The sequence below is a fragment of the Rhizobium sp. CG4 genome, assembly GCF_023701965.1.
Lineage (GTDB): Bacteria > Pseudomonadota > Alphaproteobacteria > Rhizobiales > Rhizobiaceae > Agrobacterium.
This window is the reverse complement of the sequence record NZ_JABAEG010000007.1, coordinates 141,966-199,636: the sequence shown is the minus strand read 5'-3', so window position 1 is coordinate 199,636 and position 57,671 is coordinate 141,966. Positions and strand designations below refer to the sequence as shown.

Below are 57,671 nucleotides of genomic sequence, written 5' to 3'. Positions count from 1 at the left end.
CGCTCGTTTGGTTCCTCACGCTACCATGCCACCTACTGCGGCCATACTGGGCACGACCTCGCTGACGTCAATATCAGCATACCCACTATGCCCCGCCCTCTGGCCGATACGGCAGGAAGTTATGGTCTAAACTCCATAGTACATATGGGTATACCTCAACGTTACATATAGATGTGACACTGTAAGAACGTCACATAAGCGTGGTATTTTCTCAAAAGTGACGTTACATAATGCAAACCACCCTAATGTTACGGAATCGCCATGGCTCGCATTGGTTACGCACGCGTCAGCACACACGATCAGGATTTAGCCATTCAAAACGAACGGCTGAAGCAGGCAGGCTGCGAAATCATTCGATCCGAAACCGGATCGGGGTCGACCCGCAAAGGGCGCTCTGAGCTGGAAACGATTATGGATTTTCTGCACGCCGGCGACGAACTGATTGTTGTCCGCCTGGATCGGCTTGGCAGATCTACTCGCGACGTTCTCAACCTCGCTCACGAGTTGGAAGAGAAAGGTGCATCGCTACGCGTGCTCGAACCTGAAATTTCAACGAACGGTTCAATGGGCAAAATGGTGATTACGATCCTGGGCATGGTAGCCGACATGGAGCTCCAGTTTATCAAAGATCGGCAGAGAGCGGGTATAGAGGCCGCTAAAACGCTTGGTACCTACAAGGGCCGAAAGAAGCAGATCGATGATAATGATATTCGGCGCCGCTTCGCGGAAGGAATGACCAAATCCGCTATCGCGCGTGAGTTGAATGTGTCAAGAATGACAATCTATCGTGCAATCAATTCCACCGGAATGAAAAAATACAATGTCTGAATGGATTCAACCCGACACCTTCCAAGTCGGCAAATTATTACAAACCTATAGCTTAGCCACTCCAGTTTTTGTTCGTTATGAGCGGCTCGATTTCAAGCCGGGGCACCCTTATGAAGCCGTCCAATGCCACATCAATGCAAAGCACGTTGCAAAAGCTCATGGCGGCGACCGGATCCACGGTTGGGCCTTGTGGATCCACACGAAGACCGGTGCGGTTATGGGTGATTTTCACAGTGTCTGGAAGAAGGAAGATGGGACACTGGTCGATGTCACACCACCTAGAGATGGCGGCCAGCGTATTTTGTTTGTTGAGGATAAGACTGCAACCATTGCTCGGAAAGCAAATCAGCTAGAAGTTCGTTCCAATCTCATCGATTTTGAATCTTACCAACATGATGGCCAAGGGACTAATAATGGAAAGACTTTCCTGAAAGGTGGTCAACCATCCAGAAAACGGACATTCAACTTACCTCAGCGGGAAAAAAAGGAAGCCTACTCCTACGCCCAAAAAATAGGCTTCGACATAGACGAGTACCCAACAGATTAATCAGATTTTGGTCGCCCTAATTTCCGCAAGCCGTTTAATCGCACTTGGCGGCAAGGGCAGGTCTGGATTGTTGGTCGCGGTTTCTATCAGCAATTCGTCGCTTGCCCGCTCAGTGACCTCGATCAACTTCTTGAAAAATAGATCCGGATCAAGGCCCGGTTCAATCGGCGGCAGAATACGAACCTTGAAATGACCTGGATAACGCATCGTGGAACGACGGGGCCAGAATAGGCCCGGGTGCATAGCAACGGGAACGACCGGAACATTTAGGTCGCGGTAGAGGCGGGCAATTCCGTTGCGATACTGAGGCTCTGCACCAGGTGGTAGGCGAGTGCCTTCCGGATAGATGATCAGCTCACGGCCGTTTGCCATTTCCTCTTTCGCGCGCTCCATTACCTTCAGCATAACTTTGCCACGCGCGGCACGGTTTACCGGGATCATGCGCTGCTTCGCGGCATACCAGCCGAATAGCGGAATCCACATTAATTCACGCTTCAGAATGTAGACTGGATCATTGAGGCTTGGCAGCAGCGCGTAGGTGTCCCAGAAGGACTGATGCTTCGGCGCAAATATGCAGCCGGTCGTTGGAATGTTTTCCAGACCCTCGATTTCAAAGGTGGTGCCAACGATGGTTTTCATCAGCCAGTGATTAGACCGGGCCCAGTTCTTCGGAATTTCATAGGCAATTTTGCGCGGCAGAATGAAGTAGATTGGCGTAAGCACAATCATTCTGGCAATCAAATTGGCATAAAAAAGAACGTTAAACAAAGCGGAACGCAAGCCAAGCATGAACGATTAATCTCCGACCGCATTGCGCCGGCGCGGTGAAACATCCAGCCTTGAAATTTCGGTGCGGTTAGCGAACGCCTACACGAAAATACGCTAATTCGGCAAGAAACCTTTTGGTGCGGCACTCTACAGTTCTGTAGCAGCTTCAACCGTAAGCCTTCGACCGGTGAGCACCGGAACGACAGTGCATTTAATTATCGAGTGATAATGTGGACCGCGCTCAATAATGTCGGGTAGTTCGACTATATCGTCAAAGAAGTATTCAACATCGACTGGACCACTCTCGGCCAGATATTCAATCGTCGCACGCCAGTTCACCAAAGACCTCACTGCGAATTTACAATCGGTTTCTTCGTTACGGTGAGTTCATCGGAGAAACGATCCGAAGTTGGTCTCACACTTAAATTGTGGCCGATGCTGTTGCATAGCTACTTAATCTCATAAGACCGGCATTAAACTGATCAATATTATCACAAATCTCAAGGGCCATGCGTTTTTGATCGTCTACCGTATAACTTTCAGATCGCATTATAAAATGCTCGATCCGAAGGCGTATACCGTCTTTACCGAGAGTTCCGAACACTTCCTCGTACAAGATTTTGATGAAGTCATTGTTCTTTGGATCATCACTCATGTTCCGCAACGCTACCATCAACCCGTCAAGAAGCTCCTCAACACCGCTAGCAGTGGACTCCAGCTTCTCCTCGAGTTCGGTCTTGTTCGCCTGAGTAAGGCCCTCACGACTAATTTTTTCCAATGTGGAAACCATTCCGCCACGTAGAAACGAGAGTCGTTGAGCATTACCGACTTGCTGATGATTGGCAGTCATTCGCAGGAAGGCAGCTATTACGCTCTTGAGTTGCTCATCCTGTGCATTGCTCCGTTTCGTGATGTCCACTTCCCATCTTTGACGTTCCTTCTGCTCAATGGGCGGGTGAGTAACGGCATAGATGTTCGTGAGAAGATTGGCCCCTGGAATTAATTCAACCACTGCTTCACCTGTCGTTCGCGCCAACGTACGAACCGGATGAGCTTTGGGCAGGGTTATCGGTTTGTCGTCATCGTTCATGAATGAGATATGTCCTATGTTTGAGCACGCAAACAACCAAATGCGCCGGTCTGGTAACGGTATCACTTATTGTGAATTTACAATCGGTTTCTTGGTATCGGTTCCATCGTAGCGTGATGAATTTACACCGCGGCCGACGCGATAGAATTCCAGATTGTCATTGAGGTGGTGGCTCCGCAATAGGGCCTTTGCGTCATCGCCCTTGATATCCGTATCAAGCCAATCGTCGTAAGCAGCAGGATCAAGTATCACCGGCATACGATCATGGATTTCTTCTATCTTCGGCGTAGCCGGCGCAGTGATGATCGTGCAGCTCGTCACGTTCAATTTGTCATTGTGCGCCCACAAGCCCGCAAACGAAAAACCTTTTGCCTCTGGCATCTGAAACAGCCAAGGGTCTTTCTTGCCGTCCTCGGTGCTGGTCGTCCACTCGAAATATCCGTCTGCAGGAATAAGGCAGCGTTTCGATTTGAACGGCTCCCGAAACGCACCTGATGTATCGACGGTTTCAATCCTGGCATTGAACATTGCCGCTTTCGGTAGTTCCTTTGCGAAGAAAGGCACCAGCCACCAGCGGCCATAATCGACCATCAAATGACCGTCGCTATCGTTGTGCGCGAAATGAACGTTTTGAGTGGGCGCTATATTATAGCGTGGCGGCATGTTCGAGGGCGGCGGGCCTTTATCCAGAATGCTGTAGAGCGCGTGGATCTCGCTCCAGGTCATTTCGTTGGTAAAGCGACCGCACATAATGCCTCCCTATCTCGCTCTATGCCCGCTCAATATCGGTTTTCGTAAAGTCATCACCTTTGAACAGCAGCGGCAAACGATATTCCTTTGCCAGCGCATAAACAAAGCAGTCGCCCATGTTCAATCGGGCAGGGCTGGCAACGACCTTCCCGTATTCACGGTTTGCCGCCAGCGCCTTGCGGTGGGTGGTTCCACTGATGGAAATGTCACGCGCATTGATGAGGGAAAGAAACTGTTCAACAGCTTCCTGCGCATCGTCCAAAAACTCTTTCGGGATGGGCTTATTACTCCCGATCCTGTCTTCCGTGTATATGCGCGCAAGACTGACAACTGCTTCATACGCAGTAAGCGACGAGTACATAATCGGCTTATTGGTCATCTCGATTTTTGCCAAGAGGTAGCCGCTGTCGTCCTCGTTTGCCAGGATCGAGATTATAGCTGAAGCATCCAGATACATTACATGTCCCACAAGTCGTCAGAGATTTTCTTCAAATCAATAGGTTTCGGGTTTGGCCCACGTTTCGCGGCGACGGCATCCTGAAGCTCACGCACGCGGTCCCGTAAAGGCACGGTTTGTTGCGCCCGCTGCAATTCATGCTGCAGCGCCTGGCGAACAGCATCCGTCTTGCTCTTGGCGTTGGTAGCCTTCATCACAGCTACAGCCAGATCATATACTGCTTCGTCTTTGATATAGAGTTGGCCCATCTCAAAACCCTCTTATTGGATATCCTTCTTTATATCACAAGGATATCCAATCTACAACAAAAAACACTAGAACAACCGGATTTGTCCCGTTTTTTCAACTGCATAAGTCTGCGTTGGCAATTCAGAAGTCTCGCTTGAAGGAACAGGGGTAAGCATACGAACCGACGAACAAAGCTCTTTCATCTTGTCGATTTGATCCCACAGCCTGAATTTTGCATCCCATTGGTCAAGGATATGTGCCGGGGTTTTCCATTCATCGCGAAACTCAAGCGAAAGCGTGTTGCCCTCAAGGATCACAGCCGGAATATGGAGAAATGAAAACTGAATATAGGCCATGTGGACAGCACGACGATCAATATCAATCGCGGTCACGTGCAAACATTCCTGATAGTTATGGCCGACATCTTTCATAGCCTCGGCAAGTGCAATGACCATCGCACCTGAACCGCAGGCCGGTTCTTGCGCACGGATATAGCCTCGGCGCTTCAGCTTGGCCGCAACATCATCGCCCGAACCGATATTGATTTTCGCCATCATTTCACAAAGGGCGTAGGGCGTAAAAAACTGACCTCGGGCGGTGTTGTGCAACTCCAGCGCATGAAACACTTGCCCCAGGATATCCGTTGGCTTTTCATCCAGCGCCTTCATAACCGCGCCCAGGATGTCGGGGAAAACCTGCAGCGTTGCAGGGTCATACCGACGCACCACTTCCAGATATTGTTTCTCGCGCTCATCGCGCTTGCGCAGATCGACGGCATTGCTCAACGAGATCGCCGCGCACTGGCACCAGTCAGAAAACACCGTGTAAAGATCGTGCTTATACCGGCATTTTTCGAACAGCTTGACGATGGTGGACACATGAGAACTGGACATAGAAATACCCATAGGAAAAGGCGCGACTGAACCTTTGAGAGTTCAGGCGGGATGGATTGTCATTGATGGCGGGACGTAGGACGCGGGTTAGTAGTCACCCTCGTAATATTGTGGGCGCTTCTCCAGCTCCTGCGCGATGAACACGACCGCGAACAGTGGAAACTTGGCCGTCATGCGCCGTTCGAGGTTCTGACGACGCACCCTTGCTCTCGCTTCCTTGCTCCAGCGCCGCATAGGCCGCTGCGTCACCAGTTCCCACGTGACGGCATAACCACAACCCGGCGACCACAGATCGAGGATTTCTTGAGGGCACTTTTCACCACACGTAACGAGTACGGCATGCAAAACGCGCGGTCCCGGTGGCTGCGTGTGTGGATTTCTCCAAGCCAGCGAATAGCGCACCATTTCTGGTGTTGGGCTAGATTTCATAGGTACGGTCGCCATTGGGCAGATCGCAGGCGATGTCGATGTGCATGTTCTTGACCTCAAAATCGGTATACCAATCCGTCAGCCACTTCGCAGCCACGTTAAAGTCAGTATGGCTGAACACATCCTGCTCACCCTGATAACCCGCATGTTCGACCACGACATATTTCAAAGAAGGCTCAGGGCTCACGGCACACTCCTATTTTCCCCGTTGGCGCTCCCTCTCAAATTTGATTGGGAATACGTATGTATTCCCGGGCAAAGGGGGGAGGGCGAAGCCAGCCCACTGGCGGATTGGTCCGGCGTCACAGGGGTCACGGAGGCAACAAAAAACGGAAGGTTCGGCCGAAGGGTGAAAGCCGTTTTTTTTGCCGGAGTGACAGCGCACAGCGCGCTTGCCCCTTGATCGCCGGAGCGATCCGATTGCAGGGGGGGAAACCATACAAACAGGAGAATGTGCGCCGCACCGCGATCTCTCGCGTGCGACGCTCTTCATCGATCTTCAGCCGTGCCGACTGACCACTCTAAGTCATGCAATGACACACCTTGGATCAACCGCCTTGGCGTGATCCAAGAAAGACAATGTAGAGTATCGGAGAAATCAGCAAAGCGGCCGCCCTTCAGGCGGGACCGACTACGCCCGGATCATGGCGTGCAACTTGAACAAGGGTTCCGCACTCACGAAAGCTTCCAGCCAAGCAGTCAATCTGTTGATATCGTCAGATTGCGCCACTCGCTCATGCGAAGTCTCCTGAGCGCAGACCTTAAAGCGCTATTTGGTGGTCCGTTTTTTTACGCGCGCTCGGTGCAACGGACTCAAGAGGGAGACAATGCTATGGTTGATCAGCAGGTAATCAACCGGTGGCGCCTCGCGCCAAGGCTCAATGCCTTCACGGAGTTTTTTGAACGGACTGCGAGCGGTCTGGAAGGTGCGCCCGATTTCGGGCCCCCGCTACACGACCCGGCTCTTCTGTCTCATGATGTCGACTGCCTGAGCTTTGCCGATACACATCGGCGATTGTGGGGAAAATTCGAGAACCACTATTTTGCCAGTATTCCCTATCGCCTTGAAGAGGAATGCCGACTTGGAGCTGCGATATTCCGTTTCTGCCTGAAGGCCTGGGCCAAGAGCAACCGACCGGCAACTTTCTATACACTTGGAGCCGGTGCCGGCAGTCTGACACGCTCGCTGGCCAAACTTGGTGATGGACGGATCAAGACGCTCAATTGCAGCCCGACAGATGGTAATCGTGTGTGTTTTTTTGAAAAACGTGGCAGTCATCACGCGCATTTCTTCCACGGGCCGTTCTTCGAACTGACCAGCGAGCGCTATGCGGAAGATAAACGTCTCACACACTTCCGTGAGGGATACGACGTATTGCTCGAAGATACCACTTTCCAGATGTATGGCTCCGACCGGATCAATCAAAATCATTTTGTCGCGCAAACAATTAAACCGGATGGTCTTCTGATCCAGGTCCAGAAACTGTTGCACCGGGACGCAGCGACCTATGTCGAGCGTGAACGTCAGAAAGACGATCACTTCAAGTCACGGTTCTTTTCCAATAAGCAAATCGCCGAAAAAAAACGGGATGTTTTGAACAGGATGATTGATTTTCAGGTTGATCAGGCGACTTCAATCTCGGCCCTGAAACCCTACTTCCGCTACAGCGTCATCACCTGGAACAGCGGAAATTTCTACACGATTGTTTCATCCAATGCCCGGACCTCGATCACGGATTTCATATCTTCTCTGGTGAAGCCAGCCATTCCGGCCGCGTATAATTACGAGCAGCTTCCCATGGTCATCGTCGAAGACGTCGATGACCCGCTTCCCGTGGAGTTGTTGTGGCGTAGTGCAGTGTCAGCTGCGGCTTCGATGATAAACTAACCGGTCGATGGGAGGCGTCGCACATGGCAGTCAAGGGTGGACGAAGTGACGATGCTCTCGTGTCCGCGTCTCAGGTCAGGCGCGCCTTAACATTACTGATGCCTGAACTTTCTGATTTCTGGACGCGACCGCTGATCGACTACGCGCATGCGGTTTACGGTGAGATTGAACGTGGAGGCTGCGCTGTTCGCAACGATGCGATGGGACGTTTACAGCAACTTGTTGCTTGTGTCGCGCTTCAGTCGGGAGCCGACCAAGAGCAGGCAAATGATGCCGCAAAACAAATAGCGGAACTGCCAGTCATTCAAAGCGGACCACACTGCTTCCTGATGATTGATCCAGACGCATTTTACACGCACCTGTTCAGCGCGCTTGGCTTAAGCTCCCACAGGCGGCGATGGCACATATATTTTGGCTGCTCGACCGTTAAATTTATCGAAAGAGGACGTAAAGGGCCGGGCTTTCTTGCTACAGGTGCCGGAGCAGCCAATATTTTCGGCCTTTCACGCAAACGAATGGGATCGACCAACCTGTGCGCAACGGGAAACTCTTTCAGCTTCAGGTTCGAATGCAACGATCCCGTTGCCGAAACTGGCGCCGCAGCCTTGCTGAAAGACGCCCTGCCGAGTGCGGCATTTCCAACGGCGGCAGATGCAATAATCGCTGGCAACAAGGCTCTTTGGCAGCAGACGTTCCCGCCTTTGCTGCAGCTTGTTCAGTTTGATGACAGGGATGTCGGAGATCTCGTGGCGGAACATTTTGAAGATCACGATTCCTGGTTGTCCAGACGTTTCATCGGGCAGGGCAACGTTGCAGAGAAACTGTTGCACGCAATCGAACATCTGAACAATGGCCCATGGGCAGGATGGGTCAGGCGCACGACTGACTTTTTCTGGGGACTTGGCCAAGGACGGATTTTTCCGCTGCGGCTGGATGGCAATGTACTTGTGAGTGTTAATGGATCGGGCTTCAGCGTTCCCTTCGATCCACAACACGTCGCTCAAGCTCTGCGGGAGCGGCGACTGGTGCCCAACCTGCTGATGATGGCAATCGTGACATCGATACTTCCGGGTGTCCGCCTGCTCGGCGGCAGCAGACAGGTCATTTACCTTCCGCTGATGCGCCAACTCTTCACAGAGGCGCTAGATCCGGATCATGATCATGCTCTTTTGACGGCGATCAGAGGCGATCGACAGGCGAGCATGTGGGGGCACCGGGTGCTTAAACCTCTTCACGCCGACCCGCTGTGCGAAACGGAAAAGTCCAGACATGGTCTGGCCATTGCCGCGGCCTATGGACAACAACCACTTGAGTTGACTGCGGGCGATCTATCGTTCTTCACAGGGGATCCATTCTGGGCTCACTTGTGCGACGAGCTATCGCGGGGAACGATAGCGGCTACGCCAGATCCTTGGAGCGGTACCTAGACCAGAAGCCGAGAGGTGACCTATGCCAAAGGATAGTTGGATGATCCGAAAGGTATCGTTGCAAGACCTTGATGCATTTAGGCAGATCCGGCTTGAGGCGCTCCAGCGTGCCGCTCATTCGTTCGCGAGTACCTATGATGAATGGAGCGCTTTTGAGGATGTTGAATGGCGGAAAAGGATGGATATCGCGATATTCGTAGCCTTCGCCCAGGGCGTGCCTGTTGGCCTTATGGGCTTGAAACGATCACAACCAGCCAAGATGCGTCATCGCGCTACGCTTGTCATGGTTTATGTGCGGCAATCCTTGCGGGGATCAGGTCTTGCGTCCGCCCTGTTGCAAGCGGTCGAGGCTTACGCTCGGACAGAGGATATCTCGCAGATCGAGCTGGTGCTCCGCGAGGATAACGAACCGGCACGGCGCTTTTATCGTAAAAGAGGTTTTGCGGAGGTCGGTTTTATCCCGGATGGTTTTCGAGACCATGACAAAAGGTTTCATGAGGTCCTGATGACCAGATCGCTTGAGCAACCGCAATAATGGATGTCGATGGCCATAAAACGCCGTAGGTGGCAGATGTCGCTCCCAAGAGCTTCACTTTGTGTCAAACTGCGCGCAGTTGTGGTTTGGAAAAACACCGCTAGCCACGATCCGGGCTCGAAGCGGCCCGGTAGTTTGTAGGCGTATCACCGAAGGCGCGACGAAACTCACGAGAAAAATGTGCGGTGTCGGCAAAGCCGGTAATGTTCGCTATCTCCATGACAGAGAGCGAGCCGCCTGAAAGAAGGTATCGCCCGTAGTTCAACCGCATGTTCCGAAACGTTTGTCCGATCGTCTGCCCCAAATTGGCGCGGAATAATCTTTCCAGCTGGCGGCTTGAGATCGCGCAATAGCGTGCTATTGCGGGGCCGTTGGGCGGTTGATCGAGCTGTTGCTCCATGAAGTAGAGAGCTTTGCGCACACGGCTATCCGTTCCATCGGGTGGCATCTGGAAAAAGTGCGCTTGCGGGACACTGGCCGGGCGCATCGATGTGAGCATCATGTGTCGCATCACCTGCTGGGCGCGTTCACGACCACAATGTCGAACGATAAGATAAAGGGCGAGGTCGATTGCAGCAGTAGAGCCTGCGCAAGTTATTACGTCGCCTTCGTCTGCGAAAATTCGGTCGAGCGATATCTGTGCACGCGGAAAGCGGCTCTTAAACGCTTCAAGAACATTCCAGTGAATACAGTAGCGACGTGACGCGACCAATCCCGCCCGTGCCAGAGCGAAACTCCCCGTACAGATACCGAGCAGTCCGACACCTTGTGCATGGGCAGAACGGATAAAACTCATCAAGGCAGGGGCAGGTCTGTCATCATCAAAACTGTTACCGCCACAGACAGCAACATAATCGAACCCTGCTGCATCACGTGGGATCGGCAAGGTGGCAATTGCCACGCCACAACTGGCATGGACTGCACCACCGGCCAGTGAATAGACCTCCCAGCCGACGCGGATCTGTCGGCTTTTGGCGGCATCATCGGCTGCGAGCCTCAGTGCGTCAATGAACCCGGAAAACGCTGCCAGCGTGAATTTGTTCTGCAATATGAACGCTATGCGCAGTTCGAAACTGTTTTCCTGAACTTTCATCATGGCTGATCCAACTCATCAATTCGTCGGTTATGTTCAATCATGTGTCCGGATTATTCAACAGGTATGTTGACGTCTTTGCTATGGTCGTGGCTGGACAACGATCCCAAGCGCACAACGCGTTACCCCAGAGACGGAGCTATCAGATGAAGAAGAGCATTTTTCTCGGCACGATCGCCAGCATCGCATTCACTTCGCAGGTTGCAGTTGCGCAGACGGCGCCGCAGGCGATTACGGTTGCCTATTACGGTGGCAACTGGGGAGAGGCTTTCGATGCCTGTGTTGCGAAACCTTTCACCAAGGCAACCGGGATCCAGGTCATCGCGGAGATTGGAAACTCGACCACGACACTGTCAAAGCTCCAACAGCAGACGGGCGACACGGTCATTGATGTTGCTTACATGGATGGTGGCGTCAGCGAGATCGCAGAGGCAGCAGGGGTCCTTGCGCCAATCGATCTGGCCAAGCTTGCCAATGCCGGTGCACTTCAACCCGAGGCAGCGTACAAGAACGGAGATCATGTCTTTGCCGTCAGCGCCGGCTATTACTCACTAGGCCTAATCTACAATACTTCCGAGGTGACTGAGGCACCCCAAAGCTGGGAAGAGTTGTGGAACCAGGCTTATGCGGGCGCGGTGGCCATTCCCTCGCCTAACAATTCTGCCGGCGTTCCGTTCGTAATATTCCTTGCTGGTGCCTTCGGTGACTCGACCGAAACACTCGATGCGACCTTCTCGAAGCTTAAATCGTTGGACTCGGGACTTCTCTACGATACGTCAGGCGCAGCATCGAACGCTTTTCAGAGCAATGAGGTCGTCATCGGCGCTCATTTCAATGTCGGTGCCTGGGATCTGATCGACGCCGGCTTGCCGATCGGCTTCACCGTTCCCAGGGAAGGGGTATGGGCGACTGATGCACGAATGCATATCGTCAAGGGCACAAAGAATGAAGAGGCTGCGCAGAAGTTCATCGACACGGCTCTGACAAGCGAAGCCGCAACCTGCCTGGCGGAAAAACTCTATCTTGGTCCGGCCATTACAGGTGTGACGCTGTCTGATGATGTCGAGCGCAAGCTGCCATGGGGCGCCGGCGGATCGATCAAGAACCTGCGGCTTTTCGATTGGACTGAAGTCAATGCCAAGCGACCTGCCATCACTGATCGCTGGAACCGCGAAATAGCGAACTGATCCAATGACGCTGCTCGCAATTACAGACATCACCAAGTCCTTTGGTCATCATCGTGCGCTCGATCACGTGTCGCTGGAGGTGACCCAGGGCGAGTTCATCTCTCTGCTTGGGCCATCGGGTTGTGGAAAGACGACGCTTCTGCGGATCATCGGAGGTTTCATGTCCGCAAACGGCGGGCGTGTCATGATTGACGGAGAAGACGTGACGGGGCTTGCGCCTGAACGGCGACCACTAAACACGGTTTTCCAGAACTACGCCCTGTTTCCTCACATGACGGTTTTACAAAACGTTGCCTACGGTCCACTACGCGGCGGCTCATCCCGCAAGGAGGCGGAAGTCCGCGCGCTGGAAGCTCTTGATATGGTCGGGCTCGCCGCAATGGCGCCCCGCAGCCCGCGCGCGATGTCTGGAGGACAACAACAGCGTGTGGCGCTCGCACGTGCCATCGTCAACAAACCAAAACTGTTGCTTCTGGACGAGCCATTGTCAGCGCTGGATCTGCAGCTTCGCAAACGCATGCAGATCGAGTTGAAACAGTTGCAGGTCCAGTTGGGTATCACGTTTATCTTCGTGACCCATGATCAGGACGAAGCCATGGCGATGTCAGATCGTATCGCTGTGATGTCGTCAGGCAGTATCGAGCAGATCGACACACCTGAGACAATATATCGCCAGCCAAAGACACGCTTCGTGGCTGATTTTATCGGTGAAGCCACCGTTCTGCCCATGAGTTCCAACGGTCGCTCATTTGCCGAGGGACAGTCAGAGGGCATTCTTCGCCCGGAAAATCTACGTGTATTCCGGCACCTGGACGATGTGCCGGTCGGCTGGCTGTCACTGCCCGGGCGTGTCACAGCGACCACCTATGTTGGCGGCACGTCCAACATTTACATGCAGTCGGGTGCACGCACACTGCACGCCCGCCAATACCGTGCGTTACCGGACGGCGTTACCGAAGGCGCCGAGGTTATCGCGTCTTTCGATCCCTCAGACCTTCATATTCTGGAGGGCTAGGGCGATGTTTACCTCTCGCCTGACCCTTTGTTGGCTGCTGGCACTACCGGTCTGTGTGTTCACGGCATTTTTCCTGATGCCACTCGGCGTGGTACTCGTTGCCTCACTGACCGCTCCGGATGGCCAGTTCGGTTTTGCCCAATATGGCCGGATCCTTATGGATGGCTACCATTGGCAGGTGATTGGCGTCACCTTCCGGCTCGCTATACTGTCGACATTGATCTGCGCAATCCTCGGCTACCCGCTTGCGTGGTACCTCGTGCGTATCGTCAAGTGGCGCAGTTGGCGCAGGGCCTGTGTGATCCTGCTGATCCTTCCACTTTTTACCTCAAACATTGTCCGGTCGTTCGGCTGGATGGTTCTTCTGGGGCGTACAGGTCTCGTGAACGACGCGTTAATGGGCGCCGGTCTGATTGATCGTCCGATCCGTTTCCTAGGAACGGAAACGGGGATCCTGATCGGACTGGTCTATATTTTGCTGCCGTTCATGGTTCTGACGATCGGAAACGCACTGGCGAGGGTCGAGCCTGCCTTGGAACACGCATCGCGCGATCTGGGTGCAGGTCCCGTGCGAACGTTCTTCAGTGTGACATTCCCGCTCACGATGCACGGCGTCATGGCTGGAGGGATCATCGTCTTTTCAATGGCAATAAGTGCCTATGTCACACCGGCGCTTCTGTCTGGAGGGAAGGTGACTGTCCTGGCGATGCTGGCTTTCCAGCAGTATTCGACGGTTTTTGACTTCAATTATGGTGGCGCGCTGTCGATCACGCTCCTGACTTTCACCATGGCCCTTATCGGCTTCTCGTCATGGTTGGCGCGTTACGGCGCGCGTGACGTGAAAGGAAACTGACATGATCATTCGACTTATCGCGCTGACCACGCTTGCCTATCTGGTGTTGCCGCTGGTCGTGGTGATCGGCGTCTCGCTGACCGAAACAAAGTTTCTGGCCTTTCCACCCCAGGGATTGACGCTGTCATGGTATGCGGTCGTGCTCGAAAACCCTACCTATGTGCGTTCATTCCTGACAAGTGCCGGTCTTGCCGGCGTGGCAACTCTGGCTGCGATAGTGGTCGCACTGCCTGCCTCGATTGCAATGGCACGCTATTCCTTTCCCGGGAAGTCGGTGCTGTCAGCGGTGCTGCTGTCACCGCTGGTCCTGCCACATATCGTCATCGGCGCAGCGTTATTGCAGTATGGTGCTTCAATCGGGCTGGTTCGCAATTTCCCGGCATTATTGGTCGGCCATGTTGTCATCATCACTCCCTTCGTGCTGCGCACGCTACTACCGCTGTTTTCACATGAGCAACTGTCGCTGGAGGAGGCATCGCGCGATCTTGGTGCTTCTGCATGGTCGACCTTCTTTCTCATCACGCTTCCGCAAATAAGAGCCGGGCTTGTCTCGGGTGGAATCTTTGCGTTCATCACCTCGTTCATCAATGTCGAGCTATCGATTTTTAATACAACGTCGACGCTGAATACCATCCCGGTACAGTTGTTCAATTACGTGCAGTATTCGGTCGACCCATCCATTGCGGCGGTCTCGTCGCTGACAATCTTGGCCGCAGCTATCGCGATCATTCTGATCGACTGGTTGATCGGTCTGGACTTCCTGTCTGGAAGTTAAACCCTTCCCATCCCCCAACATTCTCAGGAGACATAAAATGCGCGTTCAGGACGTGTACAACGTAATCTATACCCATACGGAAGGCGAACCGCTGTGCATCATCTATAGCGGCGTGCCCTATCCGGCTAACTCGAGCATCCTCGAAAAGCGTGCTTTTCTCGAGGAAAACTACGACTGGCTGCGCAAGGCTTTGATGCGCGAACCGCGTGGACATGCGGACATGTTCGGCGTTTTTCTCACACCGCCATCATCTTCTGAATTCGATGCCGGGCTGATTTACATCGACGGCAAGGAATATTCGCACATGTGCGGTCACGGTACGATCGCGGTCGCCATGGCTATGGTCGCCAATGGCCTGGTGAGACGCTCTGCGGACGGGTTGACAAAGATCCGCTTCGAAACGACGGCTGGTCTGGTCGTTGCCGAGGTCGCACACGAGGGTGATCGCGTATTATGGACCCGGTTCGAAAACGTTCCAGCCTACGTCGCCGAACAGAATATCGAGTTCGAATTGCCCGGCTACGGCGCCCTCAAGGCCGACCTTGTGTGGGGTGGTAACTACTTCGGCATCATCGACCTTCGCAATACCACAGTGCGCATCGCGCCGGAGAACGGTTCCGAGCTTTCACGCATGGGCCTGATAGCGCGAGAGGCGATCCGTGAAAAGGTCAAGGTGCAGCATCCCACGCAATCCCACATCAACAACCTGAACTTCGTCACCTTCTGGCACGAACCAACAATCGAGGGATGCCTTTACAAAAACGTGCACGTCTTCTCTGCTGGCCAGCTGGACCGTTCACCCGGCGGAACAGGTACATCTGCGATGATGGCCTATTTCGAGAAACGTGGCGTCATTTCCCTCAACCAGACGATCACCTCCGAAGGTCTCCTCGGATCAGGTGTGTTCGAAGGCTGCCTGATCGGCGAAACGACGCTTGGTTCTGTGCGTGCCGTGCGTCCGACGGTCAAGGGCACGGCCGGAATGCTGGGCACCGCGGCCTGGACCATCAATCGTGACGATCCAGTCGATGCCGGCTTCATGGTTCTCTGAAGAAGCTTTCTGGCGGACGCACCACATTTTGTGCGTCCGCTGTCCCGCCATGGCAAAGCGGTACCTTCGATCCCTGACCCAGCGAGATTAAGAATTCAGCTTCAGCGCTGTTGGCTGACCATTTGTTGCGACGCGATGACACAATCTTGGATCGGAACCGCTGTGGCGTGATCCAAGACTAGAATGAAGAGTATCGGAGAAATCAGCATAGCGGCCGCCTTCAGGCGGGATTTCGGGAATTCTCGACACGCCAGGACCGGAAAAGCGTCGCCGCAGGAGCCCAACATAGTGGCCGCGCAGCGGAAGGCGGGACCGACTACGCCCGGATCATGGCGTTCCGCTTTGGCAGCAATAGGAAATCCCGCTTAGCGGCCTTTTTCTATGATCGTTCTGTTGCGCGACAAAAATCGGAAACGATCTGCTCTCCAAGGGCTCGTGGAAGCTTGGTCCAGTTTTATGTCCTTGAGGCTGTCGTTTGCCGCGCGGCACTTCAAGCGGCGTGACGTGCCGAGTTGAGTGAGCCGTTGGCCGCCAGCTGCACGGCGACACGAAGGAGAAACATGTGATGTGAGACAACGGGTGCTCCCGCCTCGCAAGAGGGTAATCCGGGTGTCACCTTCGCCATAGGACTGTTGCAGAGCGTTGAGGGCCAACAGTGCCGTTGCAATATTGCTGTTTGGTTTTTCATTACAGCGAGTTTTTAACCGGTTTCTCCCTGTCGCTTTCATTGTCGCGCGATGCGTCCACGCTTCTGGAATTTCAGACTGTCACTGAGGTTTTGCCTTCGCAACAGGGTTTTAGCGTCGGCGAGCTTTGTACGATTAAATAGCCACGGATGCCACCAGTGGCAAATAGTGATGCGGCTGACGCATGAGGACGAGGTCTTTCCTGCGCACGACGTTTGTCGGATATGTCGGGCTTGTGCTTGAGGTATCAATTTCCGTGGTCTGGATATCGTCGTTGGCAATGTCAGTGCGCTGGCGATCGGCAATGACGAAGAGAGCTGGAGACAGGGTTTCAACGTCGACATGTTGGGTACGGTCAGGCTTGTCAACGCAGCGATGCCGTATCTGGAAAAAAGCCAGTCCGCGTCTATCGTTACCATTGCCTCGGTGTCCGGCCGCGAAATTGATTTTGCTGCCGGCCCCTACGGCTCCTTCAAGGCTGCACTGACGCATTACACGCAAGGCCTAGCCTTCTCTCTGGCACCTAAAGGCATCCGTGCCAACACGGTCTCTCCCGGCAATACCTACTTTGCTGGGGGCGTCTGGGAAAATATAGAAAAGAACAATCCGGAGTTGTTTGCAGCTTCGCTTGCATTAAACCCCACGGGCCGCATGGCCACCCCCCAGGAAATTGCCAATGCTGCCGTATTTCTGGCAAGCCCGGCCGCAAGTTTCGTCTACGGTACCAACCTGGTCGTTGATGGCGCGCTGACCCGCGGCGTACAGCTCTAGATTATGCGGGTCGCGACTTCTGATCAGAGACGTGATGATCTGGTGTGCCGTCGCCACCTCGACGCCCTATAGCATGCAGACGGCGCAAGCCCTGACAGGAAATCCGTCGATCAGCGCCGTCACGAATTCACTACGCAGCCAGTCTCGTGACGAGGAAGACAGCCACCAATATCAGGCAAAGCCATCCAAAGAAAAGCAAGCCTACAGCCCACTCATCCATCTTGCTTCTGTTTCTGGATCCATCCCAGTCGTAAGCCATGTCCAACCTCCATTGTTGAATGGCCTGAGCTTTGGCTAATATGGTTACCCAAACATTAACAGGTACCACCCGATTTGTTGGGGGGGAGCTTGTCGATCTAAGCTTACTGTGGCGATGGTATCATTGATACCGCACTTGCACGCGCATTTGGGCACTACCGACAGTTGGCGCCGCTAGAAGGTTGCTGGTGCAACTACCGGTTTGATAGACTTTGCAAACGACTTCTACGGAAAGGAGCCAACGAGAATGCGCATTACGACACCGCGGCTGATTTTGCGCCCTTGGGCCGATACCGATGCGTTGGATTTTGCCAGCATGAATTCTGATCCAGAGGTCATGAACGATCAGGGCGGGCCAGTTTCGCGGTCCGAGAGCGACCGCCGACTGGAGCGGTACAAACAGGCATTCGAATTGCACGGGTTCACGCGATGGGCCATCGAGTGTGGGAGTACAGCCAGTTTTCTTGGCTGCGCGGGCCTCATGTCCGCCGGCAGCGAGCATCCTTTAGGTGTCCACGTTGAAATTGGGTGGCGCCTTGTCCGCAAAGCTTGGGGACGCGGAATTGCGACCGAGGCCGCACAAGCGGCACTTGCTAATGGGTTTTCACGTCTCCGGCTTGATGAAATCCTTGCCTATACCTCAAGCGAAAACCTCCGATCTCAGGCGGTCATGGGGCGGTTGAAGCTCAGACGCCTTGAGCAGCGCGATTTCGTTCGAAAACTGGCAGGTGTTGATCGCCATATCCTGGTATGGGCGGCCCAGCGTAAATAGGTGGACGTTTTCAACCTGATAATTTGTCTTGGTGGCCTGCGCCGCGTTAAAGGTTGTTGAATTGTGCCTCTGCCGATTGAAAGATTGCTTTTGAAGTTCGTCGACCAAACGCGTGATGCGCCTTGGTCTCACACGGCAGCATCGAAGCGTGAATAGGCGCCGGGTGACATGCCGACATGGCGCCTGAAGGCCACGCTAAAGGCACTGGCTGAACCGTATCCCACGCGCTCTGAGACTTCAGCCGGTGCGATATTCTCCCGCAAGAGCTGTTTTGCCAGCGCCATGCGCCAGCCTGTTACATATTCCATCGGTGTCACGCCGACCTCACTTTGAAAACGGGCGTAGAAGGTGGAGCGCGACATAGCGGCTTCCCGGGCAAGACTTTCAGCGCTGATGCTGTGGGCCGGATCCTCGTGTATGCGCCGAAGTATCGGCGCCAGTTGCGGATCGGCCATTGCGCGCAAAAGCCCCGGCGTGGCATGGCTGCCTCCGACCGATCTCAGTGCCTCTATGAAGAGGACCTCGAGCAGATGGGAAAGAACGATCTCGCGTGCAGTCCGTCTGTCACCAGTTTCATCATTGATCATTCGCACAAGTTGCATCAGCCTTTCCTCGCCGCGGACATGAACGAGATCGGGCAACAGCGATGCAAGGAGCGCCTTGTCGTTTGATCCGAAGGTGCAGTGACCGACCATGGCCCTGATTTCGGCTGGTGCATAGGGATCACCAAGCCTGAATACTCCAGGACTTGTCTCAAGACGTTGGGGGAGCGATCCGCGCGGCGGTGGCTGCAGGCTGCTCATGGTAAAGGAGAAAGCCTCAGGGACAAGGACGAAGTCGCCAGCTTCAAGCCGTATTGGCTTTCGACGAGCGATAGTCAAAAGGCATTCACCTTCCAGCAGCGCACAATAGAACGGACTACCGAGCTCAGTTCGCTCGACGAGCCATTGCCGCGAGCCGTTCACCTGCTTGGCGATGGAGGGCCTGGGCTTTAAGAGCGAAACGACATCTGCAACAGGGTCGGTCATAAATTCGGACTTACGCTAAATGAAACTGGACAACCAGATATAGAATGTCCGGGCGGGTAAGTCCATCTTCGCGCTAGCACATCATGAGGAGATAGGATTTCGACATGAACAATCTGATTGAGCTGGCGCGACATATACCCACGACGGATGCAGCGCTGACGGTTGCCTATACACCGATCCGTTTGCCGATGAAGGGACGACAGCCGCTGGAGTTGCGTCTGACAGCGCCGTTGAAGGGCGAGAGGCTTCCCGTGGTGATTTTTTCCCACGGCTTCGGACCATCCAACTATATCCCCTCCAAAGACGGTTATGCGCCGCTTGTCCAGTTCTGGGCGGAGCGGGGATTTGCGGTGATCCAGCCGACCCATGCCAGCTCGCGTGTTGGCGGACTGCCTTCCGACGCTCCCGGCGCGCCTTTCTTCTGGCGCGAACGCGTTGAAGAGCTGCGAGCAATTCTTGATCGTCTGGACGAGGTGGAACAACAGGCAGGCGGTATCGCTGGCCGACTGGACAAGGATCGTATCGCTGCGGTGGGTCATTCCTTCGGCGGACACACCGTTGGCCTGCTGATCGGAGCGCAACTGAATGGCGAGGACTTTTCCGATCCGCGGATCGGTGCAGGCATGCTGCTCACGACGCCTGGACGGGGAGGAAGCGACATGACGGAGGAAAGCGCTGCCAGATTTCCGTTCTTCGATGTCGATTTTTCAACCATTTCAACGCAAAACCTCGTCGTTTGTGGTGACGAAGACAATCCGCATTTTACGACGCGCGGCCCTGAATGGCATGCCGACGCGTTTCACGATGCTACTGGAGTAAACCGCGACATGCTGACGCTGCATGGTGTCGGTCACGGACTTGGCGGCATTGCGGGTCTGGATGCGAAAGAGACCGAGACGGAAGCGCCCGATGTTCTGGAGGCGGCGAGACGCTTGACGCTTGCCTGGCTTTTGACAGCGCTTGACGTTGACCCGGAAGCCTGGGCAAAGAGCCGTGCTGCACTCGAACAATCTGCACCTTCGCTCGGACATGTCATCTCGCTGCAATCCGCAAGGAAATGAGGCAAGATCTCGTGAGCCGCTGACGTCCTATATCCGTTTGCCACATTGTAACGGTATCGTAAAAAACTACTCGGCCCCATTCGACGTGGGGCCGTCACGCTGAGAAAAGGGGCGGCTTGTTCTCAAACCGTTATCCCAGCCGGAAATACCGTCAGCATTTGTTTCGAAAATGAGCCTGACGCTTGCCGAAACTACGATAGCCCGAGGTGTGCACACGCGATACCCGGATCTCAAGGCCGTCGTTTTCGTCCAACCGACATTACTAACAACTACCCGATCAGGTTGATTGCAGTGCCAAGTCTTCCGCCTATTAACCTCGATCAAAGGTTGCAGGCTATTAGCGTTCGCGCATCTTGCACGCCCGCAGTCAGTCATGCTTGATATGGTTGGGTAAAGGGTAATCTGTTCATGCGTGGTTTGTTTCGCTTTCTTTTCGCCAGCGTGCTTTCATCGGCGTTGCTTTCCAGCGCGTTCGCCAGTGAAAAAACGTTTGGTCCTTTCATTGTCGATGACACAAAGCCAGAGATCATTGCTCTGAATGGTGAGATCGACATCAACTCGGGCCTGAACTTTCGCCGCGCGCTTCAGGCTGCGCCCAATGCAAAACTGGTGACACTCAACAGTCCCGGTGGCAATGTGCAGATGGGTTTGCTCATCGCTGACGATATCCACCAGCAGAAGCTCGCGACCTACATTTCGAAAGGCAGTGAATGCCTTTCAGCGTGCTCCTTTGTTTTCCTCGCCGGAGATGAACGAAAGGTCGACGGAGCGCTTGGCGTTCATCAGTTGTCATCGGATGCACCCGATCTGATTGGAGCACAACTTGCTATCTCCGACATCATCGAGGTCCTGAACAGATTTGGGACCCCAATGGATGTCATGCGCGTGATGTTCAAAACACCACCGGACGACATGCATATCTTCAGCCAGGAAGAAATCGAGCGTTACAAACTCAACCGCAAGAGTGGAGAACAGTTATCTACGCCGGCTGTTATCGATGTTCCGATTTCGACGTCGAAGGCAATCCCAGACGAACGAACCGACCAGTTCGAACTTTCTGAGGAGGACGCTGCCGCTGCGTTCGAGCCAACGCAACAGGCTAAACTATCGACCCTTGATCAGTTTACACGACGCCCAAATCGAATCGCGGTCTACACAGGCCTTGATCTCTTCGGTGACGACATCTCGTCTATAAGGGTAGAGAGAGCTGGCGAATGTGCGCAACGTTGTCTGGTGATGGATGGCCAGTGCAAGGCTTTCACATTCAACGCCAACCCGAAAATCAAGCGTGGTCCGAACTGTTTTCTGAAGTCGAGCACCGGTCGCGCTGACGGCAACAGCGTCGCATTCTCCGGGCGCTTCTTGAGTGGTGCCGACGCTGATCCGTCCTCCATCACGCTTGGGACAATCGATCCGCAATCAGCGTTGTTTGAGAATGTCGATTTGCCTGGCGGAGATTTAACAGGACGCCCGCATCATGCCGCCAAAACCCCTCTGGATTGCCGCCTTGCCTGCATAGATGAAAAACAATGTGTGGCTTTCACCTACGTCAAGCCAAAGAAGGAATGTTGGCTGAAAGATGCCGTGGGAACACCGATGCAGGGTAAGGGAATGGTGTCAGGGCTGAAAAAAATCCAACGCTTTGAGGCAGCCAGTATTATCAGCCTGGATTAACACCTGCCGTCGTGAGTGCGCATCAGCTGGTGGCGGGCGCTCAGGTATTACTCAATCAATATGTCCGGCAGCCCGTAACAGAGCGGCCTCGTCAAGCGTTCTTGGCGTGAAGGACACGAACTCTTCAGACGTTACCGGACCGAGGCCAAGCTGATCGATAAGAGCGCGGTCGCCCTGTCCCCATAAGAGCGCTATGCCTTTCGGCGCCAGAATGTCCCTTGCTCCGCCATTGCGACGAATTCGCTTCATGTAGTCATGTTGCTGTGCCAGCGCACTGACCTGCTGACGCGAGATAGGCTTGTTCTGGATTTTCTCAAACAGCGCCGCCAGCCGTTTTGCGCCACCCTTGGATGACATAATCTCTTGACGGTCCGCCAGGGAGAGAACCTCCCAGAAGTTTGGCGGATACGGGTGTTGCCGAATCATCCACCAGATGTTGACGTGCTGGGCGGCCAGCAACTGGCCCTTACCATCCTGATTTGTGCTCAGGCGCAGATATTCGGGTCTGCAAACAACCACACCGATGTCACAGAGTGCGGTCTTTTCCGACGATCTCACCAGCAGCGCCGGTCGCCCGATGACCTCTCGGGGAAGCATCCAGTCGCGTGCCGTAGTGTTCTTGATGTCAATCTCTGTTCCGTCGACCAGCATGTCGAGGGTTGTTCCCTTGGGAACACGCAGGTGGTTGCGTATCAGGATTTCAACCTTGGTGCCGACATAGGTCTTTTCGGTCTTTTCCGTCTCGCTGAGAGTGAAGCGGCCTGTTCGCGGTGCATCGATGACCTCGTCAAAAGCCTGACGCAGAAGGGCAGGAAGATCGACCGCAAGCTTTTCGAAGCCTCCGGCATGGCGAATGATCGCGCTGACGAGGCGCGACACGAGATCATAGTCGGGATGGGACGAATCGAGCGGAAGCTGTGACATGATGGCGATCATCGCCGCCGAGGGTTAGCCGCTCGTTAACGGCTCAACCCGCGATCGCGGTTACCGGATGGCTTGCTCGTGTTGCCATGGCTTCGCGCAGCTTTGAGGCCACGGCCATGGCGACAGGTGGCGGAAAGGCGTTTCCGACCTGGCGGTAGGCGGCTGTTTTCTTGCCGTGGAACTGCCACTCATCGTCGAACCCCTGAATTCTCGCAGCCATGCGGACGGTCAGGCGCGGCATTCCCACGAAATCCTTCTCAGGCGCCTCTTCGGCAATGGATTTTCCATTTACACCAAGGGTTGCCCAGGCCGCTTTTGCACGTGTGGGCCCAAGATCCGGTCCGCCGTGCTTTTTGGAACCGCCAACCAGGGTCGGGGCGACATCATTGGCTCGTTTTGCCCAGGCTTTTGCGCCTTTCCAGCCATTGGCCGACATAAGATCGAGAAGCGTGTCTCCGACGGTCGGTGCATCGAAACGTGAAGGGGTTGGCCACTCGAAGTGATCCTTGATGTCATCACGAAGCGCCACAATGATCACGCGTGGACGCAACTGCGGAACGCCGTAATCGGATGCATTGAACAGGCGCCAGTGAGCATCATAACCGAGCTTCTTCAGTTCGCCCTTGATGAAACCGCGGTAATCTTCGAACACGGCACTCAGAAAGCCGCGAACATTTTCGATCATGATCGCCTTGGGGCGCGTCTCATCAACCAGGCGGATTGCGGTGGGAAACAGATTGCGCTCGTCTTTTTCACCCAGCTGTTTTCCAGCAATGGAAAACGGGGGGCAGGGCAGTCCACCGGCAAGCAGGTCGATACCTTTATAAGGATGACCATCAAACTGCGTCAGGTCCTCTTCGTGGACCGTCCATTCCTTGCGGTTCAGCCGCAGGGTAGCGCAGCAGTCACGATCAATCTCCACGACGCCTGCGTGATCGAAACCTGCAAGTTCCAGGCCTCGCGCCTGACCACCAGCACCAGCACACATCTCAAGCGAGGTGATAGACAAAGGGAGGCCTCCTTTGGAACATAGTAAGAACATCGAAATAGCATGGCGAATTGGCCGACGCAACGGTAATCCGGTCCGTGTACGTCTACATTATTTACCCTCAGATGAGCGCATGGCCGCCGACCATCCACAGATAAACGTTCACTTACAAATGCGTATCGTTCAGCGTTTCAGCAGGTAGGCTGCTGGCTCTTGGTGCGTCGGCCGCTCATAGGAGCATCACCCAATTTGAACGGCGCGCCACCGCCAAGCGGCCACATGTTTTTCTCGTCGCATTTGGTCGTGTTGCCCCGCGCGCGTCCTCATTAAAAACTTTGAGCAAGTAGCAACTGGGAAAAGTTGTCACTCACATCACGGACACATGGTCCAATGCATCCGTCTCAATTTTCCAAATTCTCAAGTAGGTGGGTGGGTGCGCAAGCGGGCGTTATCAACTTCCTTCGCCCAGTTGGTGTCGGATCAACAGGCCGATAATCATCGCGTTCCTGAGTGGGGAAGTGAGACTGAAACTCCGGCTCAGTAGTACTCGATCCGCGTCTCATTCAGCACGACACGCAAAACCCTATAGACGTAGAGGAAGCCCGCGAGCCCGAGGGTTATGAGAATGAGTATGCCCCACACGATAACATGGCCTATCGAGTGCCCGATATTGAATGTGCAGTTCAAACGACCGACAGTCCTACCGGAAACGTCTAGTACCTCGGTTTTGTTAATGACAGCTTTGTTCAGATAATAGGGGAATACGAGGAGGGCCAAGCCGAACGTGACAACAGTGAGGACCACCCATAGGATGACGGTGCCAATTGCCTCGATCGTGCCAAACGAGCATTTCAATCTTCCCAACCGGGAGCTTACAGTCATTTCATTCACGTGTTTTTCCTTGTCGGGCTGTAAATCTGTTCGGTGCGTGTATAAGGCTTCACCACCCGCCAGGCCGCGACATCGCGCTCCGATGACCGCAACGGCTGCCATCTGCGGCTCTGTCGTAGTATGAGTAGCAATTGCCCGGGTAGCGGGCTGGTGCATAGCCACCGCCGCAATTGTTATTGGCACAGACAGCCACAGCTGTCCCCACCAGCGCGACAGCCAGTAACGCCGCTGCTGCAGCTTCTTGTTGCTGCACAAGCTCAGGACATTGATAGAAGGGTACATTCCGTCGGCTTAGTTCTTTTTCTAAGTCCTGTTGGAATGTTGGTTCTGTGCTTTTCAGGTACGTCCTGCACAGCGTGACTTTATCTATCGACTTTGGATTGCTCCGGAATGCATCTTGAGAGGTTGTGCAGGCGGCAAGCGCGCAGGACAACGCGAGCGCAGTAAGCGCACGAAATAACGACCGTTTCTCCAAGATTGCCCCCAAAGTTTCCCCAAACGCAGATAAGCATGGACTCAATCTGGAGTCGAGCAGCATTGGTCCCCACTTTTGCAACTTTCCGGGTTCAACCTTTGTCTAGAGGGAAAAATTATCAGGCCGTGTCAATTCAGGATATCGGCATGCTTAGCCCCTCGTTCACCTCATTACAGACGTCAGATTGATTAGCTGGTCGTACTCGTTGACGTCGACGATATGCGAGCTCATGACGACGGAGCACGTCGATCCGCTGGATTTCCTGGACTGCACCGCGCTTCGTGGGGGAGATCTCGCGCTGGTAGCGCCCTAGCAGCTGTCCGAGCGTCGTGTTTTCAAGGATCTTCGTGTCGGGCGCGGCGCCAAAGCGATCGACCTGAGCTTGCAGATCGCGGGCCCATTTCTCCGCTTCGAGCTTGCTGTCGAAAGACTTGCAACGAGGCTTCATGCCCCTCCGACGCACTTGTGCTTGCCAGCGTCCTCTGAGTTTTCTGATTGTCGCCATGATGATCTCCAACGGTTGTTGTCGGTCACGCTAGGACGCCTCTGGAGGGGTGCCAAGGGTTATCCCGGCACGATTAAGGCTCTGGCTTCGTCAAGACCCATCCATCTCGCTTTCAGCACCATCGCCCGATGAATAAGACGGTGACAGCAGGCGCACAGCAAAGCCAGGTCAGCCAACTTCGTCTTACGCTCACCTGCCTCAGCAATTGGCACCAGGTGATGTGCCTCAAACATCGCTTCCTGAAGCGACATTTCCAAATCCGGCCGGGCGAGATTGCAAATCTCGCAACGAAATCCGGACGCACGACGATTGTTTAGTAACATCATGCGAACCTTAGGATTTCGTTCGCGTCGAACGTGAAGCGCAGTTAGGAGTCGGCCTTCGGGAAGCTCTTGCTCTACGTCCGGTAATTGCTCTGATCCGACGACCGTGATCCCGGCTTTAATCGCATCGGCGATCCGGCGCACTTCGTCCGGCCGCTGCCCGAACTCGGCCCATACCTGGCGGTCCATATTAGAGACGTTACCGAGCCCCTTACCGGTGGCCACCTGGCGGATATTCATCAGCTTGAAACCGACGCCGTCCGGATTCCGGAACGTAGGCTGCTTCGCAGCTTCGGCGTGATAAGGGAGAGAGCGAAGGATTTCGGAAAGCCCCTTGACCTCTTTCGACTTCGGGGAAGGAACCTTGCCATCAAGCTGCTTGAACAAATCAAGAGCGAGGATCGTCTCGTCACGGGTCCAGTTCGGGTTGCCATGTCCGTGGGTTTTAGCCATCAACATTAACCGGAGCGGCAGGATCGACCTTTTCAATTAGATGCAACTCGACCCCAAAACCATATTTTGCGAGCAGCGAAGCTGGCGCTTGCAGACTAACTTTACTGAAAAATGGCAAGTCCATCATGTTCGACCTTCGATTCCTGCGCCGCAGGATGCCGTAGACGACCGTATAGGACGCTGTATTCAGACGACCTTGTCGCCCCGTCGGCAAGAGCTGCTCAAAACCTGCTTTGACAGGGATCTCTCCCTGGCGCCTGCGTGCTTGCCGCCTAACGCCGTTTCTAAATGCCGCATCTGACATCAGGGAATCACAGCTTGTAACAGCCTGCATCCAAAGATGGCTTATCGAGGACGAGGAGTGACCATCTTTCAAATGTATAAGCTGGCGCTGTCGTGAGAAGAAATCGCATACCTCGATATTGCCGTTGTTAACGCCCCGAGGATTCACTTTCGTCCTATCCATCATCAAGAGATCGGGCTGTTGATTCAGTTCAAATATAAGTTCCTGCTCATTCCTTGCCGTGCTTTGGATAACGAAGGACGGCTTGATCAGAGATCGGACAAAGTTTTCGATACGGTTTTTGTAAGCTTGGCTGATACGATACCAGGTGCCGCTAAAGATAACATATGTCTGCTGATTGAGCTGGCATTCGAAAACGAAGCAGTCATAGACTTTCCATTTCGGTTTTGCTCTTGTCTCCTCATCCTCGTGCATATGCACGAAATGGTCGGTCTTAATGGCACCAAATGGTTCAGCAAAATTTATGGCGTTCAACTCGGATACATAATCTTCAATGTCGAGCTCTGAATACCAGTTTTTTTCGCGAGAGAACCCCCTGCCGTAGTAGGCTAAATCTTGCCCCTCCATGTAGTCGACGATTTCCGGCGGGCACATATGCAAATCGCTCTGCTCCCCCGTTCTCAGCGCCTCAATCTGTTGGCTCAGTTCGTCGTCTAACTGTTCGACTTCGTCCGCGTCAGTGACGATCTGGACGTTATCTATCCATTCATAATCCCGCTGATATTGGGTGTCTTCGAATGCTTGAAGGCATTGGGTAAGCTTAGCTTTAATCGCAGTCGGCTCAACCGTGCAAGTGATAGTCAAGCTATCACGGCCAGCAACAAACTTTGCAAAGGCCTTGTCAGTGGGAGACCCCGCCGCAACTCGCAATAAATCACGCTGCACATCGATTCCGAACCCAGCCAGGTCGGAATTTCGGCTAGCCTGTGTCCGCCTCTGGAACACAGTTGCGTCGAGCGTGGCGCTGTCCAGGCTTCTGAGGTTGCGCCTGGATACTGTGTTAAGCACAACCTTCAGGCCGAAGTTTCGCTCTAACTTAGACGGATTTATAAGGAAGTGCCCACCTCCGAAACACAATATGAAAATCCTCGGCTGTCCCTCTCCGTCATCAACGGGAACCGCGAGCACTGCGGAGGATGATTGTGTCCAGAAATCAGGCTCATAGGTAGTTAATTCCGAAAGAAGCGACATCCAACTGGGACGACTCCGTGAAACTTCGACAAATAGTCGACTTCCAATTGGGGTTTCAGTCGCAACTTCGTTACGATTGGCAGTATCTCTGAATGCATCTTCAATCTGAACACCAGGCTTCAAAAGCCTGAGATTTATTGTCGCTGATCCTGCCCGCGGATGTATCACCATGAAAAATCCCCCAATTCAAAGGAGATGTTCGGGTGATTCTGAGATGCAGTCAACTCCCGGTAGAATGCATCCAATATTCCAACGTTACCGCGAGTGTGTTATCCTCGTGACACATATCGATTAGATGAGTTAAGCAGTGCGGCCCGCCACGCGCATCCAAGGGAAGAACCAAAGAGTTGATACCCACGGGGAACAGGCAATAGAATTTTCAACCGGAATTTAAACGAATTCTCCAAAGCCTTATCAATGCTGGAATGTAGACAAATGGCGACTTACAAAAGAATTCAGACTTGGGTCAAAGAACAACACGGATTTATGCCGAAGAGTTGTTGGATCGCCGACGTTAAGGCCTCCTACGGAAAAACGCGTCGGATCGCCGCCAATAGGCTTAGCGCCAGTGACAGAAAATATCCATGTCCGGAAGAAAGGCGTGAGATATTAGTGAATGCACTCAGGCATTTTTCAATTATTTAGACGTCGAAGTGGCTTGAATGTGGCCCCAGTTATGAGTTGCAAGTTCGGTATGGATATCAAGGCGGGGGAAGCACAGTATATCTTAGGGAAACACCTTATAGCTCAAAGGCTTTTATGGCGGAGAGGGTGGCATTCGAACCACGTTACCCTAGCAGGTATGCCGCATTTCGAGCGCAATATCCGGCGACTCACGGCCGACGCTGGAAGGCCATTATAGTTTCAGTGAGAGCCAGCGCTTTGAGGCCACAGTTAGGCGCAACTATTAAGTCGGATTTTTGAACCGTACTCCGACACCACCGCCGTTGGCCTCTATAAACTCAATACCCGCTGCCTCAAATGCCATCTGGATCACTTTTAGATTGGCAGCGGTTATCGGTGGAACTCCGTCTTCACTTTCTGCGCGTCTAATTGTCGATAGGCCAACTGATGCATGACCAGCCAATTCTTCCGCGGTCCATCGCCTCAATGCTCTTGCAGCACGAATTTGGGCACCAGTGATTTTCTTCATTCTTTTACAGTTTTTGGTTGAACTTTTGCAGTCGATATGAAACATTATGTTTCAATGCGGTTGTGCCTGGTGCTGGAACACCAGACGCAACCTGACCACAATCAAGCTGTTAGGGAGCTCGGATCATGGCTGATTCCGACAATAGCAGAACTTTGTCTGCAATCGCGAGACCTGATTTCATATCAAGCACCTTTGTGCAACTTTTTGCAACTGCCTGGCGGGCAGGGTGCAACGCATGGTCGCGTCTTCCGTCGTCGACTTTTCCAATAAAACGGACCTATCCGGCCAGTTAGCGCAGCTGCGTAACCTGGCAAGAGCGGCGCTCGTGATTTCCTGAGCCGGACAGGAATGTGACCCGCGTTCGGCTTTTGTGGCCCCAGAATTTCAGAACAGCAACCGCAAACCTCTCGATGTGGGCAACCACAGCGCGGAGTGCGGTCGCCTTTATTCCAATAACAAAGAGGGAACTATCTCATGAACTTCGCATATGCATTCCGACCCGTCGCCATCACGGCGGCCATCCTGTCCATGACAGCGTTCAGCGGGCCAGCAGCCGTTGCCCAGACCGGGACGCAGGCAGAACTGCGGATCGCAACATCCTACAAGCTGATGACGCTTGACCCGCATCACGCCAACCTCAACGAGAACACATCGCTGTTGTCGCATATCTATGAGCGGCTGGTGTACCAGGACGAACAGCTTGCCCTCAAACCTGGCCTTGCCGTTGCATGGTCGATGGTGTCGGACACGCAGTGGGAGTTCAAGCTGCGTGACGGTGTGAAGTTTCAGGATGGATCGGTTTTTACCGCCGATGATGTCGTTTATTCCATCGAGCGCATCCGGGATTTTCTGCAATCGCCGAGCGGGGGCTATCGTTCCTACGTGACCGGCATCAAGACAGTCACGGCAACTGACCCGCTAACGGTGATCATCGAGACAAATGGCCCGATACCCAACCTGCCGCTTTTGATGTCGTCGGTGTTTATCATGCACAAGCCGGACGAGGGTTTTCAGACCACGGAAGAACTCAATGGTGGCCAGGCATCCAATGGCACCGGGCCCTACAGGTTCGAGCGATGGAGTTCCGGCGAGACCCTGCAACTGACCCGTTATGACGGCTACTGGGGTGATCGTCCTGCATGGCCGTCGGTAAGCTTCCGGGTGATGGAAAGCCCGGCTGCCCGTGTGGCAGCCCTGTCGACCGGTGATGTCGATATCGCCGATGCCATTCCGGCCCGCGATGTCGGCTCTCTCAAACAGCGTGGCGCCGATGTCGCCAGTATCAGTGCGGCCCGGATCAACTTCCTGCAGTTTGATGTCGAGAAAGAAGCGGTTGCAGGCGTTACCGACAAGTCGGGGGCCGCTATCAAAAACCCGTTCCGGGATGTGCAGGTCAGACGCGCTCTTGCCATGGCAACCGACCGCGACGTGATCGTGGAAAAAATCCTCTCGGGGTATGGCACGGCCGCCTCGCAGGTGTTTCCGGAGGGGCTGCCCGGCACCTCGGCGAAGCTGAAGGCCGCAGCACCGGATTATGACGCTGCAAAGGAGCTTCTGACCAAGGCCGGTTATCCAGATGGCTTTAATGTCATCCTTGCCGGTCCTGCCGGGCGTTATCCCGGTGATGGTGACAGTCTGCAGGCGGTGGCGCAAAGCTGGGCACGCATTGGTGTGTCTGTGCGCCCGCAGGCCTCGCCATTCTCGGTGTTCAACACCAAACGTGCTGCCGGTGACTATGCCGTCTGGTATGGCGGCACCTCAGGTGAGGCGGTCGATATCATCCTGCATGCGCTGGTGGCAACCCAGGACAAGGAGCGCGGTACCGGTGCGCTGAACTTCGGCCACTACAGCAATCCCGAGTTTGATGCGCTGCTCACCAAGGCGCAAGGCATTGAGGCAGGGGAGGTTCGCAATCAGGCACTGGCAGACGCAACCGAGCTTGTCATGCAGGACCAGCCGATCATCCCGCTCTACCACTTCCACCACATTGTCGGCTTTGGTCCCAAGGTCGGCTCCTATGTGATGCATCCGCGCGGCTGGACCACTGCGATGCAGACCAAGGCAGCGACGGAGTAAGCGGATGGCCATTTTCTCTGCCGTATCAGGAAGACTGACCCAGGCTCTGCTGTTGCTGCTGGCCATGTCGCTGATCGGCTTCATCGGCATTCACAGCGTCGGCAATCCGGTGTTCAACGTCGTCAATATCGAAACCGCCACGCCAGAGGACATCAGGCGTGCCACGATCGCGCTTGGTCTTGATCTGCCGATCTGGCAGCAATACGGGCTGTTCCTCAAAAATGTGCTGAGCGGTCAGTTCGGCACCTCCTACATCTACCACCAGCCGACCTTTGATCTGGTGATGAGCAAACTGCCAGCGACGCTCGAGCTTGCCTCGCTTGCCATGCTGGTTGCAGCAACCGCCGGGGTGGGGCTTGGTCTTGTTGCCGGACGTCGCAAAGGCTCAACTCTCGACCGGATCGTGCTGCGGGGCAGCGTCTTTGCCCTCAGCATTCCCTCCTTCTGGCTCAGCATGATGCTGATCCTGACCGGCGCCATCCTGACGGGATGGTTTCCGTCGGGGGGTAGGGGACCGACCACCACTGTCATGGGCACCGAGTGGAGCATGTTTACCGGTGATGGCCTCAGGCACATGGTGCTACCAATGCTGGCGCTGGCCATTCCCAATATTGCATTGATTGCCCGCCTGACACGCTCAGGCACGATCGAGATCGAAAGACAGGAGTTCACGCGCTTCAGCCGGGCCCGTGGTCTGTCACCACGCCGTATCCTGTTTGCCCATACGCTGCCCAATATCAGCGTGCCACTGGTGACAATCATCGGGCTGCAGTTCGGAGGCATGCTGGCCTTTGCGGTTGTCGTCGAAACCATCTTCGCATGGCCGGGCATCGGCAAGCTGCTGATCGATTCCATCCAGCTGCTCGACCGGCCGGTGGTCATGGCAACGCTGACCTTCACCGCCGTTGCCTTCGTCCTGCTCAACGCACTGGTCGATCTCTACTACGTCGTGATCGATCCACGCGTGCGAACGTCATCATAAGGGAGGATGATATGAAACCGCTCATCTTGCGGGCACTTGGCATGCGCAGCAGCTCGGGGCACGGACCCTTGTTGCCAACCTGGCTGTCAGCCTATCTGCACCTATCCACTGTGCTGCTTGGCCTGTTTATCGTGGCGGCCATTGCCGCTCCGCTGATCTCGCCGCAAAACCCCTATGATCCGCTCCAGATCTACGCCTGGGAGGCGTCATCACCACCGGGAACGGTTGGCAGTGGCGGGTTTACCTATCTGCTGGGCACGGATGGCCTTGGCCGGGATATCTTCAGTACCATTCTCTATGGCTTGCAGATCAGCCTGGTCGTGTCGTTCTCCAGTGCGGCCCTTGCCGCCATCATCGGGCTGACGGCCGGTGTGACGGCGGCGTATTTTAAAGGATGGGTCGATGTCGTCATCATGCGCATCGTCGACCTGCAGCTTAGCCTGCCGACCATTCTGGTGGCGCTGATTGCCATCGTGGCGCTCGGACCGGGTGTTGACCGTATCATCCTTGCGCTGGTCATTGCCCAATGGGCGGCCTATGCGCGACTGGTGCGCGGTGTGGCACTCAGCGAGACACAAAAGCCCTATATGGACGCCGCACGGCTGATGCGCCTGCCAACCCGCCGGGTGATTTTCCGCCACCTTTTGCCCAACAGCATTGCACCGGCCATCAGTCTCATCCCCATTGAAGTCGGGCATGCCGTGGCCCTTGAGGCCACGCTGTCATTCCTCGGTCTGGGTGTGCCGCTGGACAAACCGTCGCTTGGTTCGGCAGTTGCCAACGGCTTCCAGTATCTTCTGACTGGCCAGTATTGGATCAGCCTGTTTCCGGGGCTTGCACTGTTTTGCCTGATCGCCACCATCAATTTTACCGGTGAACACGTCCGTCTTCGCCTTGATCCCGGGAGTAATCTGCGATGACACCAGCCCTGTCCAATCATATGTCGTCAACGCATGCACGAACAACGCAATCAGCACCGTTGCTTGAGGTCAAGAACCTTGGCCTGCGCCACCGATCGCCGGGTGGAACACACACCATCCTCAGCGATGTCAGCTTTACCCTTGGGCGAGGGGAGATCCTGGGCATCATCGGAGAATCCGGGGCTGGCAAATCCTCCATTGGCAATGCCGTTCTCGGCCTGATGGCCCCAGGCATGCAGCAGGTCTCCGGAACCATCATGCTTGACGGGTTGGCGATCGATGCCATCGAGAGTTCACATCACGCCAACAGGCGCCAGAAGATCTCGGCGGTGTTCCAGGATCATACCGCCTCACTGGATCCGCTGATGTCGGTCGGGGCGCAACTGCTCGAGACGGTGATTGCCCATAATCCGCAGATGTCTGCGCGACAGGCACATGAGCGGTCACTGGACCTGCTGGAACAGGTTGGCATCCCGCAGCCGGGCGAGCGTTATCGCAACTTCCCGCATCAGTTCTCGGGCGGACAAAGACAGCGCGCCGTGATCGCCATGGCGCTGGCTGGCTCACCCGATATCATCATCGCCGATGAACCGACCTCTGCACTCGATGCCACGGTCCAAAAGCAGATCCTGCATCTTCTGCGCAGCATCGTCGACCAGACCGGTGTATCGGTCATCCTCGTCACCCACGATATGGGTGTGGTGTCCGAGGTCACTGACCATGTGCTGGTTATGCGCAACGGCAAGGTGGTCGAGTTCGACAGAACCGACAGGGTCCTCGACAATCCAAGAGAAGACTATACGCGCGAGCTGCTGGCGGCAGTGCCACGCCTCCAGCTGACACCCAATGACCCGCCATTGCACAATCAAATCGCCAGAGAGCAAAGCGACATCGGTAAAAACGACAGTGCAATGAGAGACCCGATTGTTCTGGTCTCCGGCATCACCAAAACCTTTGGCCCAACCAACGTGGTGTCATTCGACAGACGGGGCAGGGACGGTTCCCGGCCCGCCCTTGATGACATCTCCTTCGTTCTGCCACGCGGCGAGATCACCGGCATTGTTGGCGAAAGCGGTAGTGGCAAGTCAACGATCGGACGTATTCTGGCCGGTCTTGTGACGGCGTCATCCGGGACACTCACGCTGGACGGGCAACGCTATGATGTGACCAGGCCTGGCCATCGCAGCGGCCTCATCGGTCAGGTGCAGATGATTTTTCAGGATCCGGCGGTCTCGCTCAATCCACGCATGCGCATTGGAGAGACATTGCGCGAAGCCATCCGCTTCGGGGCCGGTGCCAAAGGCCGGGAAGGTCAACACGAGGCGGAGGTGATGATGGAATGGTTGGGACTACCCGTCTCGTTGCTCACCCGTTTTCCGCATCAACTCTCAGGCGGACAGAAACAGCGCGTGTGTATTGCAAGGGCGCTTCTGGCCCAACCGCGTATCATCATCGCCGACGAGCCGACCTCGGCACTCGACGTCTCTGTTCAGGCACAGATCATCACGCTTTTGCGCGACACCGTCAAAGCCCGTGATCTTTCGATGCTGTTCATCTCCCATGATCTGGCCGTCGTGCAACAGCTTTGCCAATCGGTGATGATTTTCAAGGACGGCAGGATCGAAGACCGGGGAAGCTGTGACGCGGTGTTTTCCAGCTCACAGAACCCATACACCCGCAGCCTGATCGACGCCCGGCCAAGGCGATTTTCGCGTTGAACGAACAGACCGCACTCTGAGTGCTGTCCCCCAAAACCCTTTCCATGAATTCGATGCCGCATCTTTGGCAGTAACTGATGTGATGACCCATGACCAATCGATTTACAGTGGCCGTGACCGGCCAGTCCCTCATCAAACACGATATCCGTGATATCAAGAGCCCGGGTTTCGAGGCCGTCAAACAGGTGCTGCGACAGGCTGATCTGTCATTCACCAACTTCGAAAGCACCATCCTCGGCAGCCATGGTGGCTGGCCGCTCAAAGGATCATATTTCGGGTGCAGTGAACCGGCGGTGCTCGATGCCCTTGATGACCTCGGCATCGGTGCGCTGGCGCTCTCCAACAATCATGCCTTTGATCTTGGCCCATCCGGTGTGCTGTCCACACTGCAAGAAGCGGACCGACGCGGTTTCCTGCGTGCAGGTGCCGGTCGCAATCACGCCGAGGCGGCGCGGGCCGGGCAGGGGATCGTCGGCAACTGGCGAGTTGCCATGGTTGCCATGGATGGCGGGCCTGGACCGGATATCATGTATGCAGCCGATGGCGGACTGTTGCGGCCAGACCGTCCCGGCATCAATCGCCTTAAACTCACCCAGCTGCTTGAGGTCGATGATGCTGCCTTTGCTCAGCTGACTGCCATTCGCGACAGGGTCGGTTATACCTCGACGGATCTTGCCAATGACAGCCAGCCCAATGACCCGCCTTACGTCGACCCTCACGACGAACTGGCAATCGGCCGGACAATATTCAAACGAGCCGGTCGTTTTGGCCGCAACGTCCGCATCGATATCGCCGATTTCGAACGAAACCTGCAGGCCATCACCGTTGCTGCCGAAGACGGGGCACTTGTGGTTGCCTATCTGCATCATCATCATTGGGCGTCCGACTGGTACCAGGTGCCGGACTGGGTTGGATCAGTTGCCCGTCGTTGCATCGATGCCGGTGCTGCGATGTTTTTGAGCCATGGCGCGCCAGTGCTGCAGCCGCTGGAGATTTATCGCGGCCGTCCGATCTTCTACAGCCTTGGCAACTTCATCTTCCACGTGCCGGCAACCGCAAACTGGCAGGCGCCGGAGGTGTGGGAGAGCGTGATTGCGTCCTGCGCTTTCGATCATGACAATACACTCACGGATATCGTGTTTCGTCCGGTGGTGATTGGCGGTGAAGACGCCATGTCCAACCCCGACCTGTCGTTGCGCCGTGCGCCCCATCTGGCCACCAGGGATCGGGCGACACGTATTCTCACAAGGTTTCAGGAGCAGTCGCACCGGCTGGGAACAGAGATTGATGTGTCAGACGGTATCGGTTCTCTACGGCTGGACACCAGGGATATCGACGTGGTCGCCGCAAAAGAGCATACCAACTCCGGTTATACCAGGCAGCGCACATCATGATCGTAAAAACCAGCGGACGACTAAAGCCGAGAAAGGGACCAAAGGCCATTGTCGACCGCGCTTCGCCCTTTCTCGTCATTGGCGGATGCTCAAAAAGTGCACCTGGCCTGCAGCCTCAAGCAGATCTTGAGCGGTAGACAGTCAACAGCAATGCCTAGAATGCGGATGATAACATGACACCAGAAACACAGGCTGCAACGGATATTCGTGACGAACTCGTTGCGCGGTTCTTCCGCTACGTCGCTGTCACCAGCCAAAGCAATGCCGCGTCACAAACCCTGCCGTCCACGCCGGGACAACTTGACCTCGCCCGGCTACTGGCCGACGAACTGCGTCAACTTGGCCTTTGCGATGTTGTGGTTGATAACAGTGCAATCGTCACGGCAGTCAGGCGGGGCAACAATCCTGACGCGCCCTGCATCGGCTTTATCGCCCATCTCGATACAGTCGATGTCGGCCTGTCTCCCGACATTCACCCGCAGATCAAACGCTTCGAAGGTCTCGATCTATGCCTCAATCCGGAGCAGGACATCTGGCTGCGGGTCAGTGATCACCCGGAGATCAAACGCTGGGCGGGCGAGGACATCATTTTCAGCGACGGTACCAGTGTGCTCGGCGCCGACAACAAGGCGGCCATTGCCACCATCATGACCTTGCTGGCACGCCTGGATACTGAACAGACACTTGGTGATATCGCCATTGCCTTTGTTCCCGATGAGGAAATCGGACTGCGGGGTGCCAAGGCACTCGACCTCAACCGCTTCCCTTGCGACTTCGCCTATACCATTGATTGCTGTGAGCAGGGCGAAGTTGTCATCGAGAACTTCAATGCTGCAACGGCCGAGATCATCTTTACCGGGGTCACTGCCCATCCGATGTCCGCCAAGGGTGTTCTGGTCAATCCGCTGCTGATGGCTATGGATTTCGTGTCGCATTTCGATCCGGCCGACACGCCAGAACATACCGAGGGCAGGCAGGGCTACTTCTGGTTCAAGGACCTCGATGCCAATGACAGCAAAGCGTGCCTCAAGGTGATGATCCGTGATTTCGACCGGGAACGCTTTGAAGAGCGCAAGGCCCGTATCACGGAGGTTGTCGAACTGATCGAGGCCGATTACCCCACGGGTACTGTCCAGGCCATCATCACCGACACCTATGCCAATATTGGCGATCATCTGGCCAGCGACCCGCGCGCCGCCACCCTACTGTTTGAAGCCTTCGAACATGTCGGAATTGAACCGAATGTCATTCCCATGCGCGGTGGCACCGATGGGGCTGCATTATCGGTACGCGGCATTCCGACACCGAACTTCTTCACGGGTGCCCACAATTTTCATTCGCGCTACGAGTTTCTGCCGATCAGTGCCTTCGTGAAGTCCTTTGAGACCGCAGCGACAATCTGCAAACTGGCTGGACTGTCCTCTGTCTCAGACAATGCGCAACACCCATTCAATCCCATCGATCAGAAGGCGTGACCCGATGTTTCATTCTCCACAGGCACCGGCAGCCGTCGTGATGGTTCGACCACGTCATTTTACCGTCAACGCTCAGACGGCAAAGGACAACAGTTTTCAGGCGCAATGCACCAACACAAGGGACATCGCCGGGAAAGCCTGGCAGGAAATCACCATGGCCGCCCAGACGCTGCGCAGCCACGGCGTTACTGTCCACCTGTATGAAGACGAGGGGACAAAGACACCGGATTCGGCGTTTCCCAATAACTGGTTTTCTACCCATGCCGGTGGACACATTGCCATATATCCGATGAAAGCAAAAAACCGTCGGCTGGAGCGCCGGTTCGATATCATCGAGATGCTCAAATCCACCTACCGCGTTCAGGAAGTCATCGACTATTCCGGACTTGAACAGGACGGGCTGTTTCTCGAAGGCACCGGCGCCATGGTGCTCGACCACATCGATCGTGTCGCCTATGCGGTAAGGTCAGATCGTACAGATCCGGTTATTCTCGAGCGCTTTGCCACGAAGTTCGGCTTTGAGCCCATGGTGTTTGATGCCTTCGATAACAACGGGGTTCCTGTCTATCACACCAACGTTTTGATGTGCATCGGCACGGATATCGCCATGATTGGCACGAGCCTTATTCCTGACGTCGAGCGATCCAACGAAATTGAAATGCGGTTACAACGCTCAGGCCGACACATCGTCGAGTTACGACACGAGCAGATCGGTAAATTTGCAGGGAACGCTCTTGAGCTCCAGAGCAAATCGGGACGGATGATCGCCATGTCGACAACGGCTCTCGCGTCACTTGATCAAGCACAGCGCAAGGCAATCGAAGAACGGACACCCATCGTTGCGCTCAACATCCCGACCATAGAAATGGCCGGTGGTTCAGTGCGGTGTACTCTTGCGGGGGTTCATCTGGCGCCGCGACACCCCGAGTGAGCTTCATAAGCAGCCATCTCATGTCATGGCTCTCATTCCGGAAGTCGTTGCACCATTGGCACGGATGATCATTTATCGAAATGCCCATCGTACAATGGAGATGTCGGAAATTGTCGATGCGTTAAAATGGAAGGTCGCGTTATCACGGCACGTACTTGGGTTGTACGCTGTGGGGCATAACGAAAGAGTCGACGCAATTTCATGAAACCGGTCAACGCAGGAAAGCCTGGTTCCGGTCCTCGGAAGCTGCCGCTTTGGTGGTGGAACCGGAACTTCGTGAGTTGCTGACGTCGCTGACCGCGTTGGAAATACTCGCGTCTCAGCACAAAGGTCTCGCCGGAAAACTGGCTTTGAGTGTTCCGCCCGTTGCGACGGTACCCGCGATCATTCGAGTTCAGTCGCAAGTGATAAGGCACCAGCCTATCATTTGGTAATAAGGGGTTATGCCGAAACAGGTACATCAGCAACCTGTTACGGAATGTTCGAATCTGGTTCGCGTATGGTTCGCCATAATATTAGAAACATCTAAATTCATACCGGTGACGATAGCTGCTCGACTAAAATGAATTTCAAGTGTGGCTGACTGATGTCATGGCTGGTTTTGACGAGCTCTGTCTGTGCCCACGAAAACAGGCTCTCCCGTAGGCCGCAAAAGGGGACTCTTGTCGCGTTTTCCGAAAGTCGGCCATGGCATGACGCGGTTTCAGCAATCGTATATCATGTCATAACGGCCTGTTTTGATGGGATATTCAGTTGCTTGCCCCAGTATGCGGGACTTTACCAACCCTGAAAGATCCAAGGGCAACAGCAAGACCCCGAGGGCGGAAAAGGATCTTCTGTATGCGGGTTCATACGTCTCAGTTCACAAATCACGCAATCGCTAACGAATATCGAAAATAATGCGTCGGGAGCGGGAACATTTTCCGGGACGGGTGGTTAGGTACGCTGTTCTAAAACAGCAGTCCAAATCGCATCACCGGTTTTCTCTTTATCCGAATAGGTTGAACACAATGACTGACGCCAAAAATGACTGGATTAGCGCCCGAGCCTATGCTCTTTGGGAACTAGATGGGCAAGCACACGGCAAGGATGTCCAGCACTGGCAACAGGCCGCGGCGGAATACGAGCGCCGTGCCAGAACCCGCGCATCGGTTGATGGTGCTGACGTGAAACTGATGCGCGCGAAGTCGAAAAACGTGTCCAAAGGGGTAACGGGTGGCCGAAAGCTAAAAGCCTCGCTGGTCAGCAAGGAGGCAGTCCAGCCGGTCGTGCGGGCTGAAATTTAAAGCCGTGTTAACAGACGGGTGCCCGGTTGGTAAGCAGCCGGGCGTGCCCCATTTTCAAAACTTGTTTCATTGTGCGCATGAAAAGTCCAAGCGTTTCGTCGGCTGATGGCCAAGATGCGGATTTCAACGACCGGAATGCAGTCCATTGAGACAAGATGAACGACACTGGCCGGGATCCGTTTGGGCCGCGATCGTTGACCATGGAGATTGGTGACACGTGTTTGCACGGCTTGCGCGTCTTGTCCGTCCGGAAATTTTCGTTTCGCCTTACACAATGGCAGTTGCGTCGTGTATCCATGTCGGCGACCGATAATGGAAAGGCGATCTCTAACTGCATTTCCTCAAGACATATATGATCCCATGTCTTACAAGCTGTCGGCGCTGGTCGCGGGTCGACGTGATTAGTTCGATGATGGAGTGCTCCGCTTCCCCTGACAGTCAACAGGCCAGGCGAAATCTCAAAATAAGTTACAACCATTGCCCAGCCGCGGTTCGGCGTGAGCTATATCCGTGGCTGTCACAGCACCAGTACGTTTGCTTTGAGCGCGGCGGTTACAAATGCTTCGCGCGCATCATCGCAACGTGCCTGTCTTTTCAACATCCTCATGCAACTCAGCCACGCTGACTCAAACTCGGTTCCCTGTTTAGCAGGCCAACTGTGGGCCAGACACTGCAGCGCATCTTCCGGTCCTCTCACTTGCGCGCTGGAACCCGTTGCTGTTTTAATACGAACTGGAACCGGCCAGACCGGTTTAAAAGTGGTGTCGATAACCATCATCACGTCATTCCTCCAAAAAAGTCCTAACTGCGACAAGCTCAGAGTGTTCCGCAGAGACAATCAACTGCATCACTTTTTGTAGTGTCCAGAGGCACTGTTTAACGGTTCATCCCCTCCGTCATCCTAAACGGACCCTTGCAAAGGGGCCGTTCGATGGAACCGTTTCCAGTATTCAAGGTTGGGGATGCTTAAAAGGGAGGAGCGTGGTCATGAGCAATGTCGGCTATAGTATCAGACCGCACGAAAACGGATGGGCTGTCATGCAGGGCGGCTTGATCAAAGGTGTCTATCCAAGCGAGCTCCTGGCAGAAAAGTCCATAGAGGAAGGATCCGACCAGGACACGCCAAGAAAGACAGATGAACACCATACAAAGCAGACGTCTCGAGGTTCCGCGCATTCGCAGAAGAGCGACCAACCGGTCGTGTCTGTGCCAGACAATGTATCGTTGCCGTTAAAGGATGACGTGCAGGAGGTCAGAGTTCCGGCCGACATTTCAGGGCGCGACCTGTCCACCGGAAAGCTCTAGCAATCGCGGTCCTAGCCGATACCAAAGTGTGAACAGGATGAGAGCCCGGGCTCTGTTTCTGCAAGACGGTGCATCTCCCGGGGTAAGCGGGGTCAATACTGGCTGCGACGATGGCGAGAGATCACGACCGGGGGCTAAGCGGAACCTTCAATGAAAGCTGACCGATACCGGGTGATCCTGCTACTTCCACATCAGTCTTGCTGGTGGCTTCTGTTGAGCTCGCAAGGCTCTCTCGAGCTCAGGCGTTGTCTGCTTTTGTTTTTTTGAAAAAGTCCGCCTGATCATTCGCGGCCTCCTGCGATCCGTAAAACAGTTCAACAAAGCCGCTGAGTGCGAGGAAATTGCTGATCAGACCGCCTGAACTCGATAGGCGGTCCATAAGGCGGTATTTGGCGCGGGCGGCGTCTGGGGTGGTGGCCGTCAGTCCGAATGGACAAACGACTCAAGCAGGCTTCACCCGCGTTCGCCACTCTCTTTAGGCCTGCTGAGGCAATTCGCTTCCCGCCCAAAGAGCAATCAAAGGCATGCCATCGATACACACGATGTCGAGACGTTCATCGACTTCGACCGGGTTGCCGCTCCAGATATTTCGATAATGCCTGTTTGACAGTTCTTCCGGCAATCTGACGGTGCAGGTGCCTTTTTTACAGGATGAGTTCGCGAACGGTCCGCGGCCGACTTTTTCAAGCACCAGCCGGGGCGCTATGATAATGATCACGTTGGTGTTGTCCGCGCGAGCAAAGGCGACATAGTCGTCCCGATTCTCACCGGTTATCTGCAGCGGGATATATTGCCCAGCTTTGAAGAGTCCGGGCGCGTGCTGTCTTATTGCGAGTAAGGTGCGGGTCACAAACTGCTTGACCAGGCCGCTTTTCCAGTTCTGGTCGTCACTGACATCAATGCGCTGACCGGACAATAGCGCGTGCTGGAGCGCTTCAAAGTCGGGCTGACGGCGGTTATCCGGATCAACCAGGCTGAAGTCGAGACTTTCGCATCCCTGATAGATGTCGGGAATTCCAGGCGCGGTCAGCTTGATCGCGACCTGCGTCAATGAATTGACGAGACCCGCCCGGACAAAGGGTGTAACTGTTGCCACGAAATCCCTCAAAAACGACTGGTTGTCGACGGACAGCAGATTTTTCGCATAGGACAAGACAGCGTCCTCGTAGGGCTTGTTCACCTGGCCCCAATTCGTCCGTAACTTTGCTTCTCTCAGGGCCTTTTCCACATAACCGGAAAACCGCTCGTTAAGTCCCTGAAGCCCAACTTTGTCCTCTGGCTGCAAATCCGCTGGCCACACACCGGCGAGTGCCTGATACAACATCCATTCTACGGCCGGTTCAGGGGCAGGCCCGTCTGGCAGGAACCGGACATGCTCCTGATTGGTCACCTGCCATCTCTGAACGGCGCTTTTCCAGGTCTCGGGTGCCTCAAGAAGGGAATATAGCCTGGCTCGGGCATCCTCGCCGCGTTTCGTGTCATGGGTTGATGTACCAGAAAGTCCATCCGGTTGTCGCACAAGGCGCTTTTGCATGTCGGCATGAAAGCGGTGTAGCGAAAAGGTTCTGGCTAGAGGCTCGCCACCCACCTCATTGAGGGCAAGAATGGCGTTGCGCCGGTAAAACAATGTGTCTTCAACCGCCTTGGCCATCAGGGGGCCGGTCAGCTGCTGGAGGCGTCTGCGGAATTCAGACGCGTCCGGGTCCGGGGGCGTGCCAAGCTTTGTCAAAAGGATCTGCTCGATGAATGTCAAAGCATCCGATGTCGGCGCGTTTGGCATGGATCTGGCACGGGCCAGTACGAGGTCGAGTATTTCGAGGTCCTGAGACGCAAAGCCCTGATCAGTGCCGTATGTCCGGTACACCGGAAAGTGGAGAAGAACGGCCCTTATCGCATCCTTAATCGTTTCCGACGAAAACCCGCGAGACTGACGGATACTGATGTTTTGCGCGAGATCGCAAAGAGTGCCTGTCTCGCCCTCGAAGTTGACGTCAATCATTTGTAATCGAGCCAGTTCGAGCTCATTGGTCGCATCCGATACATGGTCTGCAACCTCATCACAGGATGAGTACATCAAGTCAGCTTTATCAGAAGGCACAAAGACATTGGAAATGGTTTCGATGAACTCGTAGCCGGTCGTGCCGGACACGGGCCACGTCTGCGGGATCTGCTCACCCGTTGCGAGAATTTTCTCAATAATGATGTAGCAGTCCGGCCCAGTTTTTTCCCCAAGTCGTCCAAGATAGCCCGACGGATCCGATAGCCCGTCGACATGGTCTACGCGCAAGCCATCTACGGCGCCATTTTCCACGAGCTCCAGGATCAACCGATGGGTTGTCTCAAAGACAGCTTCGTCCTCAACCCGCATTCCGATCAAGCCGGTTACCTCAAAAAATCGCCGATATGACAGGATGCTCGACGCATCGCGCCATGACGTCAATCGATACGGCTGTTGCTCATGCAGTTGACGCAGCCGGTTCTTGTCGGGAGAGATACAGATGTCGTCGCCTGCATAGGACGAAGGATTGAGAGGGTAAAACGTACCGAGATATTCTATCGAGGGCTGTGCCGTCTCAGGATGCAGTTTGACAGTAAGGTCACCACTTTCGAGGACTTTTTCAAACGTATCGGACAGAAACGGAAGCGTGATCGGCCGGGACCAGTCAACATCGAAAAATCGCGCATATTTGCTCTCCCGACCAAATTTGACCACGTCACGCCACCACTCGTTTTCCATGGACGCAGCCATGTGATTGGGAACGATATCGAGGATCAACCCGATATCGTGCTTTTTGAGCACGTCGACCATACCGTCAAAACCCTTGCGTCCCCCCAGAGTCGGATCAATTTCGTTCGGATCGATGATGTCGTAGCCGTGGGTGGAGCCCGGTACAGCCGTGAAGACGGGAGAAGCGTATAGATGGCTGATACCCAGCTGCTTTAAATACGGAACAAGGGCGCTTGCTCGCGCGAACGTCATGCCATTGCGAAACTGCAGGCGATAGGTTGCTGTTGGAACCATTGCTGTCATGGATGCTCTATCCTCCATAGAATACCCCATGGCGGCAGCTGCTCATTTGCAACGCCACCAAGGGAGAAAATCGTCTCTGCCTTATCGCTCCTTGGGACGAACGCGCCGGGAGCTGGTGAAAGGTTTGCCATCAAACGGAGCTTCGCTTCACGCGCCAGCTTCCATTCAACGACCACTGTTGTGCCCTCCTGGTGCGTTGTTCCAACTCCCTCGATGCCCTGATCGAGAAGAGGAATGATCCACTGTCGCCGGGTCATCAACAAGGACTGATAAAATGCCAGCCACTGGACAGCAGGGTCACCTCGAAGACCTGCCCAATCCAGTTTTCCCGAGAGAAACGTCGACAACGCTGTCGGATCTGGGATGTCCTCGCCCTCGAAGCCGGGAAGAGGTGAAAGCTCCTTGCGTCGGCCCTCGCGTACGATATCGTTCAGGTCTTCGTCGAGATCGCAAAAGAACGGAAACGGGGTGGACGCTCCCCATTCTTCCCCCATGAATAACATCGGTATCTGTGGTAGAAGAAGGTATATCGCCGTGATGGCTTTGAGGGCCTGCGGATCGGTATAGGTGATCATCCGATCGCCAAAGGCGCGGTTTCCGATCTGATCATGGTTTTGGATGAACGAGACAAATGCGCTCGGCGGCAGGTCGGCAGTTGGCTTGCCGCGCGCCTCGCCCCGATAGGGCATGATCTCTCCCTGGAACACAAACCCTTCCGCGAGCGCTCTTCCAAGACCATTTTGACCAGCAGGGTAGTCCCCGTAATATCCGAAGGTTTCATGAGTGGCCGCGACGTGAAGGACATGGTGGAGGTCGTCGTTCCACTGAGCGGTGTAGTGGAGAACATGGCCGTCATGGTCGCGCTCCAGCAACGCGCTGTCGTTGTTTTCGTTTTCAACGATGAGATGCACATGCCGGTCGGTCACTGCTTCTCGAACACGTCTTGCGATTTCCACCAGAAGGTGCTCTTGAGAGTCGTCGATTATCGCGTGCACCGCGTCCAGTCTCAGGCCGTCGACATTGTACTCTCTGATCCAGTACAACGCGTTTTCAACGATGAACTTCCTGACCATGCCACTGTCGGCGCCGTCGTAATTGAGGCCGTTTCCCCACGTCGTTTTGTGACGCTGCGAGAACAACGGTGCATAAAGTGGAATGTAATTGCCGTCAGACCCGAAGTGATTGTAAACGACATCGAGGAAAACACAGATGCCGCGCTCATGGGCGGCATCAACCAGCGCCATGAGATCCTGCGGCCGTCCGTAACTGCTGTCGGGGGCATAGGGTAAAACGCCGTCGTATCCCCAGTTGTAACCGCCAGGAAAATCAGCGATGGGCATGATCTGGAGAGCGGTCACGCCAAGATGCTTGAGGTGATCAAGCCGTTCGATCACCGCATTGAACGTTCCTTCTTTTGTATAGGTCCCAACGTGAAGCTCATAGAGAACCATCTCTTCCCACCGACGACCGGTCCACTTCTGTCGCTTCCATGCATAGGCGCTAAGATCAACGACTTCGCTTGGTCCATGAACGTCGTTCGGCTGGTGGCGTGACGCGGGGTCGGGTACAGCGATCCCGTCGGGCAAAATAAACTGGTAGAGGGTGCCGGGCCCCGCACCTTCGACGACAGCTGTAAACCAGCCGTCATCAGCGCGGCGCATATCGTACAAGTGGCGATTGTCGAGCTTTAAACCTATTCTGTCATGAAATGGAGCCCATAGCTGAAATGTAGTACTGTCTTTGCCAATGATGGGACCGAAGCAGGGGGACATGTTGCCTTACTGAGAGGGAATGAATTTACCACTCGCTTAACCCGCATCTGCTCGAACGGTTTCAAACACAATAAAAAAGTACGTCACCGTACGATAGCGGCCCGGGCCGGAACTTCGGCGTGAACGGGTTACCGCTTCAGGGAGGTGAAAGCCCGTATCAACTTTTTGCCCGCTGTCCGGAACGTGTGGGCAGTTCTCTCTATGCCTTGATAGTCGTGAACCCGATTTCTGGCTAAGGCCTGGGTGGCAGGCCTGTCGGTGCGACCAAGCCTAACTCTGACGCTTTTACCTGCGAGCGGTCTCATCTTGCCGTCAGCGTTGCAAACGGATGGTAACTGGGACGATTTATCAGTACCGGATAATCGATCTGCGAATCTGCCTCCTGTCGGTCGGTGTTTCCGTTGTGGATTTAACATTAAACGTGCGAACGGCGTTGTCCGCTCAATTAGAGCAACGCCGAGTTTTGTGCCCGCATGGCCGCGACACTCACTGGGGAATGTTGGCCCATCGTCGGCTATGTGATTGCGCACCGACCGCGCAACGGGATCGCCATAAAGGCGACGTCACGGAACCAACTAGCGCCAAGCAGGTTTAGTAATCTGAATGATTAGCGAGCATGATAATGCCCAGGTATTTCTTCCATGTCAGAGATCGCGACGGGCTATCCCTCGATGAGGAAGGTGTGGAACTTGCCAGTGATGACCGGGCCCGAGCTGAGGCCATGCAGGCCGCCAGAGAAATGCTCGCCGAGAAAATCCTGAAAGGTGAGGTCGTCGATGGCGCGAGGTTCGAGGTGATACGAATAGATGGTGTGGTAATTGCGACAATACCCGTGCGCTCAGCCCTGCGTCTGGACTGAGGGAAGGCGCCAACTGCGACATGGATGACGGACGCCAGTTACCGCTGTTGCAATTAATTGGCTTTAGACCAGTCACACGGATCCCACGGTGCATGCATTCGCTCGCGGTTTTCCACATGATGGTCCCGAGCGTTAGTCAAACTGATTTTTTATTCAGACAGGAGAAATATCGTGACAGACGAAAACACCATTACCATCCGGGCACGGTTCAGGACACGTGAGGCGGCCGATCTGGCTGTCGAGCATCTGGTACAGCAGGTGGGCATTTCGCGCCCAGATATATTTATCCAGTCGGCCTCCGATCAAAATACAAATGGAACAAGTTCCTCACGTGGCGACGTCGATCGGCTCGACGCGCCGCACAAGGGCGAGATAGAGGTTTCGGCCGACATCGCGGCGAGCCAGATTCCGGCAGTACATCAGAGCTTCGGTAATGCTGGTGCAATACACGTCACTGGCAAGTGAAGACAGCGACGGGCTCGGCCGGTGCTAACAAGTCATGTGGCGCTGATGTATTCCTGCTCAGGCGACGTAAAGATGCGAACCTGGCAGAACGTCGGCTTCTTCGGCAGCCGTCAAAAAGAGCTCGCGAGCTTCTTCCGGTGTCGCTCTTCCATCAAGGGCGGCGCGGCATTTGCTGCGCGCCATGGCGTAGGCTGGACCACTGATAGTGGGCCATTCGTCCAAAAGTAGAATTAAAGCCGCAAACGGGCCGTGGACGGTCTGCCTTCCGCTATGGGGCATGTTGACTTGGACCGGGGTATTCCAGGAAAGGGCAGGCATATTATCCTCCATTGCTGCTGCCGCTACCAACACCGCCTCGCCAGGAAAGTTCCTCGTCCTTTGTTATTCCGGCGCAAGTGTACGCTGGCTTACATAGTGACGCCTCACACCCCAGATCCATCGCTGGACAGCACTTGTGCGGGTTAGCGTTGTGAGATGGTCCAACTGGAAACTGGCACGCTATAGACGGTAGTGTTGCGATCTGGTGGAACAAGGTCGTCTTGCACGATAAAGGAGGCGTCCAGCAGTAGGGTGTCGTGCGCTTCGGCCAAAGTTTCAGGTGAATTCATATCTTCGGTAAAGACAGATTTCATGGCTTGAAATTCAGAACATAAAAAACCATCTGATCGCCGTTTTCTGCAACATGGAGATTACCAATGACCACAGGACAGGACGCTCTGCCCGAAAAACATTCATTTGAAGCCGATGTCAGTCGCCTTCTGCATATGATGGTCCATTCTGTCTACTCGGACAGGGATGTCTTCCTGCGCGAACTGATTTCGAATGCCGCAGATGCCTGCGAAAAGCTTCGCTATGAATCAATATTGCAGCCGCAGCTCAATCCTGAGGGCACGCAGCCGGAAATCCTCGTTAAACTCGATGAAAAAGCTTCCACGGTCGTTGTCGAGGACAACGGCATTGGCATGAGCCACGACGAAATGATCGATGCCCTCGGTACGATTGCCCGCTCGGGGACCAAGGCCTTCATGGAAAGGCTCGAAGCCGCCAAAACCGGGGACAAGGCGCAACTGATCGGTCAGTTTGGGGTGGGTTTCTATTCCTCCTTCATGGTTGCCGAGAGTGTCGATGTCATTTCCCGTCGCGCAGGCGAGGCCGCCGCCTGGAAGTGGTCGTCCGACGGCAAGGGCAGTTACGACATGGTTGCCGTTGATCTTGATCAGGCGCCTGAAAGAGGCACTCGAGTCATCCTGCACCTACTGGAGGACGCGAAGAAGTATACCGGCAAGTGGCCCGTAGAGAAAATCATTCGTGACCAGTCCGGCCATGTACCCATTCCCGTCCGCCTGATTGAAAAGGATGGCGCTGAACCGACGCAAGTCTCTGATGGTGTGGCGCTCTGGACCCGTTCCAGGAGCGAAATTGCCAAACAGGATTACGACGATTTCTATCGTGGTATCTCCGGGGACTACGATGCACCGTTGACAACAGTCCATTTCCACGCCGAGGGTCGCCACGAATATACCACTCTGGCGTTCGTCCCGGGAGCCCAGCCGTTTGATCTGTTCGACCCGGAGCGTAAGGGGCGAATGAAACTCTACGTGAAGCGCGTCTTTATCACGGACGATGCTGAAGTGCTGCCAAGATACCTCAGGTTCGTGCGCGGTATTGTGGATACGTCTGACCTGCCTCTTAATATTTCGCGCGAGACAATCCAGGAAAGTCCGGTCCTGTCGGCAATCCGCAAAGGGGTTACCAACCGGGTCATTGCCGCCTTGGAGAAACTGGCTGAAAACGAGAGCGACACTTTCGCCAAATTCTGGGACCTCTTCGGACAGATTTTAAAGGAAGGGATTTACGAAGACTGGGAGCGTCGTGAGCAACTGCTCAAGCTGGCGCGGTTCCAAACAACAGCCGTCGACGCCGCCACACGCACCATCGGTGACTACGTAGCGGACATGAAGGAAGGGCAGTCATCGATCTATTACATCAACGGGTCCAGTATCGAACAACTGAGGTCATCGCCCCATCTGGAGGGCTTTCGTGCCAAAGGAATTGAAGTGCTGTTGCTGTCGGATCCGGTTGACAGTTTCTGGCCAGGCAACATATCCGAGTTTGAGGGCAAACCTCTCAAGTCTGTCACCCAGGGTCTGGCCGACCTAGACGAAGTTTCTGGCATGGATGGCACTGGCGCTCCAAAACACGAAGCGCCTGCGAATGTCGCTGCCTTTATCGATCTCGCCCGCAGCGTTCTTGTTGACGAGCTCGCCGACGTGCGGGTATCTGGCCGTTTGACCGAAAGTGCCGTGTGTCTCGTGGCATCTGAGCATGGCCCGGATAGACAGCTTGAAAAAATCCTTCAAGGGGCAGGGCGACTTCAAACCGCGTCAAAACCGATCCTTGAAATCAATGCGCAAAACGAAGTGGTTCAGCGTATTGCCAGTGTCGAAGAGAGAGTATTTCTCGAGGATGCCGCGTGGCTGCTGCTCGATCAGGCCCGCATTCTCGACGGGGACAAACCCTCCGACCCGCGCGCCTTTGCACAGCGTCAGGCCAGACTGTTTTCTTTGGCGACAGGGCTAAACCAGTAAGCCTTATCCAAACCCCGGCTGTCATGGCCGGGGTCTTGCCTGGCGCGCAACCCGCCCTGTGTGGGCGCAGAGGAGACAACGGAACAGCCGACCTTTGTAAAATCATCGACACGCGCATTGCCAAAGTGACGTGCGCAGCATTGTGAAACAAACTCAACGAAGGCGGGGTATGTCCCGTTCTTGAATTTCCAGGGAGTAATTCGCAGTCCAGGATACCAGGTCAAAATGCGGCGAGAGATAGAAGACCTGCCGCTGACTTTGACGGGTACCGCGCCGGGAGCTCAAAGCGTCATAGCGAACTCAAGCTCCGCTCGGTTTTGCACGCAGGGAACCAACTGCTAATTAGCGCCCCCCTGCACCTGTCATGTCTCCAACATCGACGCAGGCCAAACCGTTTTTTTATTTTTCGTCTTCAACTATGAGCGGATCCGGGCACGCATTTCCCTAAATCCTGTCGGCAAACAGCCGGTCGAGTTCCCGCGCCAATTGTTCTTGCGTATACGGCTTGCCAAGCCTTGCAACGTCAAGCTCCACGCCGGGCGGCAGTTCTGCATAACCGGAGGCGATTAGGATCGGAAGCTTCGGGACAACATGGCGGACTGCAACAGTCAAATCTGCCCCCGTCATACCAGGCATGGAATAGTCCGTGATGAGGAGGTCGAAACCGCTGCCATCCCCAAGTTGTTCCAATGCCTCTTTCCCTGAGTGCGCTTCCACGACGTCGTGACCGAGATCCATCAGCATATCAGCTGAGCTCATCGCTATGAGAACGTCATCGTCAACCAGCAATATCCGTTTCGGTCCTGATGCGCTGACAGTTGTGTCGATGGTTGCCTCAACCACTGCGGATTTATTGGTGATTTCGGATGTGGCAGCGGGAACCCACAATTCTGCTCTAGTGCCTTTGCCCAGCTCGCTTGTCAGCTTGAGATCACCTTTCAGCTGGGACGCCAGGCCATGGATCATCGAAAGGCCGAGGCCGGTGCCCTTTCCGAGCTCCTTGGTCGAGAAGAAAGGCTCAACAGCTTTTTGCAGTGTGTCACGATCCATACCGTAACCTTGGTCAACCACCGACAGGACGACGTAATCGCCTGCCGCAAGGTCACCGGACGGGGTGGCCTGATGAACACCGTTCAGGCTGATGCGGATCTCGCCTCCATCCGGCATGGCGTCGCGGGCGTTCACAACGAGATTGAGGAGCGCCAGTTCAACTTGGTTGGCATCTGCCGAGACCAGAGGAAGATGATCGGGCACATCAGTTTTGATCACTATTGTCGAGCCGACGGATCGTTCCAGCAGGTCTTCCATTCCGGTGACCAGCGCGAGCATGTCGACCGGGTCAATGCGCAGATCCTGCCGACGCGAGAAAGCGAGAAGCCGCTGGGTGAGCGAAGCGCCGCGTTTTGCACCCTGTTGAGCACCCTCAATAAGGCGGACCGCTTTTGCATCTTCGCCAACGTACTTTCGCAGGAGTTCAAGATTGCCAAGTACGGCCATCAGCAGGTTGTTGAAATCATGCGCCACGCCACCCGTCAGCTGGCCGATCGCTTCCATCTTTTGAGACTGGCGCAACTGTTGCTCGGCGCTCTCCCGTTGGTTCACCTCTGCCATCATTCTGGCGTGGGTCTCTTCCAGTTTACGGGTCCGTTCTGCAACGCGCTCTTCAAGAACCTCGTTCAGTTGTCGTTGGTGCTCTTCCGCTTTCAGTCGTGCGGTGATGTCGGCCGAGACGCCGACAAGCTTTATTGCCTTACCTTCGCGGTCTCTGTAGAGCTGGGCGCGGATCTCGGCCCAATGGACAGAGCCGTCACTCCAGATCGTGCGGTATTCTATGGCGTAGTCGGCGCCGGTTTCAATGGTCGTTCGAACGGCGAACTGCATCCGGTCGACATCCTCAGGATGGATACTGGCCAACAGATCCGTGTAGGAGAACTCCTCGGTGGCATTGCGACCGAATATCGATCGAAAGGTCGTCGAAGTGATCAGTTCGCCCGTTGCAAGATCGAATTCCCACGCGCCCAGTCTGCCGGCACTGAGGGCCGTTTGAAGACGTCTCTCGCCTTCATCAAGAGCCTCGATTCTAGCTCGGGCATCGAATTGGCGGCGACGGCCCCGCATGGCGGATCGCGCAACGCTTATGAAGGTGGTTGGATGAAATGGCCGTTCAATGAAGCTCACGTTGCCCAGGACTTCAGATAATCTTGCCGCCGCCGGATTGCGTTCAGGTCCACCACCACGGTTCGTGAGGATGACGAACGGAAGGTCAGACCAACTCGGCTGTGCCTCGATCCACGCGGAAAAACCTCTCAGATCGGCAGACCGAAAAGCCTCCTCTGTCACAACTGCGAAAGCGATGTCGTCACTCAACTTCGCCACAAACGACGCGATATCACTCACTGCGGTGGCGGCCACCCCAGCTTCTTTCAGGAGCGAAACTGCAATCTCCGCATCACGGCCGATAGGAGCGTAAACCAGGGCGCTTGTGTCGCTATTAGGAATTGTCGCTACCCTCACCGGTCATTGGAAGAAGAGGGTTTTGATCCCCCACAAAGTTAGGGACGCCACGCAGAATTCCCTGAAAGGCCGAAAGCGGCTCGCCGAGCGTTAGTCCTCCACCGGATATTTTAAATTCACGAATAGTATCTTCGTGTGGCCCGGTGCGTTTCTTGATCACCGATACTGCCCGCCGAACTTTTCCCAGTGCCTCGAAATACCTAAGAAGAATGACGCTGTCTGCAAGATAGGTAACGTCAACAGGTGATTTCATGTCGCCGACCAGACCATGCTGCGCGACCGTCAAAAAGGTATTTGCACCCTGCCTGTTGAGGTATTGCAAAAGTTCATGCATGTGCAGGATCAGAGCATTCTCTTCCGGCATCGCAGCTTGATAGCCATTAATGCTGTCGATTACGACCGTCTTGGCTTCATAGGTTGAAACCCGGTCACGAACACGCTGCGCAAATTCACCCGGTGACAGTTCGGCGGCATCCAGTTGCTCTATGTGGATATGGCCCTGTGCGTGCAGTGTTTCCAGGTCGATACCCATGGTCTTGGTACGGGCATAAAGCAGGCCAAGCTCCTCATCAAAGATAAAGATCGCGGCTTTTTCCCCTCGCTGGATTGCAGCGTTCACAAACTGCAGGGCGAACAAGCTTTTGCCGGTGCCTGCCGGCCCGATAAGCAGTGTGCTGGACCCGCGCTCGATGCCTCCGCCAAGGAGATCGTCGAACTCGGGAAGACCGCTGGATAAGGTGGTTCGCTCGAAACCGGTCTTGTGCTCAATTGCACGAAGCCGCGGAAACACCGAAACGCCGCCGGTCTTGATGACGAAATCATGATAGCCACCACGGAACGACTGTCCGCGATATTTTATCACCCTCAGGCGACGACGTTCGGAACCGTAATCCGGAGCCAGTTGTTCGAGATAGATCACGCCATGGACAACGCTGTGCACGGTCTTGTCGAAATTTTCCGACGTCATGTCGTCGAGCAACAGGACGGTGGCATCCGAACGTGAAAAGAAGTGTTTCAAAGCAAGTATCTGTCGGCGGTAGCGCAGCGAACTTTGTGCCAGCAAGCGGATTTCGGAAAGACTGTCTATTACGACGCGCTGAGGCTTGATGCGATCAAACGCCTCGAAAATCATTCTTGTGGTTTCACCGAGCTCGAGATCCGAGGAATAGAGCAGACTTTGCTGTTGGTCGGCGTCGAGAAGGCTTTCTGGCGGTACGAGTTCAAAGATTTCGATCTCGCTACCGATTTCCATACCATGTGATTTTGCGCAATCACGCAGCTCTTCGTTCGTCTCCGATAGGCTTATGTACAGACAGCGCTCGCCGAGTTTTGCGCCTTCGATGAGGAACTGCAGGGCGATTGTCGTTTTGCCCGTCCCCGGAGATCCCTCTAAGAGGAACACGTGCCTGCGAGTTAAGCCACCGGAAAGAACATCATCCAATCCCTGCACGCCTGTTCTAGCGCTCTGACTTAAAATCTCGTCCATGTTTCCTCCGCACTTCCTAAAATACTTAGATACAGGTCTCAAGAGAATCAAGGCTGGAGTAGTAAGCTGGTTTGAGGACTTGGAGATAATGGACCTTAAGCTAAGACAAAAACCGTGCTGTTTTATCGCTATGAAGTCTGGTGGATAGCCTTGTCCTTTGACTGCTCAATGGCTGCTGTTAGGAGAACGCCCGTTTGGCGCTTCGGGTCGAGCGCGGCCATCACTGCGGATTGTTAGACGACGGCGTTGGGTTAACGAGATGGCCCACGTTCAGAGCCCTGGTTTCTCATAAGCTCATCGAGTTCGTTGCGACTTTAGATCGGCGGAACGGCTGTCATATGGGGTACTGCTGCTCGATGCTGGTGCGGCGTTGTTGTAATCGCTCGCATCCTACCGTACGGATTTATGCTTTGATTGCTCCATTGCTTCAGGCAAGGAGATGTCGTGTCGCCCCGACACAATCGAATTCGGAGCCACACATTCCACGCTCGAACGAAATGTGTGGCATCTCTAGGTTTTGCGTTGGGGACGCAGCCCGCATAACGCGGTTCAGGTTCAGGTTCAGGTTCAGCTCAGCATTGGTTCATGTTCAGTTGGCTGATCATATTGTTATAGTTCTGGAGGAGGGAGCTTGCGTCCTGCTGCTCCCGCGACTGCATTAGCTGGAACTGGGAGCCTTGCTGCTTGTCCTTTTCATACGAGCCGTCTTCGGTCCTGTGGATGATCTGCCTGCCGACGGAGAGATAGGCATTGGCATTGGACATGATGGCCGGGCAACCCGTGCTGTTTTGGTCTCGCACCTTGCGATCATAGCCTGACGCCATGGTGGCGAACGCGTCGAGCGCAGCCTTGAACACGTCCTTGCTGTCACCAAAACCCTCGCCATTCAGGAAACTAGAGGCCTGGTCGATGTTGTCCTTAATATGATAGACCATGCCGATCCGGAAATAGGCGAGCGTGTCCTTTTCCGTCTCGTCAAATTCCAACTTGATGCGGGCGCGGTCCTTTGCCTCGATCGCTTTGGCGTAATTCATCTGGGCCTTTGCGAGGGTTTCCATGGCGGAGATATAGGCGGGTTGAATCTCGCGTCCATGCGCGCCCTTATCGCTCAGATAGGTCTTGGCCTCGATGTAATTGTCCAGGTCGCGATCAAAAGGAATAGCCTTGTCCAACGCATCGCTATAGGTCTGCGCCGAAACGTCAAGTTCGGCCATGTCGGGTTTCATGGCTCGCGCTTTGTCCAGATTCTCCTTGACCCGGCTCATCGTCGACGATGAAGGGAAAAGGAGGTCGTCATTCTCTTCCTTGCCGTCAAGTACAGGCTGAATATAGCGCTGATATGTTGCCAGATCCTCGGCGTAAGGTCGGTGCACCGAATTGGCAACCTCGACATAGGCGTTGTATTTTTGAACTTCTGACTGTTCGCTGGAGGTTTGTGTCTCGCGCGCACGGTCTGTCTGGCTGGAGGTGTTGTCATCACACGCCGACAGAATGAGCAGGGCTGCTGCAATGGCGAAAAAGGGAGACAGGGGGTTAAAGTTTTGATTTTGTTTCATTTGCGTCCTCATTTCATCTCTGAGGAGATCGTCACTTCCAAGCTGCAAAGACATAAAATTGCAAACAAGATTTCAGGATCCCGTTCAGGTCAAAGCGCCTGTTGGGTATCGGTGGTACAAGGCACTAAGACGGGGAGCCTTTTGGCGTGATTTAGGGGTGGAGGCAAGCCCAGCGGACGTTTCACCTGCCTTTCGCCCGGAACGCCACTGGCGTCCATGGCTGCTCCGACCAATCGAGCCGCGATGTGTACGCGCTCAAACGCCATACAGAATTAAAGCGCCTGCAATCTGCACAGCCCAACCGCGAGGCGCCACGTTATCGCACACCGCCCGGCATCGATGTGACTTTGCATTTGCGTGCGCGCAGATCATGTTACAAAAGCACAGCGGGATCGGGGCGCGCTTATATCGCTTCAATGGCACAATTTGTCGTCGTTGACAGAGGCATCCTGAACCACTTTTCAACGTGTAAGCTTGTGGTATTAGCATCACAAAGCCTGCATAGGCCATTGATAACCTTAGTCCGCCCCGGTAGTTCTGAAAATAGTGAGTGGCATCTGTCAAAAGAGATTTACGATGAGCGCATCAAGGTCGCAGCCTGAATGGAGTGCAGACGAGCTTAGACGGGCGATTAAATCGGCGGGGGTGGCGCTTTGGACCTGGATGCTGGACGACGATACGTTCGTCATGGACACCAAGGCATATGAACTTTGGGACATACCAGCAGAGACGGATCTCAGCTTTGAGCATCTTTCAGCTAAGGTCCATCCTGCGGACAGAGACCGCGTCAGGGCGGCGTTTGTTGCCACTCGTGCGATTGATGGACCCTTTGAAATCGATTTCCGCATCCTCACGACCGCCTCTGATGTCCGATGGATCTCCGCGCGTGGCCAGGGGAACGACGGCGATACGTCAACAAAAAAGACGACTGGAATTTTTCTTGACGTAACGGGGCGCAAGCAGGCGGAGGAAAGCCATGAGCTGCTCGCCGGTGAGATGAGCCACCGCGTTAAAAACCTGCTCGCTTTGGCTTCCGGCCTCACGAGCATCACGTCGCGTTCAACTGAAACGAAGGAGGAGATGGCAAAGCAGTTGACGCAGCGCCTTACCGCACTCGGACGCGCCCATGAGCTTGTCCGCCCGCTTCCTGATGGTCAGGGGCGCGCGGCTTTGCTGGGTGATCTGTTTAGTGTGCTGTTGGCGCCATACGACGACCATGGCGCTTTCGCTGGGCGTATCCGCGTTGCAGTTCCACGCATGGGGCTTGGGGAGAGGGCCGCGACAAGTCTTGCGCTCATTATTCACGAACTCGCAACGAACTCGCTGAAGTATGGTGCCCTTTCGAACGAAACGGGGTCCCTCGACATTTCCGGGGCATCAGTCAAAGACGACATCGAGATCGTTTGGAGCGAGCACGGCTGTGATGGTGTCGGTGCGGCGAAGACTGCCGAAGGCTACGGCAGCAAATTGCTACATCGAACCGTCTCAGGGCAGCTGGGAGGGTCAATTGACTTTAACTGGGTTGAAGGGGGAGTTGTCGTGACGCTCCGGTTAAAGGAAAGTCGGCTAACAGCCTGAAGTGAAACGCTTGCTCATACCAACAGGCTAACGGTGTCTTGTCACCTAGAGTTGCCGTTGTTGGAGAATGACCGTCCGTTAAGTGAGTTTTGAAACAGACTGGCGGGTGGAAAAACTGTTAGCGACATACTTGTTTTTTAAGCGCGTCGTCACTGTCATGGCTCTTCATGGAAACAGGCGAACCGCTTGCGATGATCAAACCTTGTCATAAGTGAACGACGTCAAAAGCGTCGTGACGAAGTTACTGGCCTTTTCCTTGACAAGGACTTCCGTCCATTCATCCGTCCCGCGAAGCATCAGTCCGGTGTAGATGCTGTCGACGGCCGCCTCTTCAACTCTCTTGATATGCGCTTGGAAGGACGCCTCATCCCCTGATTTGTACAGGTCTCGAACGACCATACGCAGAATTTCCTGCACGGCAATCTGCCAAGCCGTGTTGATTGCCTGAAGTTCGTTGGCTGGGT

At 54.7% G+C, this 57,671-nt stretch carries 52 protein-coding genes and 1 pseudogene (1 of these 53 only partly in view); 28 read left to right on the top strand and 25 right to left on the bottom strand.

Annotation, left to right across the window (positions count from 1 at the left end):
- The first annotated feature begins 261 nt into the window (after window positions 1–261).
- Window positions 262–828, top strand: a complete 567-nt coding sequence (locus HGO37_RS19420) for a recombinase family protein (protein WP_250984764.1) — start codon at window positions 262–264, stop codon at window positions 826–828.
- On the top strand, window positions 821–1,375 hold the full coding sequence (locus HGO37_RS19415; protein WP_250984763.1) for a hypothetical protein: 555 nt from the start codon (window positions 821–823) through the stop codon (window positions 1,373–1,375). The genes HGO37_RS19420 and HGO37_RS19415 overlap by 8 nt, the downstream gene beginning before the upstream one ends.
- On the opposite strand, the gene HGO37_RS19410 is transcribed toward HGO37_RS19415, so the two are convergent.
- From HGO37_RS19410 to HGO37_RS19375, 8 genes are all read right to left on the bottom strand, one after another.
- The gene (locus HGO37_RS19410) at window positions 1,376–2,164 is read right to left on the bottom strand and encodes a lysophospholipid acyltransferase family protein (protein WP_250984762.1); all 789 of its coding nucleotides are present in this window, start codon (window positions 2,162–2,164) and stop codon (window positions 1,376–1,378) included.
- Between the two features lie 400 nt (window positions 2,165–2,564).
- Window positions 2,565–3,233, bottom strand: coding sequence for a hypothetical protein (locus tag HGO37_RS19405; protein ID WP_250984761.1), 669 nt, complete (start codon window positions 3,231–3,233; stop codon window positions 2,565–2,567).
- Window positions 3,234–3,299: 66 nt separating this feature from the next.
- Window positions 3,300–3,983, bottom strand: coding sequence for an SOS response-associated peptidase (locus HGO37_RS19400; RefSeq protein ID WP_250984760.1), 684 nt, complete (start codon window positions 3,981–3,983; stop codon window positions 3,300–3,302).
- Between the two features lie 19 nt (window positions 3,984–4,002).
- On the bottom strand, window positions 4,003–4,440 hold the full coding sequence (locus HGO37_RS19395) for a type II toxin-antitoxin system VapC family toxin (RefSeq protein WP_250984759.1): 438 nt from the start codon (window positions 4,438–4,440) through the stop codon (window positions 4,003–4,005).
- Window positions 4,440–4,688: a type II toxin-antitoxin system VapB family antitoxin gene (locus HGO37_RS19390; protein WP_250984758.1), complete on the bottom strand. Its 249-nt coding sequence runs from the start codon at window positions 4,686–4,688 to the stop codon at window positions 4,440–4,442. Before HGO37_RS19390 ends, HGO37_RS19395 begins: the two co-directional genes overlap by 1 nt.
- A 66-nt stretch (window positions 4,689–4,754) precedes the next feature.
- On the bottom strand, window positions 4,755–5,546 hold the full coding sequence (locus HGO37_RS19385; protein ID WP_250984757.1) for an N-6 DNA methylase: 792 nt from the start codon (window positions 5,544–5,546) through the stop codon (window positions 4,755–4,757).
- A gap of 102 nt (window positions 5,547–5,648) precedes the next feature.
- Window positions 5,649–5,990, bottom strand: coding sequence for a hypothetical protein (locus HGO37_RS19380; RefSeq protein WP_250984756.1), 342 nt, complete (start codon window positions 5,988–5,990; stop codon window positions 5,649–5,651).
- Window positions 5,980–6,177, bottom strand: coding sequence for a hypothetical protein (locus HGO37_RS19375; RefSeq protein ID WP_250984755.1), 198 nt, complete (start codon window positions 6,175–6,177; stop codon window positions 5,980–5,982). The genes HGO37_RS19380 and HGO37_RS19375 overlap by 11 nt, the downstream gene beginning before the upstream one ends.
- A 645-nt stretch (window positions 6,178–6,822) precedes the next feature.
- Between HGO37_RS19375 and HGO37_RS19370 the strand changes: the two genes are divergently transcribed.
- The 3 genes from HGO37_RS19370 to HGO37_RS19360 are packed head-to-tail and all read left to right on the top strand — an operon-like array spanning window position 6,823 to window position 9,840.
- Window positions 6,823–7,878 carry a class I SAM-dependent methyltransferase gene (locus HGO37_RS19370; protein ID WP_250984882.1) on the top strand — a complete coding sequence of 352 codons (1,056 nt, stop codon included), beginning with the start codon at window positions 6,823–6,825 and terminating at the stop codon, window positions 7,876–7,878.
- Between the two features lie 23 nt (window positions 7,879–7,901).
- Window positions 7,902–9,305 carry a hypothetical protein gene (locus HGO37_RS19365; protein ID WP_250984754.1) on the top strand — a complete coding sequence of 468 codons (1,404 nt, stop codon included), beginning with the start codon at window positions 7,902–7,904 and terminating at the stop codon, window positions 9,303–9,305.
- Between the two features lie 40 nt (window positions 9,306–9,345).
- Window positions 9,346–9,840, top strand: coding sequence for a GNAT family N-acetyltransferase (locus HGO37_RS19360; protein WP_250984753.1), 495 nt, complete (start codon window positions 9,346–9,348; stop codon window positions 9,838–9,840).
- A gap of 100 nt (window positions 9,841–9,940) precedes the next feature.
- Here HGO37_RS19360 and HGO37_RS19355 read toward each other — a convergent pair whose 3' ends face one another.
- Window positions 9,941–10,936, bottom strand: coding sequence for a GlxA family transcriptional regulator (locus HGO37_RS19355; protein ID WP_250984752.1), 996 nt, complete (start codon window positions 10,934–10,936; stop codon window positions 9,941–9,943).
- Window positions 10,937–11,079: 143 nt separating this feature from the next.
- On the opposite strand from HGO37_RS19355, the gene HGO37_RS19350 reads away from it, so the two are divergent.
- The 8 genes and pseudogenes from HGO37_RS19350 to HGO37_RS19315 all read left to right on the top strand — a co-directional run bounded on the left by HGO37_RS19350 (window position 11,080) and on the right by HGO37_RS19315 (window position 18,301).
- Window positions 11,080–12,120, top strand: a complete 1,041-nt coding sequence (locus HGO37_RS19350; protein ID WP_250984751.1) for an ABC transporter substrate-binding protein — start codon at window positions 11,080–11,082, stop codon at window positions 12,118–12,120.
- A gap of 4 nt (window positions 12,121–12,124) precedes the next feature.
- Window positions 12,125–13,135 carry an ABC transporter ATP-binding protein gene (locus HGO37_RS19345; RefSeq protein WP_250984750.1) on the top strand — a complete coding sequence of 337 codons (1,011 nt, stop codon included), beginning with the start codon at window positions 12,125–12,127 and terminating at the stop codon, window positions 13,133–13,135.
- 4 nt (window positions 13,136–13,139) lie between these two features.
- Window positions 13,140–13,988: an ABC transporter permease gene (locus tag HGO37_RS19340; RefSeq protein WP_250984749.1), complete on the top strand. Its 849-nt coding sequence runs from the start codon at window positions 13,140–13,142 to the stop codon at window positions 13,986–13,988.
- A 1-nt stretch (window position 13,989) separates the two neighbouring features.
- Complete coding sequence (locus HGO37_RS19335; protein ID WP_250984748.1) at window positions 13,990–14,763, top strand: ABC transporter permease; 774 nt, start codon at window positions 13,990–13,992, stop codon at window positions 14,761–14,763.
- Window positions 14,764–14,800: 37 nt separating this feature from the next.
- Window positions 14,801–15,814, top strand: coding sequence for a proline racemase family protein (locus tag HGO37_RS19330; RefSeq protein ID WP_250984747.1), 1,014 nt, complete (start codon window positions 14,801–14,803; stop codon window positions 15,812–15,814).
- Window positions 15,815–16,758: 944 nt separating this feature from the next.
- Window positions 16,759–17,271: pseudogene (locus tag HGO37_RS19325) on the top strand (SDR family NAD(P)-dependent oxidoreductase); the annotation flags it as partial.
- 34 nt (window positions 17,272–17,305) lie between these two features.
- Complete coding sequence (locus HGO37_RS19320) at window positions 17,306–17,569, top strand: hypothetical protein (RefSeq protein WP_250984746.1); 264 nt, start codon at window positions 17,306–17,308, stop codon at window positions 17,567–17,569.
- Window positions 17,570–17,776: 207 nt separating this feature from the next.
- Window positions 17,777–18,301 (top strand): GNAT family N-acetyltransferase, encoded by a 525-nt coding sequence (locus HGO37_RS19315; protein WP_250984745.1) that lies wholly within the window; start codon window positions 17,777–17,779, stop codon window positions 18,299–18,301.
- A 128-nt stretch (window positions 18,302–18,429) separates the two neighbouring features.
- Here HGO37_RS19315 and HGO37_RS19310 read toward each other — a convergent pair whose 3' ends face one another.
- On the bottom strand, window positions 18,430–19,329 hold the full coding sequence (locus tag HGO37_RS19310; protein ID WP_250984744.1) for an AraC family transcriptional regulator: 900 nt from the start codon (window positions 19,327–19,329) through the stop codon (window positions 18,430–18,432).
- Window positions 19,330–19,433: 104 nt separating this feature from the next.
- Between HGO37_RS19310 and HGO37_RS19305 the strand changes: the two genes are divergently transcribed.
- Window positions 19,434–20,390, top strand: a complete 957-nt coding sequence (locus tag HGO37_RS19305) for an alpha/beta hydrolase family protein (protein WP_250984743.1) — start codon at window positions 19,434–19,436, stop codon at window positions 20,388–20,390.
- A 408-nt stretch (window positions 20,391–20,798) separates the two neighbouring features.
- Window positions 20,799–22,064, top strand: coding sequence for a PAN domain-containing protein (locus tag HGO37_RS19300; RefSeq protein ID WP_250984742.1), 1,266 nt, complete (start codon window positions 20,799–20,801; stop codon window positions 22,062–22,064).
- Window positions 22,065–22,115: 51 nt separating this feature from the next.
- On the opposite strand, the gene HGO37_RS19295 is transcribed toward HGO37_RS19300, so the two are convergent.
- The 7 genes from HGO37_RS19295 to HGO37_RS19265 all read right to left on the bottom strand — a co-directional run bounded on the left by HGO37_RS19295 (window position 22,116) and on the right by HGO37_RS19265 (window position 29,271).
- On the bottom strand, window positions 22,116–22,988 hold the full coding sequence (locus HGO37_RS19295; protein ID WP_250984741.1) for a NaeI family type II restriction endonuclease: 873 nt from the start codon (window positions 22,986–22,988) through the stop codon (window positions 22,116–22,118).
- Window positions 22,989–23,031: 43 nt separating this feature from the next.
- Window positions 23,032–23,997, bottom strand: a complete 966-nt coding sequence (locus HGO37_RS19290) for a DNA cytosine methyltransferase (RefSeq protein ID WP_250984740.1) — start codon at window positions 23,995–23,997, stop codon at window positions 23,032–23,034.
- 516 nt (window positions 23,998–24,513) lie between these two features.
- Window positions 24,514–25,149, bottom strand: a complete 636-nt coding sequence (locus HGO37_RS19285; RefSeq protein ID WP_250984739.1) for a DUF6693 family protein — start codon at window positions 25,147–25,149, stop codon at window positions 24,514–24,516.
- Window positions 25,150–25,475: 326 nt separating this feature from the next.
- Window positions 25,476–25,847 carry a hypothetical protein gene (locus HGO37_RS19280; protein ID WP_502941436.1) on the bottom strand — a complete coding sequence of 124 codons (372 nt, stop codon included), beginning with the start codon at window positions 25,845–25,847 and terminating at the stop codon, window positions 25,476–25,478.
- Window positions 25,848–25,906: 59 nt separating this feature from the next.
- Window positions 25,907–26,623 carry an HNH endonuclease gene (locus tag HGO37_RS19275; RefSeq protein ID WP_250984738.1) on the bottom strand — a complete coding sequence of 239 codons (717 nt, stop codon included), beginning with the start codon at window positions 26,621–26,623 and terminating at the stop codon, window positions 25,907–25,909.
- Window positions 26,616–28,289 carry a DUF6119 family protein gene (locus HGO37_RS19270; RefSeq protein ID WP_250984737.1) on the bottom strand — a complete coding sequence of 558 codons (1,674 nt, stop codon included), beginning with the start codon at window positions 28,287–28,289 and terminating at the stop codon, window positions 26,616–26,618. The genes HGO37_RS19275 and HGO37_RS19270 overlap by 8 nt, the downstream gene beginning before the upstream one ends.
- A gap of 736 nt (window positions 28,290–29,025) precedes the next feature.
- Entirely contained in the window at window positions 29,026–29,271 is a 246-nt protein-coding gene (locus HGO37_RS19265) for a helix-turn-helix domain-containing protein (protein WP_250984881.1), read from the bottom strand.
- Between the two features lie 474 nt (window positions 29,272–29,745).
- Here HGO37_RS19265 and HGO37_RS19260 point away from each other — a divergent pair, with 474 nt between their 5' ends.
- From HGO37_RS19260 to HGO37_RS19225, 8 genes are all read left to right on the top strand, one after another.
- Complete coding sequence (locus tag HGO37_RS19260; protein ID WP_250984736.1) at window positions 29,746–31,347, top strand: ABC transporter substrate-binding protein; 1,602 nt, start codon at window positions 29,746–29,748, stop codon at window positions 31,345–31,347.
- Between the two features lie 4 nt (window positions 31,348–31,351).
- The gene (locus tag HGO37_RS19255; protein WP_250984735.1) at window positions 31,352–32,329 is read left to right on the top strand and encodes an ABC transporter permease; all 978 of its coding nucleotides are present in this window, start codon (window positions 31,352–31,354) and stop codon (window positions 32,327–32,329) included.
- 11 nt (window positions 32,330–32,340) lie between these two features.
- Window positions 32,341–33,249: an ABC transporter permease gene (locus HGO37_RS19250; protein ID WP_250984734.1), complete on the top strand. Its 909-nt coding sequence runs from the start codon at window positions 32,341–32,343 to the stop codon at window positions 33,247–33,249.
- Complete coding sequence (locus tag HGO37_RS19245) at window positions 33,246–34,967, top strand: dipeptide ABC transporter ATP-binding protein (protein WP_250984733.1); 1,722 nt, start codon at window positions 33,246–33,248, stop codon at window positions 34,965–34,967. The genes HGO37_RS19250 and HGO37_RS19245 overlap by 4 nt, the downstream gene beginning before the upstream one ends.
- A gap of 89 nt (window positions 34,968–35,056) precedes the next feature.
- A complete protein-coding gene (locus HGO37_RS19240) occupies window positions 35,057–36,361 on the top strand; it encodes a CapA family protein (protein ID WP_250984732.1) in 1,305 nt (434 codons plus the stop codon).
- A gap of 173 nt (window positions 36,362–36,534) precedes the next feature.
- Window positions 36,535–37,836 (top strand): peptidase T, encoded by a 1,302-nt coding sequence (pepT, locus tag HGO37_RS19235; RefSeq protein WP_250984731.1) that lies wholly within the window; start codon window positions 36,535–36,537, stop codon window positions 37,834–37,836.
- Window positions 37,837–37,840: 4 nt separating this feature from the next.
- Window positions 37,841–38,767, top strand: coding sequence for a citrulline utilization hydrolase CtlX (gene ctlX / locus HGO37_RS19230; RefSeq protein WP_250984730.1), 927 nt, complete (start codon window positions 37,841–37,843; stop codon window positions 38,765–38,767).
- Window positions 38,768–39,777: 1,010 nt separating this feature from the next.
- On the top strand, window positions 39,778–40,053 hold the full coding sequence (locus HGO37_RS19225) for a DUF2934 domain-containing protein (protein WP_250984729.1): 276 nt from the start codon (window positions 39,778–39,780) through the stop codon (window positions 40,051–40,053).
- Window positions 40,054–40,570: 517 nt separating this feature from the next.
- Here HGO37_RS19225 and HGO37_RS19220 read toward each other — a convergent pair.
- Window positions 40,571–40,831: a DUF982 domain-containing protein gene (locus HGO37_RS19220; protein WP_250984728.1), complete on the bottom strand. Its 261-nt coding sequence runs from the start codon at window positions 40,829–40,831 to the stop codon at window positions 40,571–40,573.
- Window positions 40,832–41,040: 209 nt separating this feature from the next.
- On the opposite strand from HGO37_RS19220, the gene HGO37_RS19215 reads away from it, so the two are divergent.
- Window positions 41,041–41,358 carry a hypothetical protein gene (locus HGO37_RS19215; RefSeq protein ID WP_250984727.1) on the top strand — a complete coding sequence of 106 codons (318 nt, stop codon included), beginning with the start codon at window positions 41,041–41,043 and terminating at the stop codon, window positions 41,356–41,358.
- Between the two features lie 475 nt (window positions 41,359–41,833).
- Here the strand turns inward: HGO37_RS19215 and treY are convergent, their stop codons facing one another.
- Together treY and treZ are read right to left on the bottom strand one after the other, a co-directional pair.
- Window positions 41,834–44,389, bottom strand: a complete 2,556-nt coding sequence (gene treY / locus HGO37_RS19210; RefSeq protein WP_250984726.1) for a malto-oligosyltrehalose synthase — start codon at window positions 44,387–44,389, stop codon at window positions 41,834–41,836.
- A complete protein-coding gene (gene treZ, locus HGO37_RS19205; protein WP_250984725.1) occupies window positions 44,386–46,161 on the bottom strand; it encodes a malto-oligosyltrehalose trehalohydrolase in 1,776 nt (591 codons plus the stop codon). Before treZ ends, treY begins: the two co-directional genes overlap by 4 nt.
- Before the next feature lie 616 nt (window positions 46,162–46,777).
- On the opposite strand from treZ, the gene HGO37_RS19200 reads away from it, so the two are divergent.
- Both HGO37_RS19200 and HGO37_RS19195 read left to right on the top strand, forming a co-directional pair.
- Window positions 46,778–47,020 carry a DUF6894 family protein gene (locus HGO37_RS19200; RefSeq protein WP_405049481.1) on the top strand — a complete coding sequence of 81 codons (243 nt, stop codon included), beginning with the start codon at window positions 46,778–46,780 and terminating at the stop codon, window positions 47,018–47,020.
- 171 nt (window positions 47,021–47,191) lie between these two features.
- Window positions 47,192–47,485 carry a hypothetical protein gene (locus HGO37_RS19195; RefSeq protein ID WP_250984724.1) on the top strand — a complete coding sequence of 98 codons (294 nt, stop codon included), beginning with the start codon at window positions 47,192–47,194 and terminating at the stop codon, window positions 47,483–47,485.
- Between the two features lie 57 nt (window positions 47,486–47,542).
- Here the strand turns inward: HGO37_RS19195 and HGO37_RS19190 are convergent, their stop codons facing one another.
- Complete coding sequence (locus HGO37_RS19190) at window positions 47,543–47,803, bottom strand: DUF982 domain-containing protein (RefSeq protein WP_250984723.1); 261 nt, start codon at window positions 47,801–47,803, stop codon at window positions 47,543–47,545.
- Between the two features lie 377 nt (window positions 47,804–48,180).
- Between HGO37_RS19190 and htpG the strand changes: the two genes are divergently transcribed.
- Window positions 48,181–50,073, top strand: a complete 1,893-nt coding sequence (htpG, locus tag HGO37_RS19185; protein ID WP_250984722.1) for a molecular chaperone HtpG — start codon at window positions 48,181–48,183, stop codon at window positions 50,071–50,073.
- Window positions 50,074–50,517: 444 nt separating this feature from the next.
- On the opposite strand, the gene HGO37_RS19180 is transcribed toward htpG, so the two are convergent.
- The 3 genes from HGO37_RS19180 to HGO37_RS19170 form a co-directional block, all read right to left on the bottom strand.
- Entirely contained in the window at window positions 50,518–52,587 is a 2,070-nt protein-coding gene (locus tag HGO37_RS19180; RefSeq protein ID WP_250984721.1) for an ATP-binding protein, read from the bottom strand.
- Window positions 52,565–54,073, bottom strand: coding sequence for an ATPase domain-containing protein (locus HGO37_RS19175; RefSeq protein WP_250984879.1), 1,509 nt, complete (start codon window positions 54,071–54,073; stop codon window positions 52,565–52,567). Before HGO37_RS19175 ends, HGO37_RS19180 begins: the two co-directional genes overlap by 23 nt.
- A gap of 572 nt (window positions 54,074–54,645) precedes the next feature.
- Complete coding sequence (locus HGO37_RS19170) at window positions 54,646–55,683, bottom strand: YiiG family protein (protein WP_250984720.1); 1,038 nt, start codon at window positions 55,681–55,683, stop codon at window positions 54,646–54,648.
- A 522-nt stretch (window positions 55,684–56,205) separates the two neighbouring features.
- On the opposite strand from HGO37_RS19170, the gene HGO37_RS19165 reads away from it, so the two are divergent.
- Window positions 56,206–57,207, top strand: a complete 1,002-nt coding sequence (locus HGO37_RS19165) for a sensor histidine kinase (protein ID WP_250984719.1) — start codon at window positions 56,206–56,208, stop codon at window positions 57,205–57,207.
- Between the two features lie 195 nt (window positions 57,208–57,402).
- Here HGO37_RS19165 and HGO37_RS19160 read toward each other — a convergent pair whose 3' ends face one another.
- On the bottom strand, window positions 57,403–57,671 hold the 3' portion of the coding sequence (locus tag HGO37_RS19160) for a hypothetical protein (protein ID WP_250984718.1). The gene runs 7 nt beyond the window's last position; the window shows 269 of its 276 coding nt (coding positions 8–276); the start codon falls outside the window, past its right edge; the stop codon is at window positions 57,403–57,405.

Excerpts from the sequence above, each read along its gene's own strand:
- HGO37_RS19275 (WP_250984738.1), bottom strand. The coding sequence starts at position 26,623 with ATGGCTAAAACCCACGGACATGGCAACCCGAACTGGACCCGTGACGAG.
- HGO37_RS19400 (WP_250984760.1), bottom strand. The coding sequence starts at position 3,983 with ATGTGCGGTCGCTTTACCAACGAAATGACCTGGAGCGAGATCCACGCG.
- HGO37_RS19360 (WP_250984753.1), top strand. The coding sequence starts at position 9,346 with ATGATCCGAAAGGTATCGTTGCAAGACCTTGATGCATTTAGGCAGATC.
- HGO37_RS19415 (WP_250984763.1), top strand. The coding sequence starts at position 821 with ATGTCTGAATGGATTCAACCCGACACCTTCCAAGTCGGCAAATTATTA.
- HGO37_RS19365 (WP_250984754.1), top strand. The coding sequence starts at position 7,902 with ATGGCAGTCAAGGGTGGACGAAGTGACGATGCTCTCGTGTCCGCGTCT.
- HGO37_RS19390 (WP_250984758.1), bottom strand. The coding sequence starts at position 4,688 with ATGGGCCAACTCTATATCAAAGACGAAGCAGTATATGATCTGGCTGTA.
- HGO37_RS19355 (WP_250984752.1), bottom strand. The coding sequence starts at position 10,936 with ATGATGAAAGTTCAGGAAAACAGTTTCGAACTGCGCATAGCGTTCATA.
- htpG (WP_250984722.1), top strand. The coding sequence starts at position 48,181 with ATGACCACAGGACAGGACGCTCTGCCCGAAAAACATTCATTTGAAGCC.
- HGO37_RS19410 (WP_250984762.1), bottom strand. The coding sequence starts at position 2,164 with ATGCTTGGCTTGCGTTCCGCTTTGTTTAACGTTCTTTTTTATGCCAAT.
- HGO37_RS19370 (WP_250984882.1), top strand. The coding sequence starts at position 6,823 with ATGGTTGATCAGCAGGTAATCAACCGGTGGCGCCTCGCGCCAAGGCTC.
- HGO37_RS19200 (WP_405049481.1), top strand. The coding sequence starts at position 46,778 with ATGATAATGCCCAGGTATTTCTTCCATGTCAGAGATCGCGACGGGCTA.
- HGO37_RS19260 (WP_250984736.1), top strand. The coding sequence starts at position 29,746 with ATGAACTTCGCATATGCATTCCGACCCGTCGCCATCACGGCGGCCATC.
- HGO37_RS19280 (WP_502941436.1), bottom strand. The coding sequence starts at position 25,847 with ATGGCGACAATCAGAAAACTCAGAGGACGCTGGCAAGCACAAGTGCGT.
- HGO37_RS19420 (WP_250984764.1), top strand. The coding sequence starts at position 262 with ATGGCTCGCATTGGTTACGCACGCGTCAGCACACACGATCAGGATTTA.
- HGO37_RS19305 (WP_250984743.1), top strand. The coding sequence starts at position 19,434 with ATGAACAATCTGATTGAGCTGGCGCGACATATACCCACGACGGATGCA.
- HGO37_RS19175 (WP_250984879.1), bottom strand. The coding sequence starts at position 54,073 with ATGGACGAGATTTTAAGTCAGAGCGCTAGAACAGGCGTGCAGGGATTG.
- HGO37_RS19330 (WP_250984747.1), top strand. The coding sequence starts at position 14,801 with ATGCGCGTTCAGGACGTGTACAACGTAATCTATACCCATACGGAAGGC.
- HGO37_RS19380 (WP_250984756.1), bottom strand. The coding sequence starts at position 5,990 with ATGAAATCTAGCCCAACACCAGAAATGGTGCGCTATTCGCTGGCTTGG.
- HGO37_RS19300 (WP_250984742.1), top strand. The coding sequence starts at position 20,799 with ATGCGTGGTTTGTTTCGCTTTCTTTTCGCCAGCGTGCTTTCATCGGCG.
- HGO37_RS19215 (WP_250984727.1), top strand. The coding sequence starts at position 41,041 with ATGAGCAATGTCGGCTATAGTATCAGACCGCACGAAAACGGATGGGCT.
- pepT (WP_250984731.1), top strand. The coding sequence starts at position 36,535 with ATGACACCAGAAACACAGGCTGCAACGGATATTCGTGACGAACTCGTT.
- treZ (WP_250984725.1), bottom strand. The coding sequence starts at position 46,161 with ATGTCCCCCTGCTTCGGTCCCATCATTGGCAAAGACAGTACTACATTT.
- HGO37_RS19405 (WP_250984761.1), bottom strand. The coding sequence starts at position 3,233 with ATGAACGATGACGACAAACCGATAACCCTGCCCAAAGCTCATCCGGTT.
- HGO37_RS19295 (WP_250984741.1), bottom strand. The coding sequence starts at position 22,988 with ATGTCACAGCTTCCGCTCGATTCGTCCCATCCCGACTATGATCTCGTG.
- HGO37_RS19165 (WP_250984719.1), top strand. The coding sequence starts at position 56,206 with ATGAGCGCATCAAGGTCGCAGCCTGAATGGAGTGCAGACGAGCTTAGA.
- HGO37_RS19320 (WP_250984746.1), top strand. The coding sequence starts at position 17,306 with ATGATCTGGTGTGCCGTCGCCACCTCGACGCCCTATAGCATGCAGACG.
- HGO37_RS19190 (WP_250984723.1), bottom strand. The coding sequence starts at position 47,803 with ATGCCTGCCCTTTCCTGGAATACCCCGGTCCAAGTCAACATGCCCCAT.
- HGO37_RS19240 (WP_250984732.1), top strand. The coding sequence starts at position 35,057 with ATGACCAATCGATTTACAGTGGCCGTGACCGGCCAGTCCCTCATCAAA.
- HGO37_RS19340 (WP_250984749.1), top strand. The coding sequence starts at position 13,140 with ATGTTTACCTCTCGCCTGACCCTTTGTTGGCTGCTGGCACTACCGGTC.
- HGO37_RS19395 (WP_250984759.1), bottom strand. The coding sequence starts at position 4,440 with ATGTATCTGGATGCTTCAGCTATAATCTCGATCCTGGCAAACGAGGAC.
- HGO37_RS19250 (WP_250984734.1), top strand. The coding sequence starts at position 32,341 with ATGAAACCGCTCATCTTGCGGGCACTTGGCATGCGCAGCAGCTCGGGG.
- HGO37_RS19255 (WP_250984735.1), top strand. The coding sequence starts at position 31,352 with ATGGCCATTTTCTCTGCCGTATCAGGAAGACTGACCCAGGCTCTGCTG.
- ctlX (WP_250984730.1), top strand. The coding sequence starts at position 37,841 with ATGTTTCATTCTCCACAGGCACCGGCAGCCGTCGTGATGGTTCGACCA.
- HGO37_RS19285 (WP_250984739.1), bottom strand. The coding sequence starts at position 25,149 with ATGTACCCTTCTATCAATGTCCTGAGCTTGTGCAGCAACAAGAAGCTG.
- HGO37_RS19345 (WP_250984750.1), top strand. The coding sequence starts at position 12,125 with ATGACGCTGCTCGCAATTACAGACATCACCAAGTCCTTTGGTCATCAT.
- HGO37_RS19220 (WP_250984728.1), bottom strand. The coding sequence starts at position 40,831 with ATGATGGTTATCGACACCACTTTTAAACCGGTCTGGCCGGTTCCAGTT.
- HGO37_RS19335 (WP_250984748.1), top strand. The coding sequence starts at position 13,990 with ATGATCATTCGACTTATCGCGCTGACCACGCTTGCCTATCTGGTGTTG.
- treY (WP_250984726.1), bottom strand. The coding sequence starts at position 44,389 with ATGACAGCAATGGTTCCAACAGCAACCTATCGCCTGCAGTTTCGCAAT.
- HGO37_RS19225 (WP_250984729.1), top strand. The coding sequence starts at position 39,778 with ATGACTGACGCCAAAAATGACTGGATTAGCGCCCGAGCCTATGCTCTT.
- HGO37_RS19315 (WP_250984745.1), top strand. The coding sequence starts at position 17,777 with ATGCGCATTACGACACCGCGGCTGATTTTGCGCCCTTGGGCCGATACC.
- HGO37_RS19170 (WP_250984720.1), bottom strand. The coding sequence starts at position 55,683 with ATGTCTTTGCAGCTTGGAAGTGACGATCTCCTCAGAGATGAAATGAGG.
- HGO37_RS19270 (WP_250984737.1), bottom strand. The coding sequence starts at position 28,289 with ATGGTGATACATCCGCGGGCAGGATCAGCGACAATAAATCTCAGGCTT.
- HGO37_RS19350 (WP_250984751.1), top strand. The coding sequence starts at position 11,080 with ATGAAGAAGAGCATTTTTCTCGGCACGATCGCCAGCATCGCATTCACT.
- HGO37_RS19265 (WP_250984881.1), bottom strand. The coding sequence starts at position 29,271 with ATGAAGAAAATCACTGGTGCCCAAATTCGTGCTGCAAGAGCATTGAGG.
- HGO37_RS19245 (WP_250984733.1), top strand. The coding sequence starts at position 33,246 with ATGACACCAGCCCTGTCCAATCATATGTCGTCAACGCATGCACGAACA.
- HGO37_RS19310 (WP_250984744.1), bottom strand. The coding sequence starts at position 19,329 with ATGACCGACCCTGTTGCAGATGTCGTTTCGCTCTTAAAGCCCAGGCCC.